The sequence below is a fragment of the Pseudomonas parasichuanensis genome, assembly GCF_021601385.1.
GTDB classification, from domain to species: domain Bacteria; phylum Pseudomonadota; class Gammaproteobacteria; order Pseudomonadales; family Pseudomonadaceae; genus Aquipseudomonas; species Aquipseudomonas parasichuanensis.
In genome coordinates this window covers 1-56,460 of the sequence record NZ_BQHO01000020.1, presented here as the reverse complement: position 1 = coordinate 56,460, position 56,460 = coordinate 1, and the positions used below count along the sequence as shown (strand labels likewise).

Genomic DNA, 56,460 nt, shown 5'->3' with positions numbered 1-56,460 from the left:
CTGGGCGCTGCCCAGGCCCAGCCACAACAGCACCGCGTACATCCCGGGTTTTCGTGCAAAAGCGCTCATCGATGGACCCTCTTTGTTGTTTTTGTGAGGTTCGCCCCTGAGGCGGGGGTGTTGTCGAAACTAGACAACGACCAGTAAAAAAACAAGTTGATTTTTTACTATGGGTACACTTTTATAAGAAAAAAACAACAACACCCCGCTGGAGCCTGCCCGTATGTCGACCGCCTTCACGCACCTGTTCGAACCGCTGCAGCTTCGTGGCAAGCGCCTGAAAAACCGCATCATGTCCAGCGGCCACGACACCTCCATGCCCACCGACAACCTGGTCAACGAGCGACTGATCGCCTATCACCAAGCCCGTGCAGAAGGCGGTGTCGGGCTGATCGTGCTGCAGGTGGCCGGGGTGCATGACAGCGCCCGCTACACCTCCCATGTGCTGATGGCCACCGACGATGCCTGCATCGACGGCTACCGGCGTCTGGCCGAGGTGTGCCACGCCCAGGGCACCGTGGTGCTGTCGCAGGTCTTCCACCCGGGCCGCGAGATCATGGAGTCCGCCGACGGCCTGCTGGCGGTCGCCTACAGCGCCTCCGCCGTGCCCAACGAGCGCTTCCGGGTGATGCCGCGCGAGCTCGACCAGGCGATGATCGACGAGATCGTCGCCGGCTACGCAGCCGCCGCGCGGCGCCTGCACCAGGCCGGCATAGACGGTGTCGAGGTGGTCGCCAGCCATGGCTACCTGCCTGCGCAGTTCATCAACCCGCGGGTCAACCGCCGCAGCGACGGTTACAACGGCGACCTCGAACAGCGCCTGCGTTTCTTGCGCGAGATCCTTGCAGCCGTGCGCGCCGCCACCGACGAGCAGTTCATCGTCGGCCTGCGCATCAGCGCCGACGAACGCGATGCCGAGGGCCTTACCGAGGGCGAGTCGCTGGAGGCCGTGCAGGCCCTGCAGGCGAGCCTGGACTACGTGCATATCGTCGCCGGCACCTCCGCCTCGCTGGGCGGCGCGATCCATATCGTCCCGCCGATGGCCATCGAGGCGGCTTACCTGGCCCGCGAAGCCGGCACCTTCAAGTCGCGCCTGCAGATCCCGCTGTTCGTCACCGGGCGGATCAACCAGCCCCAGGAAGCCGAACTGATCCTCGCCCGCGGCCAGGCCGACGTGTGCGGCATGACCCGCGCGCTGATCTGCGACCCACAGATGCCGAACAAGACCGACAGCGGCCGCGCCGAGGACGTACGCGCCTGCATCGCCTGCAACCAGGCGTGCATCGGCCACTTCCATCGCGGGCTGCCGATCTCCTGCATCCAGCACCCGGAAACCGGGCGCGAACAACAGTACGCCAACCTGCCCCCGGCCAGCGTGCGCAAACGGGTCATGGTGGTCGGCGGCGGCCCCGGCGGGATGAAGGCCGCCGCCGTGGCGGCGGCGCGCGGGCACCAGGTGACGCTGTATGAAGCCAGCGCGCAACTGGGCGGCCAGGTGCTGCTGGCGCAGTTGCTACCCCGGCGCAGCGAGTTCGGCGGCGCCAGCACCAACCTGCAACGGGAGATGCAACTGGCCGGGGTCGAGGTGGTGCGCAATACCCGCGTCGACCGCGCCCTGGTGGAGCGCGAACGCCCGGACGCGGTGATCGTCGCCACCGGTGCCGAGCCTTACTGGCCGGCGTTCGAGCGTGGCGGCGAGCTGCAGGTGGTCGATGCCTGGCAAGTGCTGCGCGACCAGGTCAAGCTCGGCCGCTCGGTGCTGGTGGTGGACTGGCGCTGCGACTGGATCGGCCCCGGCATCGCCGAGCGCCTGGTGCGCGCCGGGCATCAGGTGCAACTGGCGGTCAACGGCACCCATTGCGGCGAGAGCCTGCCGCTGTATGTGCGCGACCAGCTGGCCGGCGAGCTGCACAAGCTGGGTATCCCCATTACCCCCTATGCCCGCCTGTATGGCTGCGACGACAACAGCGTCTACCTGCAGCACACCGCCAGCGGCGAGGCGATGATCTTCGAAGGCATCGACACCCTGGTGCTGTGCCAGGGCCACCAGCCGGTCGACACCCTGGCCGAACAGATCAAGGACCTCGCACAGGTGCTGCGCATCGGCGACTGCCTGGCCCCGCGCACCGCCGAGGAAGCGATCCATGAAGGGTTGAAGGTCGCCGCCGCCTTGTGAGCCTGTTTATACTCCGGGACTTTGCAGGGCCGACTGGAAACCGCCATGAATCGCCATATTGCCAAAGCGCCGCCCCCTGCCGAGGACGGCAGCACCGCGCCGCAGTTTCTCGGCACCCGCATCCGCGGCCTGCGCAAGCGCCGCGGCATGACCCTGGCCGAACTGGCCGAACAGAGCGGGCTGACCGCCGGCTACATCAGCCAGCTGGAGCGCAACCTGTCCTACCCGTCGATCCCGGCGCTGTTCAATATCGCCCGCACCCTGGGCGTGACCATCCAGTGGTTCTTCGCCAGCGAAGCGGTCACGGCCCCGGAAGACGAGGGCTATGTGGTGCGCAAGAACAGCCGGCTGAGCGTGCATTACGAGGACGGTATCGTCGACCAGCTGCTCACCCCGCAGCCCAGCCGCGAGCTGGAAATGCTGCATTCACGCTTCCCCCCGGGCACCTACAGCGAGCAAAGCTACAGCCACGACGGCGAAGAGGCCGGCTACCTGCTGTGCGGGACCTTCGAGCTGTGGGTAGGCGAGCGCTACTTCCAGCTGAGCGAAGGCGACAGCTTCAGTTTTTCCAGCCAGGAGCCGCACCGTTACGGCAACCCTGGCGACGTCGATGCGGTGGTGATCTGGGTGATCACCCCGCCGACCTTCTAAGCCCACCACAAGAACAACACAAGGCGCCGCCCCATGACCGACCTGATCCTGCACGAACTCGACGAAGGCCTGCTGACCCTGCGCCTCAACCGCCCGGACAAGCTCAATGCGCTGACCAACGCCATGTACACCCGGCTGGCCGAGCTGTTCGAGGCGGCCAACGACGACCCGCAGGTCGAGGTGATCGTGCTGACCGGCAGCGCCGAGTGCTTCACCGCCGGCAACGACCTGCCGGACTTTCTCGACCAGCCGCCCACCGACCTGGACAGCCCGGTGTTCCGCATGATGTGGGCGGTGCTGGCGCTGGACAAGCCGCTGATCGCGGCGGTGGCGGGCCCGGCGATCGGCATCGGCACCACCTTCCTGCTGCACTGCGACCAGGTGCTGGTCACCCGCGATACCAAGCTGCGCACCCCCTTCGTGCCGCTGGGCGTATGCCCGGAGTTCGGCGCCAGCCTGTTGCTGCCACGCCTGCTGGGGCACGCGCGGGCTGCGCAGGTGTTGCTGTGCAGCCAGTTGCTCAGCGGCGAGCAGGCCGTGCAGTGGGGGCTGGCGACCGAATTGCTCGAGGATGGCGCGCAATGCCAGGCCGCCGCCGAGAAACTCGCCCGGCGCCTGCAGCGCCTGCCCGCCGATGCCTTGCGCATCAGCAAGCAATTGCTCAAGGATGCCCATCGCCAGGAACTGGCTGCTACGGTTGAGCGTGAGGGCCTGGCGTTCATCGCCCGCCTGCAGACGCCCGAGGCCAAAGCGGCGTTGCGGGCGATGGTCAAGGGATGAAACCTAGACTTACCCGATACGGAGACCTGAATGCTGCGCGTTTTTGAACGATGGCTAGACCCTTTCCCGCCCGATGAAGTGCCACCCCCACCGATGGGGCTGCTGCGTTTCCTGTGGGCCTGCACCCGCGGCGCCCGCGGCTACATCCTGGCCCTTGCGCTGTTCAGTGCCGGCGTATCGATCTACGAAGCCTGGTTGTTCTCCTTCCTCGGCCAGGTGGTCGACCTGCTTCCGGCCTGGCAGGCCGGCACCGCCGCAAGCGGTGAGGAAAGCCGCGTGCTGTGGGGTATCGGCCTGGTGCTGCTGGCCAGTATCGGCCTGGTGGCGCTGCGCACCCTGATGCAGCACCAGGTGCTGGCGATCAACCTGCCGCTGCGCCTGCGCTGGGACTTCCATCGCCTGATGCTGCGCCAGAGCCTGTCGTTCTTCTCCGATGAATTCTCGGGCCGGGTCACCACCAAGGTGATGCAGACCGCGCTGGCGGTGCGCGAGGTGCTGTTCACCTTCATCGAGATCATTCCCGGCATTGGCGTGTACTTCATCGCGATCATTGCCCTGGCCGGCGGTTTCGCCCTGCAACTGATGCTGCCGTTCGTGGCCTGGCTGCTGTTGTTCGGGCTGGCGATGCTGTACTTCGTGCCCCGCCTGGGCAAAGTCGGCCAGGAGCAGGCCCATGCGCGCTCGTCGATGACCGGGCGCGTCTCCGACGCCTACACCAACATCACCACCGTGAAGCTGTTCTCGCACTCCAAGCGCGAAGCGCACTTCGCCCGCGCAGCCATGGAAGACTTCAAGCTCACCGGCTTTCGCCAGATGCGCCTGGTCAGCCAGTTCGAGATCGTCAACCAGGCACTGGTGGTCGGCCTGATTCTCGGTGCCGGCGGCTATGCCCTGTGGCTGTGGCACCAAGGCCAGGTCGGTGCCGGTGCGGTGGCGGCGATCACCGCCATGGCGCTGCGCATCAATGGCATGTCGCACTGGATCATGTGGCAGATGACCTCGCTGTTCGAGAGCATCGGCACGGTGCAGGACGGCATGGCCACCCTCACCCGCGGCCCCAAGGTGCAGGACGCGCCGAACGCCGGCGTGCTGCAGACCCGCGGCGGCGCGGTGAGCTTCGACAAGGTGAGTTTCAACTATGGCGGCGAACGCCAGGTGCTCGACGACCTCACCCTGCATATCCGCCCCGGCGAAAAAGTCGGGCTGGTGGGCCGCTCGGGTGCCGGCAAGTCCACGCTGATCAACCTGCTGCTGCGCTTCTACGACGTCAACAGCGGCACCATCCGCATCGACGGGCAGGACATCGCCGAAGTGACCCAGGACAGCCTGCGCAGCGCCATCGGCATGGTCACCCAGGACACCTCGCTGCTGCACCGCTCGATCCGCGACAACATCGCCTACGGCCGCCCTGACGCCACCGAGGCGCAGATCCGCAGCGCCGCCGCCAATGCCCAGGCCGATGGTTTCATCAGCCAGCTCAGCGACAAGCAAGGCAACAGCGGCTACGACACCCTGGTGGGTGAGCGTGGCATCAAGCTGTCCGGCGGCCAGCGCCAACGCGTGGCCATCGCCCGGGTGATGCTCAAGAACGCCCCGATCCTGCTGCTGGACGAGGCCACCAGCGCGCTGGATTCGGAGGTCGAAGTGGCCATCCAGGAAAGCCTCGACGAAATGATGCAAGGCAAGACCGTCATCGCCATCGCCCATCGGCTGTCCACCATCGCGGCCATGGACCGGCTGATCGTCATGGATGAGGGGCGCATCATCGAACAAGGCACCCATGCCGAACTGCTGGGCAAGAACGGCACCTATGCACGGCTGTGGCAGCACCAGAGCGGCGGGTTTTTGGGTGAGGACCAGGGGGTGGTCGAGGAGGTCGAGTAATCAGGGTGGGCGCTGCTGACCTGTTGCGCTCACGATAAAAAAAGCGCCCCGAAGGGCGCAAAAAAGGGCATGACGATTACCGAAGTAGCGTCAACTCGTAGCAGCATCGTCAGCCCGTCTCAGCAACCTTTGCATCAGCGCAACATCAGGCGCAGCAGGACCTGGGTAAGGCGCCCATACGGCGGTTTGAGCAGGAAACTGCCGTTGTGCCTGGCCTGGTAGAAGATCGGGCGCATCTTGCTGAACGTCTGGAAACCCTCTTCGGCATGGTAGTGGCCCATCCCCGAATTGCCGACACCACCAAACGGCAGGTTCTCCTGCAGCACGTGAAGCATCACGCTGTTGACCGACACACCGCCGCTCAGCGTTTGCCGCAGCACCTGCTCGACACGCCCCTGGTCCTCATCGAACAGGTACAGCGCCAGCGGCCGCTCATGGGCATTGATATAGGCCACGGCCTCCTCCGGCCGGCGATAGCTGAGCACCGGCAGCACTGGGCCGAAGATTTCCTCTTGCATGATCAGCATGTCGTCGCGCACGTCGAACACCAGGTGCGGCGCCAGCTTGCCGACCCGGCGAGCGCCTTCGGCATCGGCCAGTGCCACCACCCGCGCGCCCTTGTCGCGGGCATCGGCCAGCAGCGCCTCGACCCGCGCCAGCTGGCGGGCATTGATCATGCAGCTGTAGTCGGGGTTGTCGGCCAGCGCCTTGGGGTAATGCCGGCTGACCGCCGCCCGGGCGTGTTCGATAAACGCTTCCTCACTGCCGGCCGGCAGAAACACATAGTCAGGCGCAACGCAGGTCTGCCCGGCATTCAGGCACTTGCCCCAAAGGATGGTTTCGGCGGCTTGCTGCAGTGGGTAGCCCGGGGCCACCAGGGTTGGCGATTTACCGCCCAGTTCGAGGGTGACCGGGGTGAGGTTTTCGCTGCAATTACGCATGATCTGCCGACCCACCGCAGGGGAGCCGGTGAAGATCAGGTGATCGAATGGCAGGCGCGAGAAGCCATCGTTGATCCCAGGCCCCGGCTGAATGACCGCCACCAGGTCCTCGGCGAAACGCTGGCCAAGCAAGTCCGCGATCAGCCGCCCGAAGTGGCTTGAGTCGCTGGCCACCTTGATCATGGCGCGGTTGCCCGCGGCCAGCGCGCCGCACAGCGGGCCCAGGGTCAGGTACAGGGGGTAGTTCCACGGCGCGGCGATGCCGATCACCCCCAGCGGCTGGGCGAGCACGGCGGCGCGCCCGGGCTGGAACCAGAGGCCGACACCGCGCTTGCGGGGTTTCATCCAGCGCTTGAGGCACTTGATCGCATGATTGATCTCGCTGACCAGGCCGAAGATATCCAGCAATTTGGTCTCGTGGCTGGAACGGTGGCCGAAATCGCTGGAGATGGCGGCCGCGATCGCGTCTGCATGCTCCAGCACCAGCGCCTTGAGCGCCTGCAGGTTGGCGCGGCGCGCTTCGAATGAAGGGTAACGCTCGTCGGCAAACGCCTTGCGCTGAAGGGCAAAAACCTCGCGCATGCGCGCTACCGCCGGCGCGACTTGCTCAATGGACATGGCTGTACTCCGAATGGGATTCCAAGGGTGTGCAACGGCTGCATCAGCGCGCGTAAACCGCCTGCTGCTTGGCGCGTTCCAGGGCGAAGAAGGCGTAGTACAGCTGGATCATCATGTAGGACCAGGTGACCAGGGCGATGGACAGGAATATCGCCTTGGAGTCGTCACCCGGGATGGGATAGAAGTCATAGATGCACGCCACGAACAGCGCGGCCGCCCCTGCTACGGTCACACCCAGCGCGTGCAGGTACTCGCCTGCGCTTGCCAGCCTGCCGATGAAGTACACCAGGTAGACCGTATAGGCAGCCCACATGACCACATAGAAGTACGGCAAGGGCTTGGCCATGAAATCGGACTTGATCATGACGAAGGTGCTGGCAAAGGTGATGACGAACAGGGCTGCATCCTTGAGCTTGGACGGCTTGAAGTTGTGGGTCACCGCCATCAGGCCAAGCACCGTCACGATCGGTATGCCGAAACCTCGGGAGAAGGCATCCAGGAAGAACGAAATGCCATAGGAAACCTGCGACTGGGTCAGCAGGAAGATCAGCAGGTTGCTGCCGGAAAACGCGACGATCAGCCACTCCAGGCCCAACAGGAAATTGCCTTTGCGCAGGAACTTGATGCCGTAGGTTCCTCCGGAAACGACCAGCAGCACACAGGTGAGCAAAGCGAAAACATCTCTGGTTTCCATAGCGAAATTCTCTTTTTTGTAAGTGTCAGGGCGTCATTTCGGCGCGGGGGCCAGTGAGGCGAGGTAATGGGCAAGTGCTTTGCGATCCTGCGCCGACAAGGTTGCGGTGATCGCCTTCATCGACCCGGTCGGGTCGACTCGCCGCCCCTGGGCAAAGGCATCCAGCTGCACCAGCAGGTAGTCGGCCCCCTGCCCGGCCAGGCGCGGGAACGGCCCCTGGCCCGTCAGCTTCTCGCCGTGGCAGGCCATGCAGGCGCCTGCCGTTGCCAGCTTGGCCCCTTGCTTGCGCAGCACCGGGTCGGGCTGGAATGCAGCGTTTTCCTGCGCCGGTTGGCGGGCGTAGTAGTCCGCCAGTTTGAGGATTTCCTGTTCCGTGAGGCTCATCGCCAGGGGTTGCATGTTCGGGTTGAGGCGTTGGCCACTGGCAAAGCTGTGCAGCTGCGCTTTCAGGTACTCGGCGGGCTGGCCCGCCAGGCTCGGATACCGTTGATGCAAGGAGGTGCCCTGCTTGCCGTGGCAGCCGTAACAGGCATCCGCCGTATGCGGCCAGGGGCCCTCTGCCTCATAGGCCTGGGTGGTGGTGTCGATAAAGTCCAGCAGCCGGTACAGGCCCAGCAGGTCGCGCCCGAACAGCGCCAGTAGCAACACCAGGACGAGCCCCGTGCCCAACAACAGTTTCTTCTTCATGTCTGCCCCTCAAGCCTTGCGCAGCGAAGCGAGCGCCTGCAGTGCGCTGTGATGACCCGAGCGCACCGCGCCGTCCATGTAGCCCGCCCAGATTTCAGCGGTTTCGGTACCCGACCAGATGAGGTTGCCGCAGGCCGGCCGCAGCGACTCGCCATGCTGGCTCCAGAAACCGGGAGGGATGGCCGAGACGCAGGTGAGGCTCCAAGGGTCGGCCTGCCCCCAGTCATGGTCGTGATAACCGATGGGGCTCAGGGCCTCGTCACCCAGGGCGCGGGCATAGATTTCTGCCAGCACGCGCTGCGCGGCAGCAGGGTCGGAAGGCACCATGGCGTTGACGATGAAGGCGTTGATCACACCGATTTCGCCACCCGGTGGCGAGTTGTCCCAGGCCCACAGCACCTGCCCCTTGACCTGCATGGTGTGGCCGTTCAGGCCCTTGTCGCGCCAGAACGGCCGGGCATAGACCATGGCCGTCTTGCGCGCCGGGCTGTGGGCGGGCCAGGCCCGCTGCAGCGCAGCGCGGCCTTCGGGCAGCGCGGGGGTGAACTGCACCTGGTTGCATAGCGCGGGGTGGATCGCAACGATCACCCGGCGCGCGCGTACCACGCCCTTGTCGGTGGTCAGCCGCACCACCTCGCGGTCCCAGTCGGCGATCTCGCGCACCGGGCAGGCCAGGCGCAGCTTGTCACCCAGGGCCTCGGCCATCCGCGTGCACAACAGCTGCGAGCCACCGACGAAGCGCGTGCCCTGGGCGCTGTCCTTGATCGAGTCGAGCTTCATGTAGTCGCAGCTCGCCGAATTGATCATCGACAGAAAATGCAGCAGCCCCATCTTGGCCGGCGTCACGCCGCCCGTAAGGGTGAGGCTGGTGTCCCAACCGGAGCGGTCCTCGGGCTTGATGCCTTGCTGGGCCAGCCAGTCGCCCACCGACAGTTTGTCCAGCTCGGCAACCCTCGGCGAGGTCCAGGGCGCGCCCGACGGCACGGCCCTGGACAGCTCGCTGAGCTTGGCACCAACGCTTTCATCGGTGCCGAAGGTGCCTTCCAGATCGAGTTCAAGCCGCCCTTCCCCGCCAAGCACCACGGTCTTGCCCTGGTAGTAGGTTGGGAAGGTGCCCACCTGGAGCTCACGTGCAAGGTCGGCCACAGCCGTCTGGCCAGGCCCGATCCACTGGCCGCCGGCTTCGGAGATCTGGCCCCCGCCCAGGTCATGGTTGAGCACCCGGCCGCCTACACGGTTGCGTGCCTCCAGCACCACGAACGACTGGCAGCCTGCCTGCTGCAAGTCACGGGCAGCCGTGAGTCCGGCCATGCCGGCACCGATGATCACGACATCCAGCACGCCATCATCGCTGCCGCGGGCGCTGGCCGTGCCTTCGGCGGCACTGGCCAGCGTCGCTTGCAGGCCCAGGCCACCGACGGCCGCCGTGGCGCCGGCAAACTTCAGCAGTTGCCGACGTTTGAGATCGAATGTGTTGGAGGGGGGCCTTGCAGCCATACCAGGAGCCTCACGCTGTTGTTGTTTGATTGCGCCCCGTGATCGGGCAGCGCTTTTAAAGCGGTTGTGGGTGTGGCGCCGGTGTCATGCACCGAGCGCAAGGCGCAGCGAACGCCGGCGCAACTGCAGGCCGAACAGCACCATCCAGAACGGGAAGATCAGCACCACGATCACCAGCAAGGCGTTGGTCAGCGCCTCCAGCTGCGGGAAGAAACCGGCGATGAAATACAGGCCGAAACACCAGCCAACGATTTTCAACGGCAGCAGGATCGAGGTGCCCCAACCGGCGTTCTTCAAGTGGGTGCCGACGACCAGCCCCCAGAACAGCACGACTGGCCCCTCGCACCACCAAAGCCCCCGCTGGCTGCCCACCGCGATGCTGGTCCAGGCCACTTCGGCGGCAGCCTGCACAGCCGCTGTGCCGCCCTGGTGAAGTTCGGCGAGGGGGTTGAGTACCGAGAGCTGCAGGCCGGCCCCCACCACGCCCAGCACCACGTAGGTAGTGATGGCCAGCACGGCCATGTCGCCCAGGGCACCGGCCTGTTCGCGAAATGCCCGCCACAGGTAGCCGCCGATCACCAGCAACGGCAGGTAGAAGCCCAGCAGGTCGGCGAACATCGACAGCCTGAAGTACTGCCGGAACTGCGCAGGCAGGCTGAGCATCTGTGCACCGTCCAGGGTCACCGTCATGTCGCCGTGGGTCACCATCAGCATGAAACCGACGTTCAGGTAGGCGAACAGGCCGCCAAGGATCGCCGCCCAGGCCGTCACCCTGACGGCCTCGTTCGAAAAGTTGTTCATGGTTGCTCCAGGGTTGGAAGCCCGCTGCCGTGGCCCGGCAGCGGGAAGTTACTGTGCGAGGGACGCACGGACTCTGCGATTGAGGTGGCGGTCCAGCCCGTTGACACCGGCCAGGGCGGCCTTCATGGCGCACCACTGCAGCGGCTCGGGCAGCGTCGATGGGGTCTTGTGGCGCAGCGCCGCCAGCAGCGGGTGCTCGATACCGCCAATGCGCTCGGCCAGCAGGTAACCGACCATCGACTGGGTGCCGACGCCGTGCCCGGAACAACCGGCGGTGTAGAGAATGTTGTGCCCGGCGCCGGTGGCGCCGACCACCGGCAAGGCGTCGTAGGCCAGGCTGATGTAGCCGCTCCAGCACGCACGGATGGCGGTGCCGCGCAGGGTCGGGAAGCGCTCTTCGAGGGCTTGGTGCAAGGCCTTGTAGGCGGCGGTGTCAGGCTGGTTGGGCGTGCCCGAGCCATAGGCATAGCCAAGCTGTTTGGTGGTGACCAGCAGCGTGTCACGCGCGGTCAGCCGGTGGCTTTCCATGGTCCAGTGGGGGGTGACGACCCCTTCCCTGCCCTGCCATCCCAGCGTCTTGAGCTGGGCCTTGGACAGCGGTTCGGTCTCGATCGCCGAGACCCGCAGCGGCACCACCTTGTCGCGCAGCAAACCCAGCTGCGGGGTATAGGCGTTGGTGGCCAGCACCATGAACGGCGCGCGGGCACTACCGTGCTCGCTGCGGCAGGTGATGGTCGGGCCTTCGCTGTAGGACAGCAGCTTGGTCTGCTCGAACAGCCGCACCCCGGCCCGCAGCGCGGCACGGCGCAGGCCCATGACGTACTTGCCAGGGTCGAGCGTGCCGCCGTGCTGCGTGCAGCCGAACAGGAAGGCCGGCGGAATGCCGCGGGCGCGCATTTCATCGGCATCGACGAACCGTGTAACCGAACCCAGTTCATGCCCCAGCGCCATGCTGTGGCGCAGTTTCTTTTCCTGGGACGGATGCACCGCGGCGCGGATGATGCCGGAGGGGTTGTAGTCACAGTCGATGTCGAGTTCACGCAGGCGCCGTTCCACATAGCTGACGCCTTCGTCGTAGAACGAGACCATCTTCCTGGCCTGCTCCAGGCCGACACGGTTGTGGAACAGTTCGAACTCCACGCCCATGCTGCCGGCCAGGTACCCGGCATTGCGGCCGCTGGCGCCGAAGCCGGCGAAGTCCTGTTCCAGGACCACCACATCGGCGCCCAGCGCGCGCAGTTCAAGCGCCGTCGAGAGGCCGGCGAAGCCTGCGCCGATGATGACCACGTCGGCGCTGATATCGCCCTCGAGGGCCGGTTGCAGGTCAGCCGGGCGTTCAACCCACCCGCCCAGCAGGCGGAAACGGTCGCCTGGGTTGGACTGTTTTGTTTCGCTGAAAGTGTTCATGCACGCTCTCCGGTCAGCGGGGTATCCGCTGGGCGACAAGCGCATAGGGAGGCTGCTGGCACGCATGGCATCCGCCTACGACTTGTTGTTGTTTTTTCAGACTCTACTGCTGCATTTGATTTAGCGCAACTAGTGTTATGTATTTAATTGGGGCTTTGGAGTGGAGGGGGATTGCGGGGTGGCGACCAGGTGCAGGGCGAAAGATTTGCAGCGCTCTCGAGATCGAGCGCCGCCCGCGCGGCGCATCGCTGGCAAGCCAGCTACCACATCTGTTTCGGGCCAGTTAGGTCTGTGAAGGTACCGCTGCCCGCCTTGGCGCATGTCTCAAGTCTGGTGAAGCGTCATCAGCGCGCACCTCGAAATCGAGTCGGACAAACAAGGCGGACAGTGGTGAGCTTGCAGGAGTGACTGGCCCGAAACAGATGTGGGAGCTGGCTTGCCAGCGATGCGCCGCGCGGGCGGCGCTCGATCTCACAGGCGCTGCAACACTCCCGCCGAACACCCCGAAGCCACCCGCAATCCGAGCAGACTCAAGGCGAAGCCAGCCCAACCACCCCATGCCGGGAAAACAACAAAGGCCCATCACGCCCCCCAGGCAGCGCAGCCGTCAGCGACGCGCCGTCCTCGCTGCGCGACACCGCGAAGGTCTTCCCCCCATCCCCACTGCGCACCTGCAGCCCATCCAGCCCCACCGCCAGCACCTGCTCCCCCTCCACCGCAATGGCGGTAATCGAGCTGCGGCTGTCGAGCGCGATACGCTGCCACGACGTGCCATCGGCCGAGCCCCGCAACAAGGTGCCGCGCTGCCCGCCCACCAGCAGCCCGCCATCGGCCAGCACGGCGCCGGTCCACAACGTGCCGTCATAACCGGTGTCCAGGTAGCGCCAGCTGTGCCCCTGATCATCGGAGCGCAACAGTTGCCCACGTTCGGCAGTGGCATACAGACCACCCCGGCCATCGACGAACAGGTTCATCAGGTTGAGGTCCGCACGGCTGGAACCTGGCGGCGGCGACAAGGTGCGTTGGGTCCAGGTGGCGCCGCCATCGTCGGTGGTCAGCACCAGCGACCACAGCCCCACCGCCACACCCCGCCGGCTGTCAAAGAAGTGCACGGCGAACAGCGGCCTGTCCTCGTCACTGGCCAGGCGCTGGACCCGCCAGCTTTCACCGCCATCGTCGGTGGCGAGGATGGCGCCCCAATGCCCGACGGCCCAGCCGTGGCTGGCATCCGCGAAGCTGACCCCGGTCAGGGTGCTGGACACCGGTACGGCGCGCGCCTGGCTGTAGCTGCGCCCCTGGTCGTCGGAGACCAGCACCATGCCGTGGTCACCCACGGCGACCACACGTTCCTTGGCCCAGGCGGCCCCCAGCAGCATCGCCTGGGCGGCATGCGCGGACGGCTGCGCCGGCACCGCCTCCAGCGCCGACGCCACGGGCATTGCGGCAAATACTGCAAGACCCAGGATGGTTTTCAGGTAACCCATGCCACTCTCCTCAATGCGCCAGCGCGCCAATCATGCGCACCGGGCGCTTGCGTGGGAAAACCCGCTCCAGCCAGACCGCGAACGCCGGCAACACGGTCATGGCCATGACCATGTTGACCATGAACATGAACGCCAGCAGCTTGCCCATGTCCGCCTGGAACTTGAGGTCGGAGAACGCCCAGGTGGCGACGCCGACCGCCAGGGTGATGGCGGTGAAAATGGTCGCCATGCCCACTTCGCGCAGCGACAGCGCCACAGCGACGGCAATCGGCTGGCCATGGGCCTGGTGCAGCTGGATGCGGTTGTAGATGTAGAAGGCGTAATCCACGCCGATGCCGACGGCCAGCACCATCACCGGCAGCGTGGCGATCGTCAGGCCGATCTGCAGCTCTTTCATGAACCAGTAGCCGATGAAGGTGCCGATGGTCAGCGGCAGGCAGCACACGAGCACCGCGCGCAGGTCGCGGTACACCACCAGCACCAGCAAGGCGATGGCGGCGTAGACGTACAGCAGCATCGGCGTCTCGCTCTTTTCCACCTCCTCGTTGATGGCGGCAATCACCCCGGCATTGCCCGATGCCAGGCGCACGCTGACGCCGGCCAGCGGGTGCTCGCTGCGAAAGGCCTTGGCCGCATCGATCACCCGGCTGATGGTGGTGGCCTTGTGGTCCGCCAGGTACAGGTGCACGGCCGTCATCGTGCAATCGCCGCGCATCAGCCCCGGTGTGCGGGCCACCTCGGCGGCCAGGGACGAATAGTTCATCGCATCGATGGGTACCGCGCTCATCTTCGGGTTGCCTTCGTTGTACCCCTCGTTGAACTGGCGCATGGCCGTCGAGAACGACGCCACCGACAGCACCCCCGGCACCCCTTCCATCGCCCACACGAAGCGGTCCTGGTACTGCCCCAGCTCGACGTCTTCGCAGGCATTGCCGCCGCCCTCGCCCAGCCGTGTCGGCTGTACCTCGAACACCACGCTCAGCCAGTCCAGGCCGATGTCGTAGTGGCTGGCGATGGCCAGCGCATCACGGTTGAAGCGCGAGTCCTCACGCAGCTCCGGCGCCCCGGCCTGCAACGAGCCGACCACGCGGTCGTGGCTCTGCCAGACGGCCATCGCCAGCACCAGCAGGGCCACCACCATTACCCAACGGGCATTGCGCCATTCGGCCAGCTTCGCCAGCCCTTCCAGCCAACCTGCCCGGCGCTGACGGGACGCTTCCTCGGCGGCGGCATAGCGCGCATCGACCTTGAGCATCGAGGCCACCAGCGGCAGCATCACCAGGTTGGTGGCGATCTTGAAGGCCACCCCCAGCGAGGCGGTAATCGCCAGCTCGCGCACCATCGGGATGGGGATCAACAGCAAGGTGATGAACGACACGAACGCCGTCACCAGCGCCAGGGTGCCAGGCACCAGCAGCCCCCTGAAGCTTGAGCGGGCCGCGGTCTCGACCGTGCTGCCGGTGGCGATTTCGCGAACGATGTAGTTGATCTGCTGCACCCCATGGGAAACGCCGATGGCGAACACCAGAAACGGCACCAGCACCGCCAGCGGGTCGAGACCATACCCCAGCAGGCGCAAGCTGCCGAACTGCCAGATCAACGAGGTCATCGAGCAGCCCAGCGCCAGCAAGGTGAAGCGCAGCGAATGGCAGTACCAGTAGACCGCCGCTGCCGTCAGCAGCAACGCCAGCAGGCAGAACTCCAGTACCGCCGCCGCGCCGTCGGCGATATCACCGATCTGCTTGGCAAAGCCGATGATCTGGATTTCGAAGCCTGCATCCTCGAAGCGCTGACGGATCTGTTGCTCGAGCACGTGGTTGTAGGCCACGTAGTCAAGGTGCTGGCCATCGGCATCGCGCTCGTTCAGCTCGGCGGTGATCATCGCGCTGCTCTGATCGCGGGAAACCAAAGTGCCGATGAAACCACCCTGGGCGGTGGAGTTGGCGATGCGCGCAATGATGTCGGGGTCCAGCCGCTCGGGCGTCACCGTGCCGGGCACCAGCGGGTCGGCGCGAAAGCCGTCCTCGGTGATTTCGTTGACGAACGCGTTGGGCGTCCACAACGAGCGCACGCTGCTGCGCGAGATACCGGGCAGGAAGGTCACCGCCTGGGTGACATCGGCCAGGCGGCGCAAGCCGGCCTCGGTCCAGATGCTGCCCTGGCGGGCCTTGACCACGAGGGTCAGGCGGTTGGCGCCGAGCAGATCGGCGCGATACTGGTGGAAGGTTTCGACGTACTCGTGGCCGATTGGCAGTTGCTTCTCGAACCCCGCGTCCATACGCAATTGCACCGCGAACCAGGCCATGGTCGCAGTGAACAGCGCCAGGATGACCAGCACCAGACCACGGTGCCCGAACAACCCGGCCTCGATGCGCGGCAGGACGCCGCGCACCGGTTGCTTCGACAAATCGATAGAGATGTTCACGACAGGCCTCATAGGGTGCGCGAAAGAACCAGACCGACGTAGTCGCGGTCACGCAGCAACTGGTCGTACGCCGTATCGCCCCCCATGAACTTCGCGTAGTTGAACGACACCTGCCAACTGGCCGGGTTGCGCACGAAGTTGAGGTACAGGTTCATGCTGCTGGCATCCTCGGTGAAGGTTGCCGCCAGGTTGGGCGTACGCCCGCCCAGGGAACGCGAATAGAAGATCCCCGGGGTCACCTGCCAGCCCGGCAGCAAGGTACCGTCGTAGGTCAGGCTGAAGTCCAGGTTGATCCCCGAAGAGGTCTTGTCGCCATGGGCCTTCGGTGCTGTGGCGGGGTCCAGCTGCCAAGTGTTGGCACCTGCGGCGATCACTTCGCCGTTGTAGCTGTCGTGCAGCCCCGGGTACTTGATGACCACCAGTTCGGTGAGCAAGGTGCCGGTGCTGGCGCCGGTGAAGTCCAGCAGCGTCGGCGAGTTCGACGGGGTCATGCTGTACAGCCCGGTGAGGTGCCACTGGAACTTCTTCTCGTCCTTCCAGCACTTGCCGCCGTGGTTGCTGCACAGGTCCAGCACGGGGTTGAGCGGCACCGCGTCCTTGGGCCGGTAGGACAGCTCCGTACCCACCGCCCAGTCGCCGATCGGCATGTTGGCACTGATGCCGTAGAGCATCCGGTCTTCGGGGTAGACCCATTTCTGCGACACGGCGAAGGTGTCCGGGTCCAGCAGTTGGGTGGTCAGCGAAGGCAGCTTGTCGTGATAGCGCATCACATACACGCCAAAGTTGACATCGCTGTCCTCGGGCTGCCAACGCAGCGACAGGCCCCATTGGCCACTGTCGCGGGCGTTCTTGTCGTCGAAGCCGTAAGACTTCATGCCCTTGCCCAGCGCCGAGGTATAGGACCAGTAGCTGCCCACTGGCGGCACTTCGCTCTTGTTCCAGGCGAACTGGTAGTAGGCCTCGATGTTGACCCCCGAACCGAGGCCGGAAGCCACGCTCAGCATCGGAGCTGGCAGCACGGCCTCCTTCAGTTGCACACCAGGGCGCGAGAGCGCCTGCACATCGTAGGCGTTGGTGTTGTTGATACCGCCCTGCACGAACAGGCTTTCGCCCCAGTTGATCACCTGGTTGCCCAGCCGTGCCCGCACGCGCTGGTCGCCCACATCGAAGCCCTTGCTCACCCACAGGTCGAGCAGGCGCGCCTTGAATTCGAGGTCATCGCGGGCCGAGCGGGTCAAGCCATCGCTGCCCACATCGGAGGGCGTGTTGAAGGACAGCGCACCCGTGGTGTCGCTGGCGGCGAAGTCGCGGATCCAGCTGCCACGGGCCATGAAGGTGAAATCTTCAGGCATCTTGAGCAGCAGTTCGTGGGTGCCCTTGAGGTAGTGGGTGAACAGGTCGCCCTTGTCGTAGTTCAGGTCGCCCTGGTCACCGATGCCGGAGGTCTGCGCGAGGCAGCCGGCCGGTGGATGATGGCCGGTGGCGCCCTGGTTGATCAGGTTGCAACCCTGGGACTCGGTACGCACGCCCATGCCGTAGGAAATCGTCGAATCGAACGAACCGCGGATCGATTCGGTCTCGAAAGTGAACCCCATTGCCAGGGGAGTCATGCACGCAATAGCAAGGCCTGAAGCTTTTGTGATTGTTGTTTTCATATCGGCGCTCGGAAAGGTGATGGATCAACGTTCGCTGATGGCCCGCAGGTTGTCGGAGGTGTAGAAGTCCCGTTTCAGGCGGGGGTTGCCGGCATCCTCGGTGAGCCAGCGGTGGTCTTTCTTGCCTACGCCGATCGAGGTCATGTCGTAGAGGTAGCGGCCATCGACCAGGTTGTACTGGGCCTGGGCCTCCATGTCGCAGGTGCCGGTCTCATAGACCGGGATGGTGTAGCCCTCGCGGACTTTCCAGATCTGCCCCTGCTTGTCGTAGTCCACCGCCATCACGCCGTTCCAGCTGTCCTCGTCGATGTAGAACACCCGCTTGGGTGCCTGGTGGCGCATGCCCTGGCGCACGTTCGCCTCCACCACCCACACCCGGTGCAGTTCGTAGCGACGGGACTCGGGGGCGATGGCGCTCTGCTGTGCCACATCCTCGATCCGCTTGGAGCCGTCATAGGCACCGAACGCGTTGTAGGGCACCAGCAGTTCCTGCTTGCCGACCAGCTTCCAGTCGAAGCGGTCCATGGGGCCGAAGAAGATGTTCGACTCATCGATGGTGTACTGGTTGTCCAGGCCGATCTGCGGCGCATCGTAGGAATACGAAGGCATCCGCCGTACACGGCGCTGGCCGGGGAAGTAGTAGAAGGTGCTGGCCTGCTCACCGGCCTTGGTGGTGACCACGCCCGCCTGGCCTGCCAGGGCGGCGGGCTCGTTGTAGTTGAAGTAGGTGGCCACTTCCAGGCGGTCGAACGACGAGAACAGCGCACTGCCCTTCTGCCCCCACGGGGTGTACATGAACCAGTCGGTGGAGGTGCGCAACCAACTGCCGCCCGCGTCGCGCGGCGACAACCCGGAAACGGTCTTGGACATGTCGAAACCGACACCGCGGTAGCGCATCTTCATGTTCCACATGACCTCGGCGCCGGTCGTGGGCATGGGGAACGGAATGCCGGGCACATGGGCGTCCTGCAGTGCCACGCCAGAGGCGTCGAGGGTGGCGAAGCCGACGTTCTTGCGGGTGTTTTCCGTCACGAAGTCCGGCGCGCCGCAGGTACGCCGGGTGGGATAGACGTCCATGCGGTAACCCGGGATCTTCTTGAACAGCTCCAGTTGCCCGGGCGAAAGCTGCTTCTCGTACTGCGCCACGTTGCCAGCGTTGATGCTGAACAGCGGCTTGTCATCCTTGAACTTCCAATGCTGGCCGCGCACGTCGCCGTAACTCCATCCCGAATCCTGCTTGCCGGGCGCCACCCAGGCAGGGATCGTTCCGTTGGCATTGGCGGCCACCTCGCCGCCCAGCGGGGTCAACTTGCCACCCAGTTGCGCTGCGTTGTTCTCGGCGGCCTGGGCCGAACCGAACGTGGCCAGGGCAGCGAGCGCCACCACCAACGGCCTGATTACCCCGATCGAGGCAAGGCCGACATCAAGGCGCTGAATCACATCTTTCATTGGAAGGTCCTCATGGGCTCTGAACTGCCGTTGCCCGCGCCTCTGGTCAGGGGGGGCAACGACAGGGTCTGAACGACAACCTGGGCAACACCCAGGCACCAAGCCCACGAGCAAACCACATGCCAATTACATAACAGTTGTTTTCTCGTTATTTATCAATTTGTTACGTTTTTATAACATTTGATATGTGATACCTGGAAACCCACCCGCGCACCCTCATGCAGCAAGGCACGCACCAAAAATGTGAATTTACGAAACATTTGTTACTTCAAATTAGACAGGGGGCGAAGGAGGATCAACACGAATGCCCAGGCAAATCAGGCAAACATGCCTCAAATGATGCTTTTTTCCATCACATGGGTGCCACCACGACACATTTGCTTCACAATGCCGGCACAGCAAGCAATGTGAGCAATTTCGATGACCTCTCCGGTAACCGACGAGCGCCTGCTCAAAGCGCTGGCCGATGCTATCGTCGTCCACCCCAGGGCCACCCTCAAGGAGCTGGCCGAAGCCGCCGGCGTCAGCAAGGCCACCCTGCACCGCTTCTGTGGCACCCGCGACAACCTGGTGAACATGCTCGAGAGCCATGGCGAGCAGATCCTCAACCAGGTCATCCGTGAGGCCGACCTTGCCCATGCCGAGCCGTTGTCGGCGCTGCGCCACCTCATCACCGAGCATCTCAAGCACCGCGAGATGATGCTGTTCCTGTTGTTCCAGTACCGCCCCGACACCTTCGACGGCAGCGAAGTCAACCGCCGCTGGCAGGACTATGCCGACGCCCTGGATGCGTTCTTCCTGCGGGGCCAGCAGGCCGGCGTTTTCCGCATCGACATCAGCGCCGCCATTTTCACTGAAATGTTCCTGAGCATGGTCTACGGCATTGTCGATGCCGAGCGCCGTGGGCGTGCAGCCAGTGCCACCTCCGTGCAGACGCTCGAAGTGCTGTTCCTTCACGGTGCCATGGCGCCCCAGCGATAACCTTTACGGCGCCCAAAAAAAGCCCCTGGGCATCACACCCAGGGGCAAGGCGGTCGGACTCGCCAACCAAAGGAGCTTTTCTCAGCCCTTGTTCGACCAGCCGCCGCCCAAGGCGCGGAACAGGTCGACCAGGGCCAGTTGGCGCTGGGTGCTGGCCTGGATATAGGCCGCCTCGTTCACGAAGTTGTTGCGCTGCGCATCCAGGTAGCGCAGGTGGTTGTCCACCCCGCCCTCATAGCGCGCCTTGGCCAGTGCCTCGGTCGCCCGGCTGGTATCCACCAGCGCCCGCCGCGCGGCTTCCTCGCGGCGCAGCGTATCGCTGGCGGCCAACGCATCGGCCACCTCACGGAATGCGCTCTGGATCGTGCCCTCGTAGGCGGCCACCGCCGAATCCTTGCGCGCTTCGGCCAGGCTCAGCCCGGCGCGGTTGCGGCCGCCATCGAACAGCGGCAACGACAGCTGTGGCATGAAGCTCCAGCTGCGCGAACCGCCGTCGAACAACCCGGACATCTGCGCACTGGAGGTGCCGAAACTGCCGGTCAGGCTGATGCGTGGGAAGAACGCCGCCCGCGCCGCGCCAATGTCGGCGTTGCGTGAACGCAAGCGGTGCTCGGCGGCGAGGATGTCCGGACGGCGCTCGATCAGCGCCGACGGCAAGCCAGGGGTGATGTCCTGCAGCACCATCGGCGCGTCCGGGCGCTCGCCCGGGATCACCTTGGCCGCATCCGCGTTACCCAGCAGCAGTACCAGGGCGTTATAGGCCTGGCGTTGCTGACGCACCGTGGCCTCGAGGTCCGCCCGGGACTGCTCGACCAACCCCAGCGCCTCCTGATGGTCCAGCGCGGTGGCGGTACCGGCGGCGCGACGCTGGCCGACCAGGGCCAGCGAGTCCTCACGGCTGGCCAGGGTCTGGCGGGTCAGCGCCAGGCTGCGCTCGGCACCATCCAGGGTCAGGTAGGCCTGGCTGACTTCGGCGATCAAGGCGATGTGCGCGGCACGGCCGACCTCCTCGGTGGCCAGGTACTGCTCCAGCGCCGCATCGCTCAGGCTCTTGACCCGGCCGAACAGGTCCAGCTCGTACTCCGGCAGCGACAGCCCCACCTGATAGGTGCTGCTGACGCCTTCACGGCCATTGTTCGACAGGTCCGCCGGCAAGTGCTGGCGGTTGCCCGATGCGCCGGCATTCAAGCCGGGCACCCGGTCGGCGCGCTGGATACGGTACTGCGCGCGGGCCTGCTCGATGTCGAGCAAGGTCTGGCGCAACGAACGGTTGTTGCCCAGCGCCGAGCCCACCAGCTGGCGCAGCACCGGGTCGACGACGAACGCCTGCCAGTCAAGCTGCTCCACCACCGGGCCTTGATGCCCGGCAGCGTCGCCCCACTGCGCCGGCACCGGCGCCTCGGGGCGCTCATAGGTCGGCGCCAGGGAACAGCCCGCCAGGGCCAAGGCCAGCACCAACGGAAGCACACGATTACCCTTGAACATCACTTGGCCACCTCGACAGCCTGTGGCACAGGCGCAGGCTTGCTCTTGAGCAGCGACAGCACCCAGACGAAACAGATCGGTACGAACACCACCCCCAGCAACGTGGCGCTGAGCATGCCGCCGATCACCCCCGTGCCGATGGCGCGCTGGCTCGCCGCACCGGCGCCGGTGGCGATGGCCAGCGGTACCACGCCGAGAATGAAGGCCATGGAGGTCATCACGATCGGGCGGAAACGCAGGCGCGCGGCCTCGATGGCGGCGTCACGCAGGCTATAGCCCTTCTCCCACAGCTCCTTGGCGAACTCGACGATCAGGATGGCGTTCTTCGCCGCCAGGCCGATGATGGTGATCAGGCCGACCTTGAAATACACGTCGTTGGGCATGCCGGTGGCCATCACCGCCCACACCGCGCCCAAGGCGCCGATGGGCACGATCAGCATCACCGTCAGCGGGATCGCCCAGCTTTCATACAGTGCCACCAGCAGCAGGAACACCAGCACGATGGCCAGGGCGAACAGGCCGGCGGCCTGGCCGCTGGAGACCTTCTCCTGGTACGACAGGCCCGTCCAGGCATAGCCGATCCCTGGCGGCAGCTCGCTGACCAGGCGCTCCATCTCGGCCATCGCCTGGCCGGTACTGTGGCCCGGCGAGGCATCGCCGGCGATACGGATCGAGGGATAGCCGTTGTAGCGCACCAACTGCACCGGGCCTTCTTCCCACTTGGTGGTGACAAAGGCGCTGAACGGTACCGGCTCGCCATTGGCGTTCGGCGCGTACAGGCGCAAAACACTTTCCGGGGTCATGCGCTCGCCCTGCTCGGCCTGCACCACCACGCGCTGTTGGCGCCCGGCATTGGTGAAGTCGTTGATCACCGCCGAACCGAACGCCGTGGCCAGGGTGCTGTTGATCGCTTCAAAGTTCACACCCAGGGCGCGGGCCTTCTCGCGGTCAATCTGCACCCGCAGTTGCGGTGCTTCGGCCAGGCCTTCCATCATCGCGTACAGGATGACCGGGTTGCCGTTGGCGCGCGCCAGCAGCTGGTCGCGGGCGGCCAGCAGCGCTTCGCGGCCCAGGCCGCCACGGTCCATCAGGCGCAGGGCAAAACCACCGGAGTTGCCCAGGCCGTCGATCGGAGGCGGCATGACCGCGGTGATGGCGCCGTCGCCATTGGCTGCGAATTGCTCATTGACCGCTGCCGTTTCTGCATCCGCCGATTGCGCCTTGCTACGCAGCGACCAGTCTTTGTAGGTCGGGAACGCCAACGCGGCGTTCTCACCCTGGCCCGAGAAGCTGAAGCCGGTGACGGTGATCGTATTGGCCACCGCCTCACGCGACATCAGGAACTTTTCCAGTGCCTCGGCGGTGTGATCCGTACGAACCCGGCTGGCGCCAGGCGGCAGTTGCACGTCGACGATGCCGTAACCCAGGTCTTCAGCCGGCACGAAGGCCTCCGGCAAGCGCACATAGGAATAGCCAAGGACCAGCAGGATGCCGACATAGGCCAGCATCCAACGCCCCGCACGGGCCACCAGGGCGCTGTTCATCACCGAGTAGCGCTCGGTCACACGGGCGAAGCTGCGGTTGAAGGCGCCGAAGAAACCACCCTTCTCATGATGGCCATGGGCGACCGGCTTGAGCAGCGTGGCGCACAACGCCGGGGTAAAGGTCAGGGCCAGGAAGCCGGAGAACAGGATCGACACCGCCAGCGACACGGAAAACTGCTGGTAGATCACCCCGACCGAACCGGACATGAACGCCAGCGGCATGAACACCGCGGCCAGCACCATGGTGATACCGATGATCGCCCCGGATACCTGCCCCATCGCCTTGATGGTCGCGTCCACCGGCGACAACCCTTCATCGGCCATCAACCGTTCGACGTTCTCCACCACCACGATGGCGTCATCCACCAGGATACCGATGGCCAGCACCATGCCGAACATGGTCATCATGTTCACCGAGAACCCCAGCAGCTTCATGATCATCAGCGTGCCCAACAGGCACACCGGCACCACGATGGACGGGATCAGGGTGTAGCGGATGTTCTGCAGGAACAGGAACATCACCAGGAACACCAGCACCATGGCTTCGATCAGGGTATGGATCACCTTCTCGATGGCCACGTCTACGAAGCGCGAAGTGTCGTAGGGTACCGAGTAGTCGACGCCCTCGGGGAAGAACTGCGACAGCTCGGCAAGGCGCTCCTTGACCAGGGTTGCGGTCTGGATCGCGTTGGCGCCGGGGGCCAACTGCACGGCGGCGACCACGGCCGGCTTGCCGTCCAGGCGCGCGGACAGGTTGTAGTTTTCGCTACCGATGGCCATGCGCGCCACATCACCCAGGCGCACGCTGGAACCATCCGGGTTGGCCCGCAGCACGATAGCGGCGAACGCCTCGGGGGTATCGAGGGTACCCTGCACCGCCAGGGTCGCGGTCAGTTCCTGCTCGCTGGCGCCTGGCGTGCTGCCGAAGCTGCCGGCGGGCACCTGGACGTTCTGGCCCAGGATGGCGGCCTTGATGTCATCGATGGACAGGCCGTAACCCACCAGTTTCTGCGGATCGACCCAGACCCGCATGGCCGCTTCCGAGGCGAAGAACTGCAGCTTGCCCACACCGGGCACCCGCAGCAGTTCGTTGTTGATATTGCGCGCGGCATAGTCGGCCAGCGCGGTAACACCGCCACGGGCATCTGCCGTGCTGGTCAGTGCATACATCAGCAGGAAACCCGAACTGGCCTGTTCGACCTTCAGCCCCTGAGTCAGCACCGCTTGCGGCATGCGCGCCTCGGCCTTTTTCAGGCGGTTCTGCACATCGACCTGGGCCATGTCCGGTGCGGTTCCCGGCTGGAACGTCACCATCACCTCGGCCACGCCATTGGAGTTGTTGGTGGACTCGTAGTACAGCAGGCCCTTGGCGCCGTTGAGCGACTCTTCGATGATGCTGGTCACCGACTCCACCATGACCTTGGCCGAAGCACCCGGGTAGCTGGCGGTGATGGAAATCTGTGGCGGTGCCACGCTGGGGTACTGGGCCACCGGCAGCGCGGGGATCACCAGCAGGCCGGCCAGGGAGATGAGCAACGCCACGACCCAGGCGAAGTTCGGCCGATTGATGAAGAACTTGGACATGATCTTGACCTCGCCTTACTGCGCCGCAGCTTGTTGCGCCTGGGCCGGTACCACGGGCATGCCCGGGGCCAGGCCGGCTGGGCTGCCGACGATCACCTGGTCGCCGGCGTGCAACCCTTCGACGATCTGCCAGCGCGCGCCCTGCATCACGCCGGTGCGTACGCTGCGGGCCTCGGCCACGCCGCCGGTGCCGACCACCATTACCCGCGCCGCGCCATCGCTGCCGCGCTGCACAGCCCGTTGCGGCACCAGCAAGGCTTGCCGATCGGTGCCTTGCGGGGTGCGTACGCGCACGTACATGCCCGGCAACAAGGTGCCGTCGGCATTGTCGAAGCGCCCGCGCAGGGTGACCTGGCCAGTGCCGCGGTCGACCGCCACGTCGGTGAACATCAGCGCGCCCTGGCGCTGGTAGTCGGTGCCTTCCACCTGGGCGGTCAGCGCCTTGTCGTCGCCGCCAGCCAGTGCGCCGTCCTTGAGGGCCTGACGCAGGCGCAGGGCATCGGCGGCAGACTGGGTGAAGTCGACATAGATCGGGTCGAGCTGCTGGATCCGCGCCATCAGCGTGGCATCGCCCTGCCCCACCAGCGCACCCTCGGTGGCCAGGGCCCGGCCGATACGCCCGGAAATCGGCGCGGTGACGGTGGCGTAACCGAGGTTCAGGCGTGCGGTCTGCACATCGGCCTGGCCGGAACGCACGGCGGCCTGGGCGCTGCGCAGTGTGGCGGTGGCAGTGTCGAAGTCCTGCTGGCTGACCGCTTCGATCTTGACCAGTGGCGCATAGCGCTTGACCCGCGCCTCGGCCTCCTGCTGCACCGCCTGGGCACGGGCCAGGTCGGCCTCGGCGCGGGCCAGGGCCACCTTGAACGGCGCCGGGTCGATCTGGAACAGCACATCGCCGGCCTTGACGTCGGCGCCCTCTTCGAAACGCTTGTGCAGGACGATGCCCGCCACCCGCGCCCGCACCTCGGCCACCCGCATCGGCTCAACCCGCCCAGGCAGTTCCGAGGCCAGCGTCAACTGCTCGGCCACCAGGTTCACCACTTCCACCGGATAGCGTGTTTCGGCCGCACTCTGCTGCTCCTCAGCCGGGCCGCACCCTGCCAATGCAATCGCGCCTGCCAGCACACCCATCCTTAACGCACGTGTCTTGCCCATCACTCACCCGAGCCTTGATTGAAAACGGACCGAATGCTACCTTTTCGACCTTAATGAGTCAAATTTGTCTCATTAGATAATTTGGAGGCTTATCTTGAACCCGATCGCATCGAGGCTGGATTCCCCCGGCCTGCCGTTGCCCGCCACCTTGCTGAACACACTGTTTGCAGCGGCAGCTTTGCAGCCGCGGGCCTCCATGCAGGAACTGGCCGAACTGGCCGGCATCAGCCGGGCGACCTTGCATCGGCTGTGCGGCACGCGGGACAACCTCGACAGCCAGCTCGAACGCCACGCCAGGGAAACCCTCGAACGCATCCTCGACAGCGTCGCCCCGCTGGCGTCGTCGCCGTTGGCCGCGCTGCGCCAGCTGATCGGTGAGCACCTGGCCCGTGGTGAGCTGATGGCGTTTCTGGTGTCCCGCTATCACGCCAATCTGCAGGCCAATGGGCAGCGCGAAGCCGACTGGCAGTTCTATCTGGACAAGCTCGACGCGCTATTCTTGAGCGGTCAGCAACAAGGAACCTTCCGTATCGATGTCACCGCCGCGCTGCTGACCGAGCTGTTCATGACGTTGCTGTACGCAACGGTGGATGCGCGCCTGCGGGGCCGCATGCCCAGTGCGAGCGACGGGATCATGGAGCAGATTTTCCTGCTGGGAACCGCGAGCCGAACCCCCGCCTTGCAGTTGACCGTGGAGCATTGAGATGAGCGAATTCTTCAGAGGTGATGTGGTGCTGCTCAAAAGCGGTGGGCCACTGATGACGATTGCCAACATTCGGCAGCAACGTGCGCTGACCGGGTTCCCTGCCACGGTGTTCGCCTTCTGCCAGTGGTTCGAAGGCAACAGGTCGATGGAAAAGTGGTTCGACACCACCACGCTGGAAGTGGCAGACAAGGCGCAGCGGCACTGAGGCCCAGGGCACGACCGCGGGGTGCGCTGCCACCGGCATGAACGTGCGTCAATCCTGGCGTTGCCTGCGGGCGACCACGCCGTTCTTGCACGGTACGGCGAGCATTTTGCCGAGTTCGCGTTCTGGCTGCATGCCTAGCTCGAGGCACTACCACAGGGCGATGTCGTAGGTCAGGTAAATGCGATTGCTGTCCCGCCCACGGGCAAAGTCGGCGCGGTACACATAGTTGCGCAGCTTCACGCCCAGGCCCTTGAAGCTGCCCGACTGCACCACGTACGCCACTTCCATGTCGCGCTCCCACTCACTCAAGCCCGCGGCGCCAGAGCGGCCATTGTCGCCGCTCAGGTAACGGGCCATGAACGTCAGCCCCGGCACGCCGGCAGCGGCAAAGTTGTAGGCATAGCTGGCCATCCAGGTCTTCTCCTCTTCCTCGATGAACTTGCCGATACCGACGTTGCTGAACGAATACACCGTCGCCCCGCTGACATAGGGCAGCCCCGCCTCGCCATCGAGCACCTGGTAGCCCGCGCCCAGGGTGTGGCCAGTGTGGGTATAGGCCAGCTGGCCGCTGAGCATGTCGTTGTCGATGCGGCCACCGTAGGCCGCCCCGCTGTCGCGGCTCTTGAAATAGCGCAGGTCGCTGGTCAGCACACCGCCTGCCAGCGGCAGGTCATGCTGGACCCCACCGAAGTCCTGGCGGTAGAAGTGCTCCAGCTCGCCGTGGAAGTAGCTCAACCGCAGCTGCTTGCTGACCGCGTACTCGGCGCCTGCATAGGTGAAGTCGCCCGATGCGCCACCGCCGTAGCCGTCGGCATACAGCCCGGTGCTGTCAGAGGAGTCGCGCTGCTTGAAGCGGTCGAGGTGGCCGGCGCTCAGGGTCAGGCCGCTGATGTCGGTGCTGACCAGCTGGGTGCCCTGGTAGGTCTGCGGCAGCAGGCGGGCGTCGTTGTAGACCAGTACCGGGGTCTTGGGCAGCAAGCTGCCATGTTTGACCACGGTTTTGCCCAGCCTGACCTTGGCGGTGACCCCGAAACTGGCGAACTCGTCCGCCGCACGGCCATCGTCATGCACCGGCAGCAGGCCGGTGCCGCTGCGCCCGCGCCCCGAGTCGAGCTTCACCCCGACCAGTGCCAGGGCATCCACCCCCAGGCCGAGCGGGCCCTGGGTAAAACCGGACTGGTAGTCCAGCAGAAAGCCCTGCGCCCATTCCACCCGCTCGCTCTTGGCGCTGGCGGCGGCGCGGGCGCTCATGCCGTGCTCGTCGCGGAAATTCTCGTTGAAATACACATTGCGCAACTGCAGCTTGAGGCTGCTGTCATCGATGAAACCGGCCGCCTGGGCCGCAGGGAAGGTGCAGAACAGCAGGCCGCAAGCGGCCCCACGCTGGAGGGATCGTGTCATGTTCGGGGACTCTTTTATTGTTATGGGTGCGTAACGGGGCGGCCGCTCGGCCACCCGGCAGGGCGGGTCAGACGAAGAAGGACAGGGCCCCGGTCAGCAGGGCCAGCGCGGTGATCACCAGCGAGGTCAGCACCGCCCACTTCACCGTGGCTTTTTGGAATTCGCCGATGTCGCGGTCGACCATGCCCACCAGCAGCAAGGTGGACGCCACCAGCGGGCTCATCAGGTGCACCGGCTGCCCGAGCACCGAGGCGCGGGCGATCTCCACCGGGTCGATGCCATAGGCGGCCGCCGCGTTGGCCAGGATCGGCACCACGCCGAAGTAATAGGCGTCGTTGGACAGCACGAAGGTCAGCGGCATGCTGGTGATCGCCACCACCAGCGGGAACCAGTGGCCCCAGGCTTCCGGGATCCAGTCGACCAGGGTCTGCGCCAGCGCATCGACCATCTTGGTGCCGGAGAAGATGCCGGCAAAAATACCGGCGGCGAATACCAGCAGCACCACGGTCATGGCGTTGCCGGAGTGGGCGAGGATGCGCGCCTTCTGCAGCTCGAGCTGCGGGTAGTTGATCATCAAGGCGGCGACGAAGCCGATCATGAACAGGATCGCCGCATGCATCAGGCCCATCACCAGCGCGACCATCACCGCGATCACCAGCACCAGGTTGACGTAGGCCAGGCGCGGGCGCTTGTGCGGGGTGTCTTCGAGGATAGCCTTGATGTAGCAATTGCCGCCGCCGGATTCGAGCTTGATGTTGCCGATGCGCTTGCGCTCGGCGCGGCCCAGCAGGAACGCGGTGAACACCACCCAGGCCGCACCGCCGACCATGGTCGGCAGCATCGGGATGAAGTACTCGCTGGCATCCAAGCCCAGGGCGGCGATGGCCCGGGTGGCCGGCCCGCCCCACGGGCTCAGGCCGCTCATGATGCTCAGCGAGAGCATGGCGATGGTGGCCAGGATCATCGGGTTCATGCCGATGCGCTTGTACAGCGGCAGCATGGCGGCGCAGGTGATCATGTAGGTGGTGGTGCCGTCGCCGTCGAGGGCCACCAGCAGCGACAGCAGCGCGGTGCCCATGGCGATCTTGATCGGGTCGCCATTGACCCGCTTGAGGATCTTGCGGATCAACGGGTCGAACAGCCCGGCATCGATCATCAGGCCGAAGAACAGGATGGCGAACAGCAACAAGGCGGCGGACGGCGCGACCGTTTTCAGGCCGTCGAGCATCATCTTGCCGAGGTCCGGGGCGAAGCCGCCGATCACGGCGAAGACGATCGGAACCACGGTGAGCGCGACGATCGGCGACAGGCGTTTGCTCATGATCAGGTAGGTGAAGGTCACCACCATGACCAGGCCAAGCAATGCGAGCATGGGAATATTCTCTTGTTTTTATGGGGTGTGGCCGCCGCGAGCGCGAACGGCCCCCTGCCCCACCCGCGCCTTGCAGCGCTGGGTGGAAGTTTATGTCAATCAGTGGCTAGGGGCGGGGTTGCTAGCCGTGGCGGTGCGACTCGGCTGCCGGCCATTGGGCTGGGCGTTCATCGCTGGCAGCGGGCTGCGGCTGTGGGCCTTCGGCCAGGGTGCGCATCAGCGTCTGCCGGTCGCAGGCGTTTTCCGACAGCGAGATGACCACCGTGGCCACCGCGTTGCTGGCCAGGCTGGTCAGCGCCCGCGCCTCGGACATGAAGCGGTCGACACCGATCAGCAGCGCCAACCCCGCCAGGGGGATGTCGTGAATCACGGTCAGGGTCGAGGCCAGGGCAACGAAGCCGCTGCCGGTCACCCCCGCCGCGCCCTTGGACGACAGCAGCATGATCGCCAGCATGGTCAAGGTCTGGCCGAGGGTCAGGTCGATGTTGCAGGCCTGGGCGATGAACACCGCGGCCAGTGACAGGTAGATGGCCGTGCCGTCGAGGTTGAACGAGTAACCGGTGGGCAGCACCAGCCCTACCACCCCCTTCTTGCAACCCAGGGCTTCGAGCTTCTGCAGCATGCGCGGCAGCACCGGTTCTGTGGACGAAGTGCCGAGCACCACCAGGAACTCTTCGCGCAGGTAGCGCAGCAGCTTCCACAGGCTGAAGCCATTGGCCCGGCACACCCCGCCAAGCACCACCAGCACGAAGAAGGCACAGGCGATGTACAGGGTCATGACCAGCTTGGCCAGCGCGCCAAGCGAGCTGATGCCGTACTGCCCCACGGTGAACGCCAGGGCGCCGAAGGCCCCCACCGGGGCGAAGCGCATCAGGTAGCCGAAGATCTTGAACACCATCTGCGAGGCCGCTTCCAGCACGGTGAGCACCGGCTGGCCGCGTTCGCCCATGGCCGACAGGGCAAAGCCACACAGCACGGCGAGGAACAGCACCGGCAGCACTTCACCTTTGTTGAACGCGCCGATGAAGGTGTCGGGGATGATGTGCATGAAGAAGTCGACCACACCCAGCTTGGCCGCCGAGTCGGTGTACTGGCTCAGGCCCTGGGTGCTGAGGGTCGACGGGTCGATGTTCATGCCCTCGCCCGGACGGAAGATGTGCACCGCCGCGAGGCCGATCGCCAGGCTGATCACGGTCAGCACCAGGAACAGCAACAGTGTCTTGCTCATCAGCCGGCCCAGCGAACGCCGGTCGCTCATGCCAGCGATGCCGGTGACGATGGTGCAGAACACCACGGGCGCGATCATCATCTTGATCAGCTTGATGAAGGCATCGCCCAGCGGTTTCAGGGCGACCGCCTGTTGCGCCCAGAAGTGCCCGACCACCACGCCCAGCAGGACGGCGCAGAGGATCTGGAAGTACAGTGATTTGACCAGTTTCATGAGGCATCACCCATTGTTGGATTTGTGCGGATGCGCTTTGTTGACCGCGGGTACAACGGCTCAGCCAGCCAGCCGCCTGGCCGTTGGGGCGTAGACGAAACCTGAGAACAGCCGGCGGGCGGTACGTACCACGGAAGCTTGAAGAGTCTTGCCGTCTGGCCCGCTGCGCGTGAGCGCCACATCGATGCCGCCGCTGGGGTGCTCGAGGCGCACTTCCTGCAGGCCTGGGGCCGCATCGCCAAGCAGGTTCATGGTGACGGTACCCGGGCTGACGCAAGCGGTTGCCAGGCCAATGGCGCCGGTGATGGCCAGCGCCCGGTGGCAGTTGTGCGGCATGAAGTAGCGCACCTGCAGGGTGCCGCCGAACTTCGCCGGGCTGACCAGCACCGGCTTGGGGATGACCATGCCGCTGACATCGCCCAGGCCCATGGCCCGCCCGGCTTTAATCCGCAGCGCTTCCAGGCGCTTGAGCAGGCGGCTGTCGGCATCCAGCTCGGCGGGGCTTTCACCGCCGCTCAGGCCCAGTTGGCTGGCTTCGACGATCATCATCGGCATGGCCATGTCGATGCAGGTCACCGGTACACCGTCGATCACATCGCAGGCCTGGCCGGTGGGGAACAGCTGCCCGGTCTTGCTGCCGACCGCGTCGAGGAACGTCAGGTGGATCGGCGCCGCCGTGCCCGGCACGCCGTCGATGGCGGTACGGCCTTCGTAACGGACGATGCCCTTGGGCGTCTCGACCAGGGAATTGACGAAGGTGTTGGTATTGAGGTTGCGGATACGCACCAGGGTCTTGTCTTCGGTAGCCTTCACCAGCCCTTGCTCGATGGCGAACGGGCCGACGGCGCAGAGCATGTTGCCGCAGTTGGGCGCGGTGTCGACACGGCGCTGGGCCACCATCACCTGGACGAACAGGTAATCGACATCGGCGTCGGCATGCAGCGACGGGCTGACGATCGCCACCTTGCTGGTCTGCGGGCTGCCGCCACCGATGCCGTCGATTTCCAGCTCGTGGCCGGAGCCCATCAGGCGCAACAGCACTTCATCACGCTCGACCACATTGGTGGGCAGATCCCAGGCATGGAAGATGGGGCCTTTGGAGGTGCCGCCGCGCATGAGCACACAGGGGATTCGTTGCATGTCTAGTGACTCTTGTTGATCAATCGGCTGAATTGATGTTGTGATCGAAAGAGTGACAGGCATGGATAAATCAATCCAATGCAAAGATCGTAGCTATTATTGCGCTTGGCAAATCAATCAAACGTTGGCGATGCCCCCTGTAGGAGCGGCCTTGTGCCGCGAAAGGGCCGCAACGCGGCCCCAGGATTTCAGCGTGAAAACAGAAATCGCCGGGGCTGCTCCGCAGCCCTTTCCGGCCGGTCCGGCGCCCCGGCAAGGCCGCTCCTACACAGGGGCGTGCACGGGCATCAGGACTTAACCGAGAGCCACCATGGAATACGAGCTCCAAGACATCAGATCTTTCGTGAAAATCGCCGAACTGGGCAGCTTCCACGAAGCCGCGGACGTGCTGCACCTGTCGCAGCCAGCGCTCAGCAGGCGTATCAAGAAGCTTGAAGAGGGCCTGGGTACCCCGCTGCTCGAACGCACCACCCGGCGCGTCAGCCTGACCAGCGTTGGCCGGGACTTTCTGCCCAAGGCACGGCGCCTGCTGGATGACTTCGAGGACTCGATCCTGAGCATCCGCGAGCTGGCCGAACGCCAGAGCGGCCAGGTGACGCTTGCCTGCATCCCGACGGCGGCCTTCTATTTCCTGCCGTCGGTGATCCGCCTGTACAACCAGCAGTACCCGAAAATCCGCATTCGCCTGCTCGACCTCAGCGCCAACGACGGCCTGGAGGCGGTGCTGCGCGGCGAAGCGGACTTCGGCATCAACATGATGAGCGGCCAGCACTCGGACATCGAGTTCGTCTCGCTGGTGCAGGAGCCGTTCGTCCTGGCCTGCCGGCGCGACCACGAACTGGCGTCGCGCAAAGCGGTGACCTGGTCGGAACTGGCGGACTATCGGCTGATCGGCGTGGGCCGCCTGAGTGGCAACCGTATGCTGCTGGACCACGCACTGAGCGGGCTCAGCGTAAGACCCAAATGGTTCTACGAGGTGCAGCACCTGTCCACGTCCCTGGGGATGGTCGAGGCCGGGCTGGGGGTTTCGGCCATGCCCAGCCTGGCGATGCCAGGGCCCGACCACCCGACCCTGGCCAGCGTCCCGCTCACCGAGCCGGAGGTCACCCGCACCCTCGGGCTGGTCTACCGGCGCGGCGCCTCGTTGTCGCCCGCGGCAGAAAAATTCGTGGCGATCCTGCTGGAAAAGTGGCGCAGCGGCTGAACCTTCACAACTCCAGTGTGCCCCTGAGCAAGGCGGCAAGCTTGGGCGCGGCTTCAGCGCCCTGCCCCTCCAGCAGCGCCAGCGGGATACCCTGCAACAGCGTCGCAAACTCGGCCAGGCCGTCGCCCAGCAGCGCCAACGGGCAGGCGATTTCCAGCTGCAGGGTTCGCAACCGCGCGGCCAACGCTGGGCTGACAGGGCCTTGCACCCTGATCACCAGTGCCGCCGGGCGCATGGCCGCGCACAGCAGCGGCAGCTCGTCCAGCGGCTGGGCATTGCCGAGCACCTCGATACGCTGCTGTTCGCCACCCAGCAACAGGCCGCTGCACAACAATTCCAACTCGCTGACGCCACCGGCTGCGCTCAGCAGCACGCGGGGCGCGGCAGCCTGGTTCAGTTGCAGACGCAGCAACAGCCGGGCGCGCAGGAATGAGTCGAGGAATAGCCACTGGCTGCGCTGGCCGAACGCCGTGCCAGCCGCCAGTTGGCGCCAAACCGGCATCAGCACTTCGCGCAGCGCGATGGTTTTGGGAAACAGCGTGAACACGTGGCCATGCAGCGCTTCGAGCGCCTGAGCGTCGAATGCCTGGGTCGCGCGCAACACCGCAGCGCGCCAGTCGTCGAAGGCATCGCTGCCCTGCTCCACCGCCCGGGCGCCCTGCTCATGCTGGCGGGCGAGCAATTCGCCGACCTTGCTGATCGGCAGGCCGCTACCGGTCCAGTGCAGGATGTCGCGGATGCGCTGCACATCCTCGGGCGTGTACAAGCGATGGCCGCCTTCGGTGCGCTGCGGGCTGATCAGCCCGTGGCGACGCTCCCAGGCGCGCAGGGTTACCGGGTTGATGCCAGTCAGGCTGACCACATCGCGCATGGGCAGCAAATCGGAGGGAGTCGCTTCGGTCATCGGGCAGGTCGGGATCAAGGGGCCGGGGCGCCATTCTAAACCCATCCCCGCCTTTTTCGCCGAGCGTTCGTGCGTCATCATGGCGGCCATCGCGCACGCCACCATTACCCGAGGTTCACAATGATCGACGCAAAGCTTATGCAACTGATGGTCGAGACCTCCAACGACGGCATCGTCGTCGCCGAACAGGAAGGCAACGACAGCATCCTGATCTACGCCAACCCGGCGTTCGAACGCCTGACCGGCTATGCCGTCGACGACATTCTCTACCAGGACTGCCGCTTCCTGCAGGGCCAGGACCATGACCAGCCGGGGCTTGCCGCTATCCGCAAGGCCATCCGCGACGGCCGCCCTTGCCGCGAAGTGCTGCGCAACTACCGCAAGGACGGCAGCCTGTTCTGGAACGAGCTGTCGATCACCCCGGTGCACAACGAGGCTGACCAGCTGACCTACTTCATCGGTATTCAGCGCGACGTCAGTGCACAGGTTTGCGCCGAGCAGAAGGTCCGCGACCTGGAAGCTGAAGTCGCACGACTGCGGCAGCTGCTGGCTGAAGCCAACGATTGAGACCAATAAAAACTGTACATGATTATTGACTTGTACAGTTTTGGACATAGGCTTCAAGTATACCTGTACAAAGAATTTGCCTTGTACAGGATTGCCTGGAGCCGTGCATGTCCGACTACCTGCAAACCTTCGCCGAACGCTTTGCCAGCCTCGATGCCGATAACCTCCAGCGCCTCGACGCGCTGTACAGCGAAGCGGTGACCTTCCGCGACCCATTGCACCAGATAGACGGCCTGCCCGCCCTGCGCGCCTACTTCGCCACGCTGTACGCCAACGTGCAGGGCATCCGCTACGACTTCCACGGCGCCGACGAAGTCCGGCCGGGCCTCGGCTACCTGCGCTGGACCCTGCACTTTCGCCACCCGCGCCTGGCCGGCGGGCAGCCGATCAGCCTTGACGGCTGCAGCCACCTGCGCTGGCGCGAGCGGGTCGACTTTCACCAGGATTATTTCGATGCCGGCGCATTGCTCTACGAGCATGTGCCCGTGGTCGGTGGGCTGATCGGCTGGCTCAAGGGCCGGCTGGCATGAGCCGCTGCTGGTTGACCGGCGCCAGCAGCGGCATCGGCGCCGCCCTGGCGCTGCGCTTGCTGGAACAAGGCCATCAGGTCGCGCTGGGTGCCCGCCAGGCGCAAAGCCTGCAGCCGCTGGCCGAGCGCTTTGCAGGCCAAACGCTGCTGGCCGTGGGCGATATCAGCGAGGCGCCGCAGGTGGCGCAGATCGCTGCGGATATCGAGCAGCACTGGGGCGCCCTCGACCTGGTGATTCTCAACGCTGGCACCTGCGAGTACCTGGAGCCCGGCCACTTCGACCCGGCCTTGGTCGAACGGGTAATGCGCACCAACCTGCTGGGCCTGTGCCACTGCATCCAGGCCGCGCTGCCCCTGCTGCGGCGGGGCCAGCGCCCGCATCTGGTGGTGCTGGGCAGCTCGGTGAGCTGGCTGGCCCTGCCACGGGCCGGCGCCTACGGCGCGTCCAAGGCCGCGGTGCGCTACCTGGTCGAGTCGCTGCGCATCGACCTGATCAACGAGGGCATCGATGTCACCCTGGTCAGCCCCGGCTTCGTCGATACCCCGCTGACCCGGCGCAACGATTTCGCCATGCCGCAGATGTGGAGCGCCGAGCGCGCCGCCGGGCACATCGCCGCACGCTTGGCGCAGCGGCCACTGGAGATCAACTTCCCCGGCCTGTTCACCTGCGTGCTGCGCCTGCTGGGCGCGTTGCCGGTGCATTGGCGCCTGAAGCTGGGCCAGCGCATGGCCCGTCCGGATCAGGGGTAGCCAAGCATGCGTATCGCCCTTATCGGCAGCGGCATCGCCGGCCTGACCTGCGCCCACCTGCTGTCGCGCCAGCACGAAATCACCTTGTTCGAGGCCGCCGACCGTATCGGCGGCCACACCCACACGGTCGATGTGCAGTGGCGCGGCCAGCACTTTGCCGTGGACACCGGGTTCATCGTATTCAACGACTGGACCTACCCCAACTTCATCCGCCTGCTGGGCTACCTGGGGGTGGCTTCGCGGCCCACGCAGATGAGCTTTTCGGTGCACGACCCGGTCACGGGCTTCGAGTACAACGGCCATACCCTCGACAGCCTGTTCGCCCAACGACGCAACCTGCTGTCGCCGGGTTTCTGGGGCATGCTGCAGGACATCCTGCGCTTCAACCGCCAGGCCCTCGCCGACCTGGACAACCAGCGCATCGAAGCCACCACCACCCTTGGCGACTACCTGCGCACACAGCGCTACGGCCAGCGTTTCATCGACCACTACATCGTGCCCATGGGGTCGGCGATCTGGTCGATGTCGCGCAGCGACATGCTGGGCTTCCCGCTGCAGTTTTTCGTGCGCTTTTGCCGCAACCACGGCTTGCTGTCGGTCAACCACCGCCCGCAATGGCGGGTGATCGAGGGCGGCTCGCGCAGTTACCTGGCACCCTTGTGCCGGCCGTTTGCCGAGCGTATTCGCCTGAACTGCGCGGTCAGGCGAGTCAGCCGTGACGACGGCGGTGTGACTGTAATCAGCATGGCCGGTACCGAACGCTTCGACAGCGTGGTGTTCGCCTGCCACAGCAACCAGGCCCTGGCCTTGCTGGAGGCCCCCAGCGCCGATGAGCGCGCGGTGCTCGGCGCCATCCGCTACGCCAGCAACGATGTGCTGCTGCACACCGACACCCGCCTGCTGCCACGGCGGCGCAAGGCCTGGGCCAGCTGGAACTACCGCCTGGGTGGCAGCGAACAGGCCCCCGCCGCGCTGACCTACGACATGAACATCCTGCAGGGCATCGAGGCGCCGGTGACCTTCTGCGTGAGCCTGAACCAGACCGCCCTGGTCGACCCGGCGCAAGTCCTCGCCCGCTTCGAATACGCCCACCCCCAATACAGCCTGGCGGCGCTGGCCGCCCAGGCCCGGCAAGGCGAATTGCAGGGGCGCCAGCACAGCTATTACTGCGGTGCCTACTGGGCCAACGGCTTCCACGAGGACGGCGTGGTCAGCGCACTGCAAGTGGCCGAGCACTTTGGAGAACGCCTGTGAACAGCAGCCTGTGCAACGGCTGGGTCAGTCACAAGCGCCTGACCCCACGCCCGCATGCCTTCCGCTACCGAATCGGCATGTTTTACCTGGACCTGGCCGAACAGCCCTGGCTGCTCGGCCTGTCGCGCTGGCTCGGGCGCTCGCGCCTGGCCCCGCTGTGCTGGCGTGAAAGCGACTACCTGCCGGCCCTGACCGGCGGCGGCATGCCGCTGGCCCAGGCCGCCCGCCAGCTGGTCGGCCAGGCCACCGGGCAGGCACCCGAGGGCGCCGTGCACCTGCTCACCCAGCCACGCTGCTGGGGGCTGTCGTTCAACCCGGTGAGCTTCTACTTCTGCCATGACCGCGACGGCCAGCTCGCAGCGATCCTGCTGGAGGTGCGCAACACCCCCTGGCGCGAGCGCTTTCACTACGTGCTGCCGGTGCAGCCTGGCCTGCCCCGGCAGTTCTGCGTGGCCAAGGCCTTCCATGTGTCACCGTTCATGCCGCTGGACATGGAGTACCGCCTGCGCTTTTTCCTCGATGCCCAGCGGGTGCGCATCCACATGGAAAACCGCCGCGAAGGACAGCCGGTGTTCGCCGCCGACCTGGTCCTGGAGCGCCGGGTGCTCAACCGCACCACCTTGCACCAGCACCTGCTGGCCTTCCCGTGGATGAGCCTGCGCACGCTGTCGGCCATCTACTGGCAAGCCCTGCGCCTGCTGTTCAAGCGCACGCCCATTCACGACCACCGCGCAAGCCAAGGCAACCTGCGCCTCGGCCAAACCACCCGCGAGGAGCCCAAGCATGCCCGAACCCACGTTGAGCGTTAGCAAATCGGCGGGCCTGACACCGCTGCTTGGTGGCCTGGTCAGGAATGCCGTGCTGGCCCAGCTGCGCCGGGTCAGCCGGGGGCAATTGCGGCTGATCTGTAATGACCAGCAATGGACATTCGGCGAAGCCGGCAGCGCGTTGTCCGCCGAAGTCGAGATCCTCGACGAGGCCGCCTGGGGCATGGTCGCCGGCAATGGTTCGATCGGCGCCGGCGAAGCCTATATCCATGGCTACTGGCGCAGCCCGGACCTGGCGGCGGTGACCCGCCTGTTCGTCGCCAACCTGGATGTGCTGGATGCCATGGAGCGCGGCCTGGCACGCTTCGGCCGCCCGGCCCTGCGCCTGCTGCACGCGTTCAACCGCAACAGCCGGCGCGGCGCGCGGCGCAATATCCTGGCCCACTACGACCTGGGCAATGCCCTGTTCGAACGCCTGCTCGACCCGACCATGATGTATTCGGCGGCGCAGTTCGACAGCCCCGAGCAAAGCCTGGAACAGGCGCAACTGAACAAGCTCGAACGCATCTGCCAGAAGCTCGAACTCAAGCCCCACGATCATTTGCTGGAAATCGGCAGCGGCTGGGGCAGCCTGGCGATCCACGCCGCCACCCATCATGGCTGCCGGGTCACCACCACTACGTTGTCCCAGGCGCAGTACAGCCACACCCTGCAGCGGGTCAAGGCACTGGGCCTGGAGCGGCGCATCACCGTGCTGTGCGAGGACTACCGCGACCTGCGCGGGCGCTTCGACAAGCTGGTGTCGATCGAGATGATCGAGGCTGTGGGCCACCGCTACCTGCCGACGTATTTTCGCCAGTGCGCCGCGCTGCTCAAGGACGAGGGCCTGATGCTGCTGCAGGCCATCACCATCCGCGACCAACGCTACGCCCAGGCACGCCGTTCGGTGGACTTCATCCAGCGCTACATATTCCCCGGCGGCGCCCTGCCCTCGCTCAGCGTGCTGCTCGACACCGCCAGCCGCCAGACCGCGCTGAACCTGTTGCACATGGAGGACTTCGGCCAGGACTACGCCCGCACCCTGCGCCACTGGCACGACAACCTGCGCCTGTCACGCGGGGCGCTCAGTGAAATGGGCTACGACGATACGTTCCAGCGGTTGTGGGAGTTCTACCTGTGCTACTGCCAGGGCGGTTTCGAGGAGCGGGTGATCGGTGTGGCCCAGTTGCTGTGGGCCACCCCCCAGGCACGCCGGGCGCCACTGCCGGGCGCCTGACCATGCCCCGCGCCTGGCTGCTGGGCAATGCGCTGTGGCTGCAGGCTGGCTGGTGGGCCTGCGTGCTCGGTGCAACGCGGCCCTGGCTGTTGCTGATCGTGCCTGCCGGGCTGGCGTTGCACCTGCGCTATTGCCGCGACCGCAGGGGTGAAGCCTGGGCGTTGTTGCGGGTGACGCTTGCCGGTTGCCTGCTCGATAGCCTGCTGGGCGCACTGGGGGTGTTCAGCTTTGTGCAGTGGCCATTGCCCGGCTGGCTGGCGCTGCTGTGGCTGGTGCTGGCCAGCGGCTTGCGCCACAGCCTGGCCTGGGCTGCGCGGCCGGCCTGGCGTGGGGTGCTGCTGGGTGTGTTCGGCGGCCCGCCGGCTTATCTGGCCGGTGCGCAGCTTGCGGGCGTCGGCCTGCCGCTGGGCGCACTCGCCACGGCCCTGCTGCTGGCGCCGCTATGGGCGCTGGCCTTGCCGCTGGCGTTGCGCCTGGCCGCGTGGCGCTGAGCGCCGGCAGCGCTCGGAGCAGTAGCGTACCTGCTGCCAACAGCGCGACCAGCGCTTGCGCCAGGTGAACGGCCGGCCACAGGCCACGCAGACTTTGCTCGGCAATAGGCTCTTCTTCATCGAGCGCCCTGGGGCAAACGCCGGAAGAACAAGGTGATCTGCCCGATCTCCACACCGAACTTGCGCATGCTGGAGCGGTTGATGAGGGTGTCTTCATCCATCAGGTACATCCAGTCGTCCAGGTCCACCTGCCAGTGCCGGCCATCCACCGGCAGGTCCAGCCGGTATTGCCAACGCAGGGCATTGCCCGCGACCTCGCCGCGAGCCTCGCCGATCACGTCCCCTGCCCGGCCGCGCCAGCGCCCGGGGCCGTCCGGGGTGAGTGTCCAGGTGCGCTGCTGGCGCGTGCCGTCGCTGTAGACAAAGTGCTCGTCGAGGATCAGCCGCTCGCCGTCACGACGGCTGTCGACGCGCACGTGGAAACGCTTGACCACTTCGCCGCTGCGCTTCTGGAACATGCCCCAGGCTTCTACCGGCGTGGCGAAGAATGCCACCAGGTCCAGACCAGGTTGCTGACCGCGGTAGTGTTCGACGCCGACATTGCCGCAACTGCCGAGCAGCAGGCAGGCAAGCACAAGCACAAGGTTACGCATGATCAGCCTCCAGGTTTCTCTGTGGCCAACCCGAGCAGGCGCTGGCGCAACTGTGGGTCTCGGGCGCGTGGGTCCAGCCAGATGGCGAAGAACGTCCGGGCGAACCTTGGGTCGGCGACCTCGGCACGCAGTTGGCCATCGACATAGAAGCGGCAGCCCTGGCCGGGCAGGTACAGCCCGGTGATGCGCACGCCCGGGCGTACGTCGACGAATGCGGCGCGCATGCTGTGGGCCCATCGTTCGAGCGTTTCGGGGCTGGGGGGCTGGGCGGCCAGGCGGCGCATTTCTTCGAGGCTGGCCTCCACCAGCGTGTCGCGGGACAGTGCCCGGTGGTAGCGCAGTTCGAGGGCGAAGGGTTCATCCCAGCGTTGCGGTGAACCGGCAGTGAACAGGCGGGCGCTGTACAGGCGCAGGCCGAACCAGCTGAAATCGCCGCTGCCGGTGAGGTGGGCCTGTGGCAGGGCGGTGCGCCAGTCTGCGTAGGCGGGCTGGGTCAGGGCCAGGAGGATGGCCAGGGTGATCAGTTTCAGCCTTGCGGGTTTGTGGGCCATGTGGCGAATACCCGGGCTTGCTTGGATACTGTACAAGTATATGTTCTTGTATAGATATTCCTAGCTGAAATCTTGATTATGTATAGATTTTAGAGAGGTTTAGGTTCGGCTTCGGCTCTCAGGGTGTTTGTTTTGGTAGATGTATGCGCATTCGGCGGCGATGACGACTTATTAGTCACCTTTCCGCCCTTACGGCGGCTTACTTTGGTCTTACCTCGCCGGCCGCGGCCAAAGTAAGCCGCCGTAAGGGCGGAAAGGTGACTTCGCGTCGACATCGCAAATGAATGCGCATAACCCTTTCAAAACAAAAAAAATGCGCACACGTTGTTAAACCAACAAACCATTTAGCAAATAAGCAGCACCACTCGGGACAACTCAAACAGCCACTACCGGTATTTCCCCACTACCATTGCCCTTGCGCCGCTCCCCCATCCAGTCATTGACCTGCTGCCCGAACGCCGCCGGTGCCTTGCGCCCGAACCGCCGCGCCAAGTCGAGGATCGTCTGCTGCGCCAGCGCCTCCTCCATGCGCTTCTGCGCCCCCAGCATCACCGCATTGATCGCACAGGTCCCCTCGGTCGCCCAAGCCGGTGCCGAACCTTCGAACACCGCACAACGCTCGCGAATTTCCCGGCAGTCGAAAATCTTCTTCTGCCCGTCAATGGCCGTGACGATATCCAGCACCGTGATTTCATCCGAAGGCCGCGCCAGGCGGAAACCACCCCGTACACCCTCGGTCGCCGCAACCAGCCCGGCCCTGGCGAGCTTGGTAAATACCTTCGCCAGGTATTCCTGCGGCACACCCTGCAACTCCGCCAGGTCACGCACGCTGGACTCGCGGCTGTCACCGCGCTCGTCGACCAGGAACAACAGGCAATGGATACCGTACTCGACGCCGGCACTGTAGAGCGACATGTCAATCTCCGACTGAATTTGTCGCAAATACTACGCCCACCAACGTCAACTGGCAAAGCCTAAGCTTGCCGTCCATCGCCAACCCATCAGCACTGCAAGCACCTATAAACCAGCTAAACCGCCAGTTTCGACCGCCTTTTCCGAGGTCAGAACGGGCACTGATTGAAAAAAAGACTTGCCGAGACAAACTACGACCAATACAGTCGTAGTTATTCGGCAGGCATCCCATGCACCACCGAAGCCCTTTCCCCACCTTGCGGAGCACTCACATGACCCCACATATCCTGATCATCGGTGCCGGCTTTGCCGGTGTATGGAGCGCCCTGAGCGCCGCCCGCCTGCTCGACCAGGCCCAGGCCGGCGACGTGCGCATCAGCGTGCTGGCCCCGCAGCCAGCACTGCGCATCCGCCCACGCTTCTACGAAGCCGATGCCCACACCCTGCAGGCCCCGCTGAGCGAGTTGTTCGATGTGGTCGGGGTGCAGTTCATCCACGGCAACGCCGACAGCATCGACAGCGCCGCGCGCCAGGTCGGCTACATCGACGCCAACGGCCAGCGCCAGCAGCTGGGCTACGACCGCCTGGTCCTTGCCGCCGGCAGCCAGGTCGCTCGCCCCGCCGTGCCGGGCCTGGCCGAGCACAGCTTCGATGTCGACCAGATGGAGTCGGCTATGCGCCTGGAACAACACCTGGTTGGCCTGGCCAAGCTGCCCGCCTCGCCGGCACGCAATACCGTGGTGGTGTGCGGCGGCGGCTTCACCGGCATCGAGACCGCTACCGAAATGACGCCCCGCCTGCGCGCCATCCTCGGTGAAGGCAATCGCGTGGTACTGGTGGACCGTGCCGACAGTATCGGTGCCGCCCTTGGCGCCGGCATCACCCCGGCCATCGTTGCCGCCTCGCAACACGCCGGTGTCGAGTGGCTGACCGGTGCTTCGGTGGTGGCCGTAAAGGCGGACGGCGTGACCCTCGACAATGGCGAACACATCGCCAGCAACACCGTGATCTGGACTGCTGGCGTCAAGGCCAGCCCGCTGACCGCGCAGGTCGCAGGCGAGCGTGACGCCCTGGGCCGGCTGCGGGTCGACCCGCACCTCAAGGTCGTTGGCCAGGACCATATCTACGCCACCGGCGACGTCGCCTGGGCCGCCGTGGACGATATCGGCAACCACGCGCTGATGACCTGCCAGCATGCCATCCCCATGGGCCGCCATTCGGGCAACAACGCCATGGCCGACCTGCTGGGCCTGGACCCGGTGGTGTACCGCCAGCCCAAGTACGTCACCTGCCTGGACCTGGGCGAATGGGGCGCGGCCTACAGCGAGGGCTGGGAACGCGAACTGGTGCTGCAAGGCCAGGAAGGCAAGAACCTCAAGCGCCAGATCAACACGGTGTGGATCTACCCACCAGCAGCCGACCGTGAGCAGGCGCTGGCCGCCGCAGACCCGGCCATCGCCATCGTGTAGGCGAACCAAAACTGTCCGATCCGTCAGATAATGACGGATCGGACAATACGTGCCGTTACATTGAATGACTGGTCAATAATAATGGCCATGTGGCATCATTGGCGCCAAAAAAACATCGAGAAGGTGAGGAACACACTCAATCCGCAGCGCATCGAGAGCCTGGCGCCCCCCGCCGTCACGGCCCTCAAACCATGCTCTTGACGCCTGCACGCCAACGTCAAGGAGCATTCCATGCAGTTACGGAATATGAAGATCGGCAAACGCGCCGCCAGCGTGTTCGCACTTTTAGGTGCATTGGTCCTGGCAATGGGCCTGCTTTCTCTCTACGAAACCCGGCAGATGGACAGCGCCACCGACGAAATTCGCATCACCTGGATCCCCGCCATCGTTGCCCTCAACGACATCGGCAGCAACCTCGGCCGCGTCCGCGCGGTAACCCTGCGCACCGCCCTGGACGACGACAGCACCGAGCGAGCGCGCAATACCGCCCTGCTCAAGACCGTCAACGAGCAGTTGCAAACCGCCCTCAAAGATTACGAAGACACCATCATCGCCGCCGATGACCGTGCCCTGTTCAACGCCTTCAACGCCGCCCACCAGCAGTACTACAGCCTGCAACAGGAAGTGCTGCAGGACATCAACGCCGGCCGCGCGGCCGACGCCAAGCGCAAGATCAGCGGCCCGCTTACCCAGCATGCCGACAGCATGATGAAAGCCATGGCGGCCCTGATCGCCTACAACGGCAAGGGCGCCGACGATGCATCGCAACGCAGCAGCGACGTGGCCGACGAGGCCTTCACCGTGATCGTCAGCTCACTGCTGGTCATCATCCTTGCCCTGATCGCCATCGCCACCCTGCTCACCCGCAGCATCGTCGTACCGCTGGCCGACGCCGTGGCCGTGGCCGAGCGAGTGGCCACCGGCGACCTCACCCGCGACATCCAGGTCAGCGGCCGCGACGAACCGGCACTGCTGCTGCGTGCCCTGAGCCAGATGCAACAGAGCCTGCGCGACACCCTGCGCAAGATCGCCGCCTCTTCCGACCAACTGGCCTCGGCCTCCGAAGAACTGCACACGGTCACCGAAGACACCAGCCGTGGCCTGCACCAGCAGAGCGCCGAGATCGACCAGGCCGCCACGGCGGTCAACCAGATGACCGCCGCGGTCGAGGAAGTGGCCAACAACGCGGTGAGCACCGCCGATGCGTCGAAGGGTGCCGACCAGACTACCCGCGACGGCCGCGACCAGGTCAACCAGGCCTTGAGCTCGATCCAGCACCTGGTCGACGACGTCACCGGCACCTCGCAGGAAATCGAACAGCTGGCCAGCAGCGCCAACGAGATCAGCCGCGTGCTCGATGTGATCGGCTCGATTGCCGGGCAGACCAATCTCTTGGCGCTCAACGCTGCCATCGAGGCGGCCCGCGCCGGCGAGGCCGGGCGCGGCTTTGCCGTGGTTGCCGACGAAGTACGGGCACTGGCCCACCGCACCCAGCAGTCCACCGCCGAGATCGAGCAGATGATTGGCGGTATCCAGGACGGCACCGGGCGCGCGGTCAGCGCCATGCACAGCAGCCAGGGCCGCGCCAATGGCACCCTGGAAGTGGCGCAGTCGGCCGGCCAGGCGCTGGAGCTGATTGCCGAGGCCATCGCCTCGATCAACCAGCGCAACCTGGTGATTGCCAGTGCCTCGGAGCAGCAGGCGCAGGTAGCGCGGGAGGTGGACCGTAACCTGGTGAACATTCGCGACCTGGCCATGCAGACGTCCGCCGGCGCCAACCAGACCAGCGCGGCGGCCCAGGACCTGTCGCGCCTGGCGGTGGAGCTGAACGGGATGGTGGCGCAGTTCAAGGTGTGATCCAAACACCTGGGGCCGCTTTGCGGCCCTTTCGCGGCACAAGGCCGCTTCCACAGGCGTACGCGATCCCCTGTAGGAGCGGCCTTGTGCCGCGAAAGGGCTGCAAAGCAGCCCCATTTACACATCACTCAAAACATCGCGGGGCAAGCCCGCGATCAGTTCAGCTACAGGTCAGTCATTCACCCCAATCACCCGCCCCGCCTTCACCGGCTTGCTGCGCGTAGCCAGGCAGTAATAAAGCGGCACGGTCACCAGCAAGCCGAACAGCCACGACAGATCAGCCCCTTCGACGATATTCGAGTACGGCCCCACATACAGCGCCGTGTTGGCGAACGGCAGTTGCACCAGGATGCCGCAGGCGTAGGCGATGATCGCGTGGTGGTTGAAGCGGCCATAGATGCCACCGTCGGCGCGGAAGATCGAGGCGATGTCGTATTCGCCCTGCTTGATCAGGTAGAAGTCCACCAGGTTGATCGACGCCCACGGCACCAGCACCAGCAGCAACGCCAGGATCAGGCCGATGAATTCACCGATGAAGTCCGCCGAAGCGTTCAACGCAACCAGGCCACAACCCACCAGGATCAACACCGCCAATACCACCCGCACCTTGATGCTCGGCGTCCACTGGGCGGCGAACGTCTGGATCGCGGTGACGATCGACAGCACCGCGCCGTACAGGTTGAGGGCGTTGTGGCTGATGATGTTGAGCAGGAACAGCACCATCAGGATCGGCCCCAGCCAACCTGTGGCCTGCTTGACCGCCGCCATGGCGTCGGTGCCTTCAGGGACGCACAGCACCGCCACCGCACCGAAGCTGAAGCACAGGATGGTGCCCAGGGTGGCGCCGAAGTAAGTGGCCCAGAACGGCTTGGCGATGCCGATCTCACGCGGCAGGTAGCGCGAGTAGTCGGAAGTGTACGGCGAGAAGCTGATCTGCCAGATGGTGCCCAGCGATACCGTGGCGATGAAGCCCGACAGGTTGAACGCGCCACGGCTGAAGAAGTCGGCCGGCAGGTCCTGGGCGAACATCATGATGAAGCCGGCCAGCAGCGCCGAGCCCATCACCCAGGTACCGATGCGGTTGAGGATATGGATGAAGCGGTAGCCGATCACGCCGATGGCGGTGGCGCTCAGGGCGCCGATGACGATGGCGCTGGGCATCGGCACGCTGGGGGCGATGCCGTGGATCGACTTGCCCGCCAGGACGATGTTGGAGATGAAGAAGCCGACGTAGATCAGCGCGGTGAAGAACACGATCAGCAGTGCGCCGTAGCGGCCGAACTGGCCACGGCTCTGCACCATCTGCGGAATGCCCAGCTGCGGTCCCTGCGCAGAGGCCAGGGCGAGCACCACGCCGCCCAGCAGGTGGCCCAGCGCGATGGCGATCAGGCCCCACAACAGGTTCAGGTGGAACACCTGCACCACCATGGCCCCGGTGACGATGGGCAGTGGCGCGATGTTGGTGCTGAACCACAGGGTGAACAGGTCGCGCGCCTTCCCATGGCGCTCGGCGGGTGGAACGTAATCGACCGTGTGATTTTCGACAAACTGGTGTTGCGACGACGGTTGGGACATAGGTTTTCAGCTCGAAAGGTCGTTTTTTATCTTTGTATGGAAACCGCTCGAGGCGGCCTCTCAGCTGCGGACCATATTATGGTATTCCAAACTTTTGACAACACTGTGCCGCGCTTTTTCAGCGCATCTGATCTGTAAGATGCCCCGCCTTGGCGCAGCCTTTTCACTGCCAAACCCAATGAATACGGGGCCTTAACCGTTCATCGCGTTATCCGTGCACCAGAAAATTCCGCTTGCAAAATAGGTATTACGGTATACCATCAGACACATCAACGATAAAAACCGCGGACCACCGCAGCCCTTCCGAGGTACACAAGATGATCGACGCAACTGTCTACAAGAACGTCCTGGGCTCCTTCCCGTCCGGCGTTACCGTCATCACCACCCTGGACGACGACGGTTCGATCGTCGGCCTCACCGCCAGCGCCTTCTCCTCGCTGTCGATGGACCCGCCACTGGTGCTGTTCTGCCCCAACTACAGCTCCGACTCCTACCCTGTACTGATGAAGAACAAGCGCTTCGCCATTCACCTGTTGTCCGGTGAGCAGCAAGCCGAGGCCTATGCGTTCGCGAAAAAGGGCAAGGACAAGGCCAGCGGTATCGAGTGGACCCTGAGTGAACTGGGTAACCCGATCCTGGCCGGCGCCACCGCTGTCATCGAGTGCGAGCTGTGGCGCGAGTACGAAGGTGGCGACCACGCCATCATGGTCGGCAAGGTGCACAACCTGATCGTGCCTGATGAAGCGCCCCGCCCGATGATCTACTGCCGCGGCAAGATGGCCAGCCTGCCTGCCTTCGCCTGACTGCTGATTACCCGCAAGCACTGTAGGAGCGGCCTTGTGCCGCGAAAGGGCCGCAGCGCGGCCCCAGGATTTCAGCGAGAAAGCTTAAATCGCCGAGGCTGCTCTGCAGCCCTTTCGCGGCACAAGGCCGCTCCTACAAGAAGACAGTTGCTGCCACATAGAGGCCTGCTCCGGCAGGCGACAACAAGACAACAAGCTCCGAGGAAAGCCCCATGAAATTTTCGTTGTTCGTGCACATGGAACGTTGGGATGAACAGGTCAGCCACCGCCAGCTGTTCGAAGACCTGACCGAACTGACCCTGATGGCCGAAGACGGCGGTTTCAGCACCGTGTGGATTGGCGAACACCACGCCATGGAATACACCATCTCGCCGAGCCCGATGCCGCTGCTGGCCTACCTGGCCGCACGCACCGAGAAGATCCGCCTGGGCGCCGGCACCATCATCGCGCCGTTCTGGAACCCGATCCGCGTGGCCGGCGAGTGCGCCCTGCTCGACGTGATCAGCAACGGCCGCATGGAAGTGGGCCTGGCCCGCGGCGCCTACCAGTTCGAGTTCGACCGCATGGCGGGTGGTATGCCGGCCACCGACGGTGGCAAGGCGCTGCGCGAAATGGTGCCGGTGGTGCGCAAACTGTGGGAAGGCGACTACGCCCACGACGGCGAAGTCTACAAGTTCCCCACCTCCACCAGCGTGCCCAAGCCGTTCAACGCCACCCCGCCGATGTGGATCGCCGCCCGCGACCCCGACTCGCACAACTTCGCCGTGGCCAACGGCTGCAACGTCATGGTCACCCCGCTGATGAAGGGCGACGAAGAAGTGCTGGACCTGAAGAACAAGTTCCAGGCCGCCCTGGACAACAACCCGGATGTGCCGCGCCCGCAACTGATGGTGCTGCGCCACACCCATGTGCACAGCCCGGCCGACCCTGAAGGCTGGAAGGTCGGCGCCCAGGCCATCTCGCGCTTCTACCGCACCTTCGATGCCTGGTTCGGCAACAAGACCACCCCGGTCAACGGTTTCCTTGCGCCAAGCCCGGAGTCGAAGTTCGCCGAAGTGCCGGCGTTCGAGCTGGACAACATCCGCAAGAACACCATGATCGGCACCCCCGAAGAGATCATTGCGCGCATCAAGTACTACCAGGAGCTCGGCGTCGACGAGTTCAGCTTCTGGTGCGACAACAGCCTGCCCCATGCCGAAAAGAAGAAGTCGCTGGAACTGTTCATCAAGGAAGTGGTGCCGGCCTTCGCCTGAATTCCCTTTGCCTGATTGATTGCGGGAAGCAGCCCGCTCCCGTGGGCCCCTGTGGCCCGCGCGAGCGGGCTTTTTTTGAGCCTGTACAGGCCTCTTCGCGGGCAAGCCCGCTCCCACAGGTACGGCGCAGGCCTGAAGGCCATAAGGCCCTGTGGGAGCGGGCTTGCCCGCGAAGAGGCCTGTACAGACACCAGAAAATTCAAGGCATCAGGCCACCTTTCGTCCCCTCGCAAGAGAAATTTCAAGCCGCCTCTTGCACATCAAATATTATGGTATACCATCAGACAACAAGAGCTGATAACCCTCACCAGGAGCCCCCCATGAGTTTCGAAATCCGCAAGATCGTCACCTACTCCGAAGAAACCCGCATCGAAGGCGGCAAGGCCACCGACAAGCCGGTGACCATGGTCGGCCTGGCCGTGGTGATCAAGAACCCATGGGCCGGTCGCGGTTTCGTTGAAGACCTCAAGCCAGAAATCCGCGCCAACTGCTCCGAGCTGGGCGCACTGATGGTCGAGCGCCTGACCGCCGCCATCGGCGGTGCCGACAAGATCGAGGCCTACGGCAAAGCCGCCGTGGTCGGCGCCGACGGCGAGATCGAGCACGCCTCGGCGGTGATCCACACCCTGCGCTTCGGCAACCACTACCGCGAAGCCGTGCAGGCCAAGAGCTACCTGAGCTTCACCAACAAGCGCGGCGGCCCGGGCACTTCGATCCAGATCCCGATGATGCAGAAGGACGACGAAGGCCTGCGCTCGCACTACATCACCCTGGAAATGCAGATCGAAGACGCCCCGCGCGCCGACGAAATCGTCGTGGTGCTGGGCGCCGCCGACGGTGGCCGCCTGCACCCGCGCATCGGTAACCGCTACATCGACCTGGAAGAACTGGCTGCCGAAAAAGCCAACGCTCAATAACAACAACCAAGACGGGCCTGGGCGTGGCGAGCATACCCGCCGCGCCCGACCTTCAAGGAGCGCCCTCCATGATTCAGCCTGTCGCTGAACGTACACCGGCCGGGACCAGTTACCTGGACCTGGGCCAGGGCCAGCCCGTGGTACTGATCCACGGCGTGGGCCTGAACAAGGAAATGTGGGGCGGGCAGATCGTCGGCCTGGCCAACGACTACCGCGTCATCACCTACGACATGCTCGGCCATGGCCAGAGCCGCGTGCCGGCCACCGACACGCCGCTCGAAGGCTACGCCGAGCAGCTCGCCGAATTGCTCGACCACCTGCAGATCGCCCAGGCCACCGTGATCGGTTTTTCCATGGGTGGCCTGGTGGCCCGCGCCTTCGCGCTCAATTACCCGCAGCGCCTGGCCGCGCTGGTGGTGCTCAACAGCGTGTTCAACCGCACCCCCGAGCAGAGCGCCGGGGTGATCGCCCGTGCCGCGCAGGCCTTTGAACAGGGCCCCGACGCCAACGTCGACGCCGCGCTCGACCGCTGGTTCAGCCGTGAATACAAGGCCGCCAACCCGGCCCAGGTCGCCGCCATCCGCCAGGTGCTGGCCAGCAATGACCCGCAGGGCTACCACACCACTTACTCGCTGTTCGCCACCCAGGACATGTACCGCGAAGGCGACCTGGGCAGCATCCAGGTGCCGACCCTGATCGCCACCGGCGAACTCGACAGCGGCTCCACACCGGCCATGACCCGCCAGCTCGCCGCGCGTATCCCCGGTGCGCAGAGCGTGGTCCTCGCCGAGCAACGGCATATGATGCCGGTGGAAGCACCGCGCGAAGTCAACAAGATGCTGCTGGACTTCCTTAGCCAAGCCCGCACCCTCACCGAATCCGCCAAGGGGATTGTTGCATGACCCTCGTTCGTTTCCAGATGTGCATCGACGGCCAGTGGCGCGATGCCCAGAGCGGCAAGACCTTCGACAGCCTCGACCCGGCCACCGCCCAGCCCTGGGCGCAACTGCCCGACGCCGCCGAAGCCGACGTCGAGCTGGCCGTGCAGGCCGCCCAGCGTGCCTTCGACAGCAACGCCTGGCGCGGCCTCACCGCCACCGCCCGGGGCAAACTGCTGCGCCGCCTGGGTGAGCTGATCGCCGAGAACAAGGAACACCTGGCCCAGCTTGAGAGCCGCGACAACGGCAAGCTGATCCGCGAAACCCGCGGCCAGGTCGGCTACCTGCCGGAGTTCTTCCACTACACCGCGGGCCTGGCCGACAAGCTCGAAGGCGGCACCCTGCCGCTGGACAAGCCGGACCTGTTCGCCTACACCGTGCACGAGCCCATCGGCGTGGTGGCCGGGATCATCCCCTGGAACAGCCCGCTGTACCTCACCGCGATCAAGCTGGCCCCGGCCCTGGCCGCCGGCAACACCATCGTGCTCAAGCCCTCCGAGCACGCCTCGGCGACCATCCTCGAGCTGGCCCGCCTGGCCCTCGAAGCCGGCTTCCCCGCCGGTGTGGTCAACGTGGTCACCGGCTACGGCCCAAGCACCGGCGCGGCGCTGACCCGCCACCCGCTGGTGCGCAAGATCGCCTTCACCGGCGGCGCCGCCACCGCCCGCCACGTGGTGCGCAGCAGCGCCGAGAACTTCGCCAAGCTGTCGCTGGAGCTGGGCGGCAAGTCGCCGAACATCATCTTCGCCGACGCCGACCTGGACAGCGCCATCAACGGCGCCGTGGCCGGCATCTATGCCGCCTCCGGGCAAAGCTGCGTGGCAGGTTCGCGCCTGCTGGTGCAGGACGAGATCTTCGATGAGTTCGTCGAGCGCCTGATCGCCCGCGCCAAAAGCATCCGCATCGGCAACCCCCAGGACGAAAGCAGCGAAATGGGCCCCATCGCCACCGCCCAGCAACTGGCCGTGATCGAAGGCCTGGTCGCTGCCGCCAAGGCCGAAGGCGCCACCCTGCGCATGGGCGGCAAGCGTGCCGAAGTCGAAGGTGACGGCTGGTTCTACGAGCCGACCCTGTTCGAGTGCGACAGCAACTCGATGACCATCATGCAGGAAGAAGTGTTCGGCCCGGTGGCGGCGGTGATCCGCTTCAAGACCGAGGAAGAGGCCCTGGCCATGGCCAACGACTCGCAGTTCGGCCTGGCCGCCGGCATCTGGACCCGCGACCTGGGGCGTGCCCACCGCCTGGCCCGTGACGTGCGCTCGGGGATCATCTGGGTCAACACCTACCGCGCGGTATCGGCCATGGCCCCCATCGGCGGTTTCAAGAACAGCGGCTATGGCCGTGAGAGCGGCATCGATTCGGTGCTGGCCTATACCGAGCTGAAGACGGTGTGGATCAACCTCTCCACCGCGCCCATGCCCGACCCGTTCGTGATGCGCTAGGAGGAACACGAGATGATCGAACCCGGCATCTACAAAGACGTGATGGGCTCGTTCCCGTCCGGTGTCACCGTGGTCACCACCCTGGACGCCGACGGCGCAATCGTCGGCATCACCGCCAGCGCGTTCAGCGCGCTGTCGATCGAACCGGCGCTGGTGCTGTTCTGCCCCAACTACGCCTCGGACACCTACCCGATCCTGCGTGACAGCAAGCAGTTCGCCATCCACCTGCTGTCCGCCGACCAGACCGCCGAAGCCTATGCCTTCGCCGGCAAGGGCAAGGACAAGGCCAAGGGCATCGACTGGCAGTTGAGCGAGCTGGGCAACCCGTTGCTGACCAAGGCCACGGCGATCATCGAGTGCGAGCTGTGGCGCGAGTACGACGGCGGTGACCACGCGATCATCGTGGGTGCGGTGAAGAACCTGGTGCTGCCCGAGCAGCCGGTGACGCCGATGGTGTACCACAAGGGCAAGCTCGGCGCGCTGCCGCCGCTGGGCTGATGCCTGGCCCGGCCTCTTCGCGGGTAAACCCGCTCCCACAGGTACAGCGAAGGCCCTGTGGGAGCGGGTTTACCCGCGAAGAAGCCAACACCCATTCCCCCGTTTTCCGGGGGCCGCGCATACCCCCTCACCTTCGGTTGCGGCCCCCATTTTTATTCCACCTCCAAGGACCTCGGCAGATGAGCAACGAAAAGTACGACAAAGGCCTGCAGATCCGCACCCAGGTGCTCGGTGAAGACTACGTCAACCGCTCGATCCAGAACGCCGACGAGTTCACCAAGCCGCTCCAGGAGCTGGTCACCGAGTACTGCTGGGGCCATGTCTGGGGCCGCGATGGCTTGTCGCTCAAAGAGCGCAGCATGATAAACTTGGCCATGATTTCCGCGCTCAACCGGCCCCACGAGCTCAAGCTGCACATCCGCGGCGCCTTGCGCAATGGCCTGAGCCGTGAACAGATTCGCGAGATCCTGCTCCAAGTCGGCATTTATTGCGGCGTACCTGCGGCGGTGGACAGTTTCCGCCTGGCCCGCGAGGCCTTCGCCGAAGCCGATGCAGAGTCAACCCGTTAACAACGGGCTGTTTCGAACCACTGCAAGGAGCGCCACGGTTCGTGGCCCTTCGCGATGTTGGCGCAACAGCCTCATAAAAGAGCGCACCTGATGAAACGCCAGCCACTCGACGACAGCTTCAAGGTCAACCGCAACCCCGTTACCCTGCGTGAAATCGTGCTCGACAAACTGCGCAGCGCGATCATGAACTTCCACCTGCTGCCGGGCGATCGCCTGGTCGAGCGCGACCTTTGCGATCGCCTCGGCGTCAGCCGCACCTCGGTCCGCGAAGCCCTGCGCCACCTCGAATCCGAGGGCCTGGTGGAGTTCGCCGACGCCAAGGGCCCGCGCGTGGCCATCATCACCCTGGAAGACGCCCGCGACATCTACGAGCTGCGCTGCGTGCTCGAAGGCCTGATCGTCCAGTTGTTCACCCTCAACGCCAAGACCAAGGATATCCGCGCCCTGGAGCGCGCCCTGGAAGTCAACCGCGAGGCGCTGGAAGACGGCGAGCTGCAGCAGGTGCTCGACTCGGTGCAGGGCTTCTACGACGTGCTGCTCGAAGGCTCGGGCAACCAGGTGGCCGCCCAGCAGCTGCGCCAGTTGCAGGCACGCATCAGCTACCTGCGCGCCACCTCGGTGTCGCAAGAAAACCGCCGCAGCGCCAGCAACCGCGAAATGGAAAAGATCGTCGAGGCGATCAAGAGCGGCGACCCGCAAGTCGCCCACCAGGCCTCGGTCGACCACGTGCGCGCCGCCGCCAAGGTGGCCCTGGACTACCTGCGCCAAAAACAGGACGACAACGCCAAGGTCCGCGAAATCGTCGCTCCCCTGCCCCTCAAGGACCCTCGCATAGGCCGCTGACCATGCCCACCGCCCCGCGCTACTGCCCGCACTGCACCACGGAACTGGCCCGGGGCGTCCCCACAGGCGACACCCACGAGCGCTTGCACTGCACCGGGTGCGGCTATATCCACTACATCAACCCGAAGATCATTGCCGGTTGCATCATCGAGCGTGATGGCAAGTACCTGTTGTGCCAACGCGCCATCCCGCCGCGGCCGGGGACCTGGACCTTGCCGGCGGGGTTCATGGAGGCAGGCGAGACCACCGAGCAGGCGGCGTTGCGCGAGGTGTGGGAAGAGAGTGGCGTGCGCGGCGAGATCGTCTCGCCGTACTCGATTTTCAGCGTGCCGCAGATCAGCGAGGTGTACATCATCTTCCGGGCCATTGCGACCGAGGAGACTGGGGAGTATGGGGAAGAGACCCTGGCCTACAAGTTCTTCGCGCCTGATGAGATTCCTTGGGATGAGATCTACTACCCGGCGATTCGGCAGATTCTTGAGCGGTACATTCTTGAGCGGCAGGCGGGGGTGTATGGGATCTATATGGGGAATGATGATACTGGGAAGGTGCATTTCATCAGATAGCGACCCGATACCCCACCGCGGAAACAAGCTGTTCACTTTTGGCGGCGCCTTGGTCGTACACCCAAGCCACTCGCCAAAAGAGAACGTATTTCCGAGGCAGGACATTAGCATAAGAATTTTAGAGACAGACAGCACATCCCCTTACACTCAAACATTGAAAACAATATTACTCACGGAGTATAACTGACCACAGGAGGCAAATTATACACACTCAACCAACGCTCATCGTTCCTGCCAAAGCAGAAACCCGAAATTACATGCATTTTCCCCGACTCTCTAGCATGAAGAGCCGCAGCATCTATAGAGCGCATATCAATAATATGAATATTTCTTTGGGAAAGATTCGTATTTACCGCATAATAGTCTGCTGCTATACCAGTCCCCACAAGTCCTTGCTGACGATTGTAAGTCGCAATCCCTCTTGGGTCTACGAAACATTTAGTACCCAACGGATGATTGAACGCTGTCGGAGCATTACGCGCATGCATATAAAAATTCATATCCTCCCATAAAAAAGGATACCAGTCTTCCATAGGGTTTCTACTCGCTGCCTGCCCAGGCATCTGGGGATCTAGCCAGTTATCACCATCACCCCTACCATGCACTCCACTTTCGATATATATACTACTGGTGCTATTGCGGCGAGCAATCGTTGTCAGCGGCTGCTGAATATCCCGCCCAACAATCTCCGTATCCGCACCATATAAATATCGCACTTGACCATTTTCAATCACCGGCTCTGTATACCAATTTGTTTGCTGTGTGTGCGTCCCCTGTGTGCGTTTTTGCAGGAACCCGCTTTGATATGTAAATAATTTATGCTTGTCCCCATATGTCCAAGCCCTTGTAGATTGACCACCAAAGATCTTCATCCCTTTGACCGACTGCATTAGATTATTGAGCCGAGCCTTGGTCAGCACACTGCGCAGTTGGCGCACACCCCTCGCCAAGGTGCTCATAACTTTGCGACCTGCCGTCTTCGCCGCCCCTGTAAAACCATCCAAAAAGCCAACAATGGTGGCCGCCAAATCGAGCTTTGCCGACAGTAAGGGATTGGTGTGTTGCACCGTCAGCGCCACAACGCTCAATGCAGTTGCTGCCATCGCAACTGCCAGTATCAGCGCCCCCGCCAGCCCTCCGGTCATTACTGATAGGCCAACAGCCAGCATGAACCCATAGGCAACGCGTGCGTACTGCCACCATGCTGCCGGGTCACGCTGAATAGGGGTACTTTCACGAATCATGTCGTCCAATGACGCCAGGGCTTGAACCTGCTCACGTCGACTGACCATGATATGCCCACTGGGATCGTGCCAGTTAACCGGGTCTTGGCCTGCGCAATAGGCACGATCATTCATGCCACCGTCGCCGAACGGACTGAGGCTATCACTTTGATAAAACGCCTGATGCTGCGGGTCATACACCCGATAGCCATTGCCCAGATGATAAAAACCAGTTACAGGGTCAACTCGCTGCGCGTTATAACCCATTGCGCTGTTCATTGCATTGAGGCGTGATCGACCACCCCCGCAAACGTGCCGTTGATACCGTCCACCGTAAGCGCATCACCCACGTGGAAGTGGTTTTCGAATTCAGCGCAGGTATAAGCCATTTGCAAAACTCCCCAGCGGCGGTTGAATGGAATAAATTCCATACCTCATCGCCGTGGGGCACAACTGACAAAAATGATAGGGGGGATTGCGCCAGCG

Annotated in this window: 52 protein-coding genes (1 of these 52 only partly in view); 26 read left to right on the top strand and 26 right to left on the bottom strand. The window is 64.7% G+C overall.

Features of this window, described 5'->3' with window-relative positions; all coding sequences use genetic code 11:
* A protein-coding gene (locus L6D77_RS16700; RefSeq protein ID WP_232884498.1) for an ABC transporter substrate-binding protein crosses the window boundary here: on the bottom strand, nt 1–69 show its 5' end (the start). The gene continues 978 nt to the left of window position 1, outside the view; only the first 69 of its 1,047 coding nucleotides appear in the window; the start codon lies at nt 67–69; its stop codon lies beyond the left edge, outside the window.
* A 154-nt stretch (nt 70–223) separates the two neighbouring features.
* On the opposite strand from L6D77_RS16700, the gene L6D77_RS16695 reads away from it, so the two are divergent.
* From L6D77_RS16695 to L6D77_RS16680, 4 genes are read left to right on the top strand one after another with little or no spacing between them, the layout of a single operon-like run.
* Entirely contained in the window at nt 224–2,176 is a 1,953-nt protein-coding gene (locus L6D77_RS16695) for an oxidoreductase (RefSeq protein WP_232884497.1), read from the top strand.
* Between the two features lie 45 nt (nt 2,177–2,221).
* Entirely contained in the window at nt 2,222–2,827 is a 606-nt protein-coding gene (locus L6D77_RS16690) for a cupin domain-containing protein (RefSeq protein WP_232884496.1), read from the top strand.
* A gap of 33 nt (nt 2,828–2,860) precedes the next feature.
* Entirely contained in the window at nt 2,861–3,607 is a 747-nt protein-coding gene (locus L6D77_RS16685) for an enoyl-CoA hydratase-related protein (protein ID WP_232884495.1), read from the top strand.
* Nucleotides 3,608–3,637: 30 nt separating this feature from the next.
* Nucleotides 3,638–5,491, top strand: a complete 1,854-nt coding sequence (locus L6D77_RS16680) for an ABC transporter ATP-binding protein (RefSeq protein WP_232884494.1) — start codon at nt 3,638–3,640, stop codon at nt 5,489–5,491.
* 134 nt (nt 5,492–5,625) lie between these two features.
* Here L6D77_RS16680 and L6D77_RS16675 read toward each other — a convergent pair whose 3' ends face one another.
* The 10 genes from L6D77_RS16675 to L6D77_RS16630 form a co-directional block, all read right to left on the bottom strand.
* Entirely contained in the window at nt 5,626–7,050 is a 1,425-nt protein-coding gene (locus L6D77_RS16675; protein WP_232884493.1) for a coniferyl aldehyde dehydrogenase, read from the bottom strand.
* Between the two features lie 43 nt (nt 7,051–7,093).
* Nucleotides 7,094–7,744 (bottom strand): hypothetical protein, encoded by a 651-nt coding sequence (locus L6D77_RS16670; RefSeq protein ID WP_232884492.1) that lies wholly within the window; start codon nt 7,742–7,744, stop codon nt 7,094–7,096.
* Between the two features lie 33 nt (nt 7,745–7,777).
* Entirely contained in the window at nt 7,778–8,431 is a 654-nt protein-coding gene (locus tag L6D77_RS16665; protein WP_232884491.1) for a c-type cytochrome, read from the bottom strand.
* Between the two features lie 9 nt (nt 8,432–8,440).
* Nucleotides 8,441–9,928 (bottom strand): flavin monoamine oxidase family protein, encoded by a 1,488-nt coding sequence (locus L6D77_RS16660; RefSeq protein ID WP_232884490.1) that lies wholly within the window; start codon nt 9,926–9,928, stop codon nt 8,441–8,443.
* An 84-nt stretch (nt 9,929–10,012) separates the two neighbouring features.
* Nucleotides 10,013–10,729, bottom strand: coding sequence for a division/cell wall cluster transcriptional repressor MraZ (locus L6D77_RS16655; RefSeq protein WP_232884489.1), 717 nt, complete (start codon nt 10,727–10,729; stop codon nt 10,013–10,015).
* Nucleotides 10,730–10,777: 48 nt separating this feature from the next.
* Nucleotides 10,778–12,136, bottom strand: coding sequence for an NAD(P)/FAD-dependent oxidoreductase (locus tag L6D77_RS16650; RefSeq protein ID WP_232884488.1), 1,359 nt, complete (start codon nt 12,134–12,136; stop codon nt 10,778–10,780).
* A 530-nt stretch (nt 12,137–12,666) separates the two neighbouring features.
* Nucleotides 12,667–13,620, bottom strand: a complete 954-nt coding sequence (locus L6D77_RS16645) for a WD40/YVTN/BNR-like repeat-containing protein (protein WP_232884487.1) — start codon at nt 13,618–13,620, stop codon at nt 12,667–12,669.
* Nucleotides 13,621–13,630: 10 nt separating this feature from the next.
* Nucleotides 13,631–16,057: an efflux RND transporter permease subunit gene (locus tag L6D77_RS16640; protein WP_373870593.1), complete on the bottom strand. Its 2,427-nt coding sequence runs from the start codon at nt 16,055–16,057 to the stop codon at nt 13,631–13,633.
* Entirely contained in the window at nt 16,054–17,700 is a 1,647-nt protein-coding gene (locus L6D77_RS16635; RefSeq protein WP_309295657.1) for a DUF1302 domain-containing protein, read from the bottom strand. Before L6D77_RS16635 ends, L6D77_RS16640 begins: the two co-directional genes overlap by 4 nt.
* Nucleotides 17,701–17,724: 24 nt before the next feature.
* On the bottom strand, nt 17,725–19,149 hold the full coding sequence (locus tag L6D77_RS16630; protein WP_232884484.1) for a DUF1329 domain-containing protein: 1,425 nt from the start codon (nt 19,147–19,149) through the stop codon (nt 17,725–17,727).
* A gap of 420 nt (nt 19,150–19,569) precedes the next feature.
* On the opposite strand from L6D77_RS16630, the gene L6D77_RS16625 reads away from it, so the two are divergent.
* Nucleotides 19,570–20,130: a TetR/AcrR family transcriptional regulator gene (locus L6D77_RS16625; protein ID WP_232884483.1), complete on the top strand. Its 561-nt coding sequence runs from the start codon at nt 19,570–19,572 to the stop codon at nt 20,128–20,130.
* A gap of 81 nt (nt 20,131–20,211) precedes the next feature.
* Here the strand turns inward: L6D77_RS16625 and L6D77_RS16620 are convergent, their stop codons facing one another.
* Genes L6D77_RS16620 through L6D77_RS16610 form a run of 3 tightly spaced genes read right to left on the bottom strand, consistent with a single transcriptional unit; the run spans nt 20,212 to nt 25,898 of the window.
* Entirely contained in the window at nt 20,212–21,615 is a 1,404-nt protein-coding gene (locus tag L6D77_RS16620; RefSeq protein WP_232884482.1) for an efflux transporter outer membrane subunit, read from the bottom strand.
* On the bottom strand, nt 21,615–24,743 hold the full coding sequence (locus tag L6D77_RS16615; protein WP_232884481.1) for an efflux RND transporter permease subunit: 3,129 nt from the start codon (nt 24,741–24,743) through the stop codon (nt 21,615–21,617). Before L6D77_RS16615 ends, L6D77_RS16620 begins: the two co-directional genes overlap by 1 nt.
* Before the next feature lie 15 nt (nt 24,744–24,758).
* A complete protein-coding gene (locus tag L6D77_RS16610) occupies nt 24,759–25,898 on the bottom strand; it encodes a MexC family multidrug efflux RND transporter periplasmic adaptor subunit (protein ID WP_232884480.1) in 1,140 nt (379 codons plus the stop codon).
* A gap of 94 nt (nt 25,899–25,992) precedes the next feature.
* Between L6D77_RS16610 and L6D77_RS16605 the strand changes: the two genes are divergently transcribed.
* Both L6D77_RS16605 and L6D77_RS16600 read left to right on the top strand, forming a co-directional pair.
* On the top strand, nt 25,993–26,601 hold the full coding sequence (locus L6D77_RS16605) for a TetR/AcrR family transcriptional regulator (protein ID WP_269807627.1): 609 nt from the start codon (nt 25,993–25,995) through the stop codon (nt 26,599–26,601).
* Nucleotide 26,602: 1 nt separating this feature from the next.
* Nucleotides 26,603–26,809, top strand: a complete 207-nt coding sequence (locus L6D77_RS16600; protein ID WP_232884479.1) for a DUF2158 domain-containing protein — start codon at nt 26,603–26,605, stop codon at nt 26,807–26,809.
* A 147-nt stretch (nt 26,810–26,956) separates the two neighbouring features.
* Here L6D77_RS16600 and L6D77_RS16595 read toward each other — a convergent pair whose 3' ends face one another.
* The 4 genes from L6D77_RS16595 to L6D77_RS16580 all read right to left on the bottom strand — a co-directional run bounded on the left by L6D77_RS16595 (nt 26,957) and on the right by L6D77_RS16580 (nt 32,163).
* Nucleotides 26,957–28,210 (bottom strand): OprD family porin, encoded by a 1,254-nt coding sequence (locus tag L6D77_RS16595; protein WP_232884478.1) that lies wholly within the window; start codon nt 28,208–28,210, stop codon nt 26,957–26,959.
* A gap of 67 nt (nt 28,211–28,277) precedes the next feature.
* Nucleotides 28,278–29,582 carry a CitMHS family transporter gene (locus tag L6D77_RS16590; RefSeq protein ID WP_232884477.1) on the bottom strand — a complete coding sequence of 435 codons (1,305 nt, stop codon included), beginning with the start codon at nt 29,580–29,582 and terminating at the stop codon, nt 28,278–28,280.
* A gap of 121 nt (nt 29,583–29,703) precedes the next feature.
* The gene (locus tag L6D77_RS16585) at nt 29,704–31,023 is read right to left on the bottom strand and encodes a dicarboxylate/amino acid:cation symporter (RefSeq protein ID WP_232884476.1); all 1,320 of its coding nucleotides are present in this window, start codon (nt 31,021–31,023) and stop codon (nt 29,704–29,706) included.
* A 60-nt stretch (nt 31,024–31,083) separates the two neighbouring features.
* Nucleotides 31,084–32,163, bottom strand: a complete 1,080-nt coding sequence (locus tag L6D77_RS16580) for a 4-oxalomesaconate tautomerase (RefSeq protein WP_232884475.1) — start codon at nt 32,161–32,163, stop codon at nt 31,084–31,086.
* Between the two features lie 310 nt (nt 32,164–32,473).
* Between L6D77_RS16580 and L6D77_RS16575 the strand changes: the two genes are divergently transcribed.
* Nucleotides 32,474–33,367 (top strand): LysR family transcriptional regulator, encoded by an 894-nt coding sequence (locus L6D77_RS16575; protein WP_232884474.1) that lies wholly within the window; start codon nt 32,474–32,476, stop codon nt 33,365–33,367.
* 4 nt (nt 33,368–33,371) lie between these two features.
* On the opposite strand, the gene L6D77_RS16570 is transcribed toward L6D77_RS16575, so the two are convergent.
* A complete protein-coding gene (locus tag L6D77_RS16570; RefSeq protein ID WP_232884473.1) occupies nt 33,372–34,271 on the bottom strand; it encodes a MerR family transcriptional regulator in 900 nt (299 codons plus the stop codon).
* 120 nt (nt 34,272–34,391) lie between these two features.
* Here L6D77_RS16570 and L6D77_RS16565 point away from each other — a divergent pair, with 120 nt between their 5' ends.
* The 7 genes from L6D77_RS16565 (at nt 34,392) to L6D77_RS16535 (ending at nt 39,905) form a co-directional block, all read left to right on the top strand.
* The gene (locus L6D77_RS16565) at nt 34,392–34,838 is read left to right on the top strand and encodes a PAS domain-containing protein (protein WP_232884472.1); all 447 of its coding nucleotides are present in this window, start codon (nt 34,392–34,394) and stop codon (nt 34,836–34,838) included.
* A 107-nt stretch (nt 34,839–34,945) separates the two neighbouring features.
* Nucleotides 34,946–35,368: a nuclear transport factor 2 family protein gene (locus L6D77_RS16560; protein ID WP_232884471.1), complete on the top strand. Its 423-nt coding sequence runs from the start codon at nt 34,946–34,948 to the stop codon at nt 35,366–35,368.
* Nucleotides 35,365–36,117, top strand: a complete 753-nt coding sequence (locus L6D77_RS16555) for an SDR family NAD(P)-dependent oxidoreductase (RefSeq protein ID WP_232884470.1) — start codon at nt 35,365–35,367, stop codon at nt 36,115–36,117. Before L6D77_RS16560 ends, L6D77_RS16555 begins: the two co-directional genes overlap by 4 nt.
* 6 nt (nt 36,118–36,123) lie before the next feature.
* On the top strand, nt 36,124–37,371 hold the full coding sequence (locus L6D77_RS16550; protein WP_232884469.1) for an NAD(P)/FAD-dependent oxidoreductase: 1,248 nt from the start codon (nt 36,124–36,126) through the stop codon (nt 37,369–37,371).
* Nucleotides 37,368–38,180, top strand: a complete 813-nt coding sequence (locus L6D77_RS16545; protein WP_232884468.1) for a DUF1365 domain-containing protein — start codon at nt 37,368–37,370, stop codon at nt 38,178–38,180. Before L6D77_RS16550 ends, L6D77_RS16545 begins: the two co-directional genes overlap by 4 nt.
* On the top strand, nt 38,155–39,414 hold the full coding sequence (locus tag L6D77_RS16540) for an SAM-dependent methyltransferase (RefSeq protein ID WP_232884467.1): 1,260 nt from the start codon (nt 38,155–38,157) through the stop codon (nt 39,412–39,414). Before L6D77_RS16545 ends, L6D77_RS16540 begins: the two co-directional genes overlap by 26 nt.
* Before the next feature lie 2 nt (nt 39,415–39,416).
* Nucleotides 39,417–39,905 carry a DUF2878 domain-containing protein gene (locus tag L6D77_RS16535; protein ID WP_232884466.1) on the top strand — a complete coding sequence of 163 codons (489 nt, stop codon included), beginning with the start codon at nt 39,417–39,419 and terminating at the stop codon, nt 39,903–39,905.
* Here L6D77_RS16535 and L6D77_RS16530 read toward each other — a convergent pair.
* The 4 genes from L6D77_RS16530 to L6D77_RS16515 form a co-directional block, all read right to left on the bottom strand.
* Nucleotides 39,855–40,025 carry a DUF2256 domain-containing protein gene (locus L6D77_RS16530; protein ID WP_232884465.1) on the bottom strand — a complete coding sequence of 57 codons (171 nt, stop codon included), beginning with the start codon at nt 40,023–40,025 and terminating at the stop codon, nt 39,855–39,857. The two genes, L6D77_RS16535 and L6D77_RS16530, sit on opposite strands and share 51 nt — an antisense overlap.
* Nucleotides 40,022–40,558 (bottom strand): DUF3833 domain-containing protein, encoded by a 537-nt coding sequence (locus tag L6D77_RS16525; RefSeq protein ID WP_232884464.1) that lies wholly within the window; start codon nt 40,556–40,558, stop codon nt 40,022–40,024. Before L6D77_RS16525 ends, L6D77_RS16530 begins: the two co-directional genes overlap by 4 nt.
* Nucleotides 40,559–40,560: 2 nt before the next feature.
* Nucleotides 40,561–41,109 (bottom strand): chalcone isomerase family protein, encoded by a 549-nt coding sequence (locus L6D77_RS16520; protein WP_232884463.1) that lies wholly within the window; start codon nt 41,107–41,109, stop codon nt 40,561–40,563.
* Nucleotides 41,110–41,484: 375 nt separating this feature from the next.
* A complete protein-coding gene (locus L6D77_RS16515) occupies nt 41,485–42,024 on the bottom strand; it encodes an RrF2 family transcriptional regulator (RefSeq protein WP_232884462.1) in 540 nt (179 codons plus the stop codon).
* A 269-nt stretch (nt 42,025–42,293) separates the two neighbouring features.
* On the opposite strand from L6D77_RS16515, the gene L6D77_RS16510 reads away from it, so the two are divergent.
* A complete protein-coding gene (locus L6D77_RS16510; protein WP_232884461.1) occupies nt 42,294–43,490 on the top strand; it encodes an NAD(P)/FAD-dependent oxidoreductase in 1,197 nt (398 codons plus the stop codon).
* Nucleotides 43,491–43,721: 231 nt separating this feature from the next.
* Nucleotides 43,722–45,347, top strand: coding sequence for a methyl-accepting chemotaxis protein (locus L6D77_RS16505; RefSeq protein ID WP_232884460.1), 1,626 nt, complete (start codon nt 43,722–43,724; stop codon nt 45,345–45,347).
* Nucleotides 45,348–45,518: 171 nt separating this feature from the next.
* Here the strand turns inward: L6D77_RS16505 and L6D77_RS16500 are convergent, their stop codons facing one another.
* The gene (locus L6D77_RS16500; RefSeq protein WP_232884459.1) at nt 45,519–46,922 is read right to left on the bottom strand and encodes a purine-cytosine permease family protein; all 1,404 of its coding nucleotides are present in this window, start codon (nt 46,920–46,922) and stop codon (nt 45,519–45,521) included.
* A gap of 317 nt (nt 46,923–47,239) precedes the next feature.
* Here L6D77_RS16500 and L6D77_RS16495 point away from each other — a divergent pair, with 317 nt between their 5' ends.
* The 9 genes from L6D77_RS16495 (at nt 47,240) to L6D77_RS16455 (ending at nt 54,751) form a co-directional block, all read left to right on the top strand.
* The gene (locus tag L6D77_RS16495; protein ID WP_232884458.1) at nt 47,240–47,725 is read left to right on the top strand and encodes a flavin reductase family protein; all 486 of its coding nucleotides are present in this window, start codon (nt 47,240–47,242) and stop codon (nt 47,723–47,725) included.
* A 212-nt stretch (nt 47,726–47,937) separates the two neighbouring features.
* Entirely contained in the window at nt 47,938–48,978 is a 1,041-nt protein-coding gene (locus L6D77_RS16490; protein WP_232884457.1) for an LLM class flavin-dependent oxidoreductase, read from the top strand.
* A gap of 320 nt (nt 48,979–49,298) precedes the next feature.
* Nucleotides 49,299–49,895, top strand: a complete 597-nt coding sequence (locus L6D77_RS16485) for an amino acid synthesis family protein (protein WP_003256068.1) — start codon at nt 49,299–49,301, stop codon at nt 49,893–49,895.
* Between the two features lie 68 nt (nt 49,896–49,963).
* Nucleotides 49,964–50,797 carry an alpha/beta fold hydrolase gene (locus L6D77_RS16480; protein WP_232884456.1) on the top strand — a complete coding sequence of 278 codons (834 nt, stop codon included), beginning with the start codon at nt 49,964–49,966 and terminating at the stop codon, nt 50,795–50,797.
* Nucleotides 50,794–52,275, top strand: coding sequence for an aldehyde dehydrogenase (locus tag L6D77_RS16475; RefSeq protein WP_232884455.1), 1,482 nt, complete (start codon nt 50,794–50,796; stop codon nt 52,273–52,275). The genes L6D77_RS16480 and L6D77_RS16475 overlap by 4 nt, the downstream gene beginning before the upstream one ends.
* Nucleotides 52,276–52,287: 12 nt before the next feature.
* Nucleotides 52,288–52,773: a flavin reductase family protein gene (locus L6D77_RS16470; protein ID WP_125858987.1), complete on the top strand. Its 486-nt coding sequence runs from the start codon at nt 52,288–52,290 to the stop codon at nt 52,771–52,773.
* A gap of 179 nt (nt 52,774–52,952) precedes the next feature.
* The gene (locus tag L6D77_RS16465; RefSeq protein ID WP_232884454.1) at nt 52,953–53,342 is read left to right on the top strand and encodes a carboxymuconolactone decarboxylase family protein; all 390 of its coding nucleotides are present in this window, start codon (nt 52,953–52,955) and stop codon (nt 53,340–53,342) included.
* A 90-nt stretch (nt 53,343–53,432) separates the two neighbouring features.
* Nucleotides 53,433–54,185: a GntR family transcriptional regulator gene (locus L6D77_RS16460; protein ID WP_110996546.1), complete on the top strand. Its 753-nt coding sequence runs from the start codon at nt 53,433–53,435 to the stop codon at nt 54,183–54,185.
* Nucleotides 54,186–54,187: 2 nt separating this feature from the next.
* Nucleotides 54,188–54,751 (top strand): NUDIX hydrolase, encoded by a 564-nt coding sequence (locus L6D77_RS16455; protein WP_232884453.1) that lies wholly within the window; start codon nt 54,188–54,190, stop codon nt 54,749–54,751.
* Nucleotides 54,752–54,921: 170 nt separating this feature from the next.
* Here L6D77_RS16455 and L6D77_RS16450 read toward each other — a convergent pair whose 3' ends face one another.
* A complete protein-coding gene (locus L6D77_RS16450; RefSeq protein WP_232884452.1) occupies nt 54,922–56,241 on the bottom strand; it encodes an RHS repeat-associated core domain-containing protein in 1,320 nt (439 codons plus the stop codon).
* An 8-nt stretch (nt 56,242–56,249) separates the two neighbouring features.
* Nucleotides 56,250–56,405 carry a hypothetical protein gene (locus tag L6D77_RS16445; RefSeq protein WP_232884451.1) on the bottom strand — a complete coding sequence of 52 codons (156 nt, stop codon included), beginning with the start codon at nt 56,403–56,405 and terminating at the stop codon, nt 56,250–56,252.
* Nucleotides 56,406–56,460 lie beyond the last annotated feature (55 nt).

Excerpts from the sequence above, each read along its gene's own strand:
- L6D77_RS16575 (WP_232884474.1), top strand. The coding sequence starts at position 32,474 with ATGGAATACGAGCTCCAAGACATCAGATCTTTCGTGAAAATCGCCGAA.
- L6D77_RS16510 (WP_232884461.1), top strand. The coding sequence starts at position 42,294 with ATGACCCCACATATCCTGATCATCGGTGCCGGCTTTGCCGGTGTATGG.
- L6D77_RS16640 (WP_373870593.1), bottom strand. The coding sequence starts at position 16,057 with ATGAGGCCTGTCGTGAACATCTCTATCGATTTGTCGAAGCAACCGGTG.
- L6D77_RS16570 (WP_232884473.1), bottom strand. The coding sequence starts at position 34,271 with ATGACCGAAGCGACTCCCTCCGATTTGCTGCCCATGCGCGATGTGGTC.
- L6D77_RS16630 (WP_232884484.1), bottom strand. The coding sequence starts at position 19,149 with ATGAAAGATGTGATTCAGCGCCTTGATGTCGGCCTTGCCTCGATCGGG.
- L6D77_RS16645 (WP_232884487.1), bottom strand. The coding sequence starts at position 13,620 with ATGGGTTACCTGAAAACCATCCTGGGTCTTGCAGTATTTGCCGCAATG.
- L6D77_RS16540 (WP_232884467.1), top strand. The coding sequence starts at position 38,155 with ATGCCCGAACCCACGTTGAGCGTTAGCAAATCGGCGGGCCTGACACCG.
- L6D77_RS16585 (WP_232884476.1), bottom strand. The coding sequence starts at position 31,023 with ATGAAACTGGTCAAATCACTGTACTTCCAGATCCTCTGCGCCGTCCTG.
- L6D77_RS16635 (WP_309295657.1), bottom strand. The coding sequence starts at position 17,700 with ATGAAAACAACAATCACAAAAGCTTCAGGCCTTGCTATTGCGTGCATG.
- L6D77_RS16660 (WP_232884490.1), bottom strand. The coding sequence starts at position 9,928 with ATGGCTGCAAGGCCCCCCTCCAACACATTCGATCTCAAACGTCGGCAA.
- L6D77_RS16555 (WP_232884470.1), top strand. The coding sequence starts at position 35,365 with ATGAGCCGCTGCTGGTTGACCGGCGCCAGCAGCGGCATCGGCGCCGCC.
- L6D77_RS16500 (WP_232884459.1), bottom strand. The coding sequence starts at position 46,922 with ATGTCCCAACCGTCGTCGCAACACCAGTTTGTCGAAAATCACACGGTC.
- L6D77_RS16505 (WP_232884460.1), top strand. The coding sequence starts at position 43,722 with ATGCAGTTACGGAATATGAAGATCGGCAAACGCGCCGCCAGCGTGTTC.
- L6D77_RS16695 (WP_232884497.1), top strand. The coding sequence starts at position 224 with ATGTCGACCGCCTTCACGCACCTGTTCGAACCGCTGCAGCTTCGTGGC.
- L6D77_RS16455 (WP_232884453.1), top strand. The coding sequence starts at position 54,188 with ATGCCCACCGCCCCGCGCTACTGCCCGCACTGCACCACGGAACTGGCC.
- L6D77_RS16550 (WP_232884469.1), top strand. The coding sequence starts at position 36,124 with ATGCGTATCGCCCTTATCGGCAGCGGCATCGCCGGCCTGACCTGCGCC.
- L6D77_RS16535 (WP_232884466.1), top strand. The coding sequence starts at position 39,417 with ATGCCCCGCGCCTGGCTGCTGGGCAATGCGCTGTGGCTGCAGGCTGGC.
- L6D77_RS16590 (WP_232884477.1), bottom strand. The coding sequence starts at position 29,582 with ATGCTCGCATTGCTTGGCCTGGTCATGGTGGTGACCTTCACCTACCTG.
- L6D77_RS16515 (WP_232884462.1), bottom strand. The coding sequence starts at position 42,024 with ATGTCGCTCTACAGTGCCGGCGTCGAGTACGGTATCCATTGCCTGTTG.
- L6D77_RS16450 (WP_232884452.1), bottom strand. The coding sequence starts at position 56,241 with ATGGGTTATAACGCGCAGCGAGTTGACCCTGTAACTGGTTTTTATCAT.
- L6D77_RS16475 (WP_232884455.1), top strand. The coding sequence starts at position 50,794 with ATGACCCTCGTTCGTTTCCAGATGTGCATCGACGGCCAGTGGCGCGAT.
- L6D77_RS16675 (WP_232884493.1), bottom strand. The coding sequence starts at position 7,050 with ATGTCCATTGAGCAAGTCGCGCCGGCGGTAGCGCGCATGCGCGAGGTT.
- L6D77_RS16560 (WP_232884471.1), top strand. The coding sequence starts at position 34,946 with ATGTCCGACTACCTGCAAACCTTCGCCGAACGCTTTGCCAGCCTCGAT.
- L6D77_RS16665 (WP_232884491.1), bottom strand. The coding sequence starts at position 8,431 with ATGAAGAAGAAACTGTTGTTGGGCACGGGGCTCGTCCTGGTGTTGCTA.
- L6D77_RS16465 (WP_232884454.1), top strand. The coding sequence starts at position 52,953 with ATGAGCAACGAAAAGTACGACAAAGGCCTGCAGATCCGCACCCAGGTG.
- L6D77_RS16610 (WP_232884480.1), bottom strand. The coding sequence starts at position 25,898 with ATGGGCAAGACACGTGCGTTAAGGATGGGTGTGCTGGCAGGCGCGATT.
- L6D77_RS16690 (WP_232884496.1), top strand. The coding sequence starts at position 2,222 with ATGAATCGCCATATTGCCAAAGCGCCGCCCCCTGCCGAGGACGGCAGC.
- L6D77_RS16490 (WP_232884457.1), top strand. The coding sequence starts at position 47,938 with ATGAAATTTTCGTTGTTCGTGCACATGGAACGTTGGGATGAACAGGTC.
- L6D77_RS16650 (WP_232884488.1), bottom strand. The coding sequence starts at position 12,136 with ATGAACACTTTCAGCGAAACAAAACAGTCCAACCCAGGCGACCGTTTC.
- L6D77_RS16525 (WP_232884464.1), bottom strand. The coding sequence starts at position 40,558 with ATGCGTAACCTTGTGCTTGTGCTTGCCTGCCTGCTGCTCGGCAGTTGC.
- L6D77_RS16615 (WP_232884481.1), bottom strand. The coding sequence starts at position 24,743 with ATGTCCAAGTTCTTCATCAATCGGCCGAACTTCGCCTGGGTCGTGGCG.
- L6D77_RS16655 (WP_232884489.1), bottom strand. The coding sequence starts at position 10,729 with ATGAACAACTTTTCGAACGAGGCCGTCAGGGTGACGGCCTGGGCGGCG.
- L6D77_RS16580 (WP_232884475.1), bottom strand. The coding sequence starts at position 32,163 with ATGCAACGAATCCCCTGTGTGCTCATGCGCGGCGGCACCTCCAAAGGC.
- L6D77_RS16595 (WP_232884478.1), bottom strand. The coding sequence starts at position 28,210 with ATGACACGATCCCTCCAGCGTGGGGCCGCTTGCGGCCTGCTGTTCTGC.
- L6D77_RS16485 (WP_003256068.1), top strand. The coding sequence starts at position 49,299 with ATGAGTTTCGAAATCCGCAAGATCGTCACCTACTCCGAAGAAACCCGC.
- L6D77_RS16625 (WP_232884483.1), top strand. The coding sequence starts at position 19,570 with ATGACCTCTCCGGTAACCGACGAGCGCCTGCTCAAAGCGCTGGCCGAT.
- L6D77_RS16530 (WP_232884465.1), bottom strand. The coding sequence starts at position 40,025 with ATGAAGAAGAGCCTATTGCCGAGCAAAGTCTGCGTGGCCTGTGGCCGG.
- L6D77_RS16480 (WP_232884456.1), top strand. The coding sequence starts at position 49,964 with ATGATTCAGCCTGTCGCTGAACGTACACCGGCCGGGACCAGTTACCTG.
- L6D77_RS16460 (WP_110996546.1), top strand. The coding sequence starts at position 53,433 with ATGAAACGCCAGCCACTCGACGACAGCTTCAAGGTCAACCGCAACCCC.
- L6D77_RS16565 (WP_232884472.1), top strand. The coding sequence starts at position 34,392 with ATGATCGACGCAAAGCTTATGCAACTGATGGTCGAGACCTCCAACGAC.
- L6D77_RS16680 (WP_232884494.1), top strand. The coding sequence starts at position 3,638 with ATGCTGCGCGTTTTTGAACGATGGCTAGACCCTTTCCCGCCCGATGAA.
- L6D77_RS16620 (WP_232884482.1), bottom strand. The coding sequence starts at position 21,615 with ATGTTCAAGGGTAATCGTGTGCTTCCGTTGGTGCTGGCCTTGGCCCTG.
- L6D77_RS16520 (WP_232884463.1), bottom strand. The coding sequence starts at position 41,109 with ATGGCCCACAAACCCGCAAGGCTGAAACTGATCACCCTGGCCATCCTC.
- L6D77_RS16600 (WP_232884479.1), top strand. The coding sequence starts at position 26,603 with ATGAGCGAATTCTTCAGAGGTGATGTGGTGCTGCTCAAAAGCGGTGGG.
- L6D77_RS16470 (WP_125858987.1), top strand. The coding sequence starts at position 52,288 with ATGATCGAACCCGGCATCTACAAAGACGTGATGGGCTCGTTCCCGTCC.
- L6D77_RS16445 (WP_232884451.1), bottom strand. The coding sequence starts at position 56,405 with ATGGAATTTATTCCATTCAACCGCCGCTGGGGAGTTTTGCAAATGGCT.
- L6D77_RS16495 (WP_232884458.1), top strand. The coding sequence starts at position 47,240 with ATGATCGACGCAACTGTCTACAAGAACGTCCTGGGCTCCTTCCCGTCC.
- L6D77_RS16685 (WP_232884495.1), top strand. The coding sequence starts at position 2,861 with ATGACCGACCTGATCCTGCACGAACTCGACGAAGGCCTGCTGACCCTG.
- L6D77_RS16670 (WP_232884492.1), bottom strand. The coding sequence starts at position 7,744 with ATGGAAACCAGAGATGTTTTCGCTTTGCTCACCTGTGTGCTGCTGGTC.